Source organism: Methylorubrum aminovorans (genome assembly GCF_022179725.1).
Classification (GTDB): domain Bacteria; phylum Pseudomonadota; class Alphaproteobacteria; order Rhizobiales; family Beijerinckiaceae; genus Methylobacterium; species Methylobacterium aminovorans.
In genome coordinates, this window is the sequence record NZ_BPRC01000008.1 from 171,658 (window position 1) to 225,905 (window position 54,248).

General features: G+C 69.1%; 57 protein-coding genes and 1 pseudogene (2 of these 58 only partly in view). 36 read left to right on the forward strand and 22 right to left on the reverse strand.

The genetic code is table 11. The features are described from left to right. The 3 genes from edd to MFF24_RS13355 all read left to right on the forward strand — a co-directional run. Window positions 1-180 carry the 3' end of a phosphogluconate dehydratase gene (gene edd, locus MFF24_RS13345; RefSeq protein WP_238224867.1) on the forward strand. It extends 1,650 nt beyond the left edge of the window, so the window shows 180 of its 1,830 coding nt (coding positions 1,651-1,830); the start codon falls outside the window, past its left edge; it ends in the stop codon at window positions 178-180. A gap of 153 nt (window positions 181-333) precedes the next feature. After that, a complete protein-coding gene (eda, locus tag MFF24_RS13350) occupies window positions 334-954 on the forward strand; it encodes a bifunctional 4-hydroxy-2-oxoglutarate aldolase/2-dehydro-3-deoxy-phosphogluconate aldolase (protein ID WP_238224868.1) in 621 nt (206 codons plus the stop codon). Between the two features lie 419 nt (window positions 955-1,373). Next, window positions 1,374-3,548: a TonB-dependent receptor gene (locus tag MFF24_RS13355; RefSeq protein ID WP_238224869.1), complete on the forward strand. Its 2,175-nt coding sequence runs from the start codon at window positions 1,374-1,376 to the stop codon at window positions 3,546-3,548. 39 nt (window positions 3,549-3,587) lie between these two features. On the opposite strand, the gene MFF24_RS13360 is transcribed toward MFF24_RS13355, so the two are convergent. Continuing rightward, window positions 3,588-3,959, reverse strand: coding sequence for a DUF2794 domain-containing protein (locus MFF24_RS13360; protein WP_096485005.1), 372 nt, complete (start codon window positions 3,957-3,959; stop codon window positions 3,588-3,590). A gap of 473 nt (window positions 3,960-4,432) precedes the next feature. Here MFF24_RS13360 and bluB point away from each other — a divergent pair, with 473 nt between their 5' ends. From bluB to MFF24_RS13390, 6 genes are all read left to right on the forward strand, one after another. Further along, window positions 4,433-5,098, forward strand: a complete 666-nt coding sequence (gene bluB / locus MFF24_RS13365; RefSeq protein ID WP_238224870.1) for a 5,6-dimethylbenzimidazole synthase — start codon at window positions 4,433-4,435, stop codon at window positions 5,096-5,098. Between the two features lie 182 nt (window positions 5,099-5,280). Then, the gene (locus tag MFF24_RS13370; RefSeq protein WP_133089485.1) at window positions 5,281-5,796 is read left to right on the forward strand and encodes a L,D-transpeptidase; all 516 of its coding nucleotides are present in this window, start codon (window positions 5,281-5,283) and stop codon (window positions 5,794-5,796) included. Window positions 5,797-5,880: 84 nt separating this feature from the next. Beyond that, window positions 5,881-6,699 carry a response regulator gene (locus MFF24_RS13375; protein ID WP_238224872.1) on the forward strand — a complete coding sequence of 273 codons (819 nt, stop codon included), beginning with the start codon at window positions 5,881-5,883 and terminating at the stop codon, window positions 6,697-6,699. 76 nt (window positions 6,700-6,775) lie between these two features. Further along, on the forward strand, window positions 6,776-7,966 hold the full coding sequence (locus MFF24_RS13380) for a DUF2336 domain-containing protein (RefSeq protein WP_238224874.1): 1,191 nt from the start codon (window positions 6,776-6,778) through the stop codon (window positions 7,964-7,966). A gap of 211 nt (window positions 7,967-8,177) precedes the next feature. Then, window positions 8,178-9,485, forward strand: a complete 1,308-nt coding sequence (locus MFF24_RS13385; protein ID WP_238224875.1) for an MFS transporter — start codon at window positions 8,178-8,180, stop codon at window positions 9,483-9,485. 98 nt (window positions 9,486-9,583) lie between these two features. Further along, on the forward strand, window positions 9,584-11,332 hold the full coding sequence (locus MFF24_RS13390) for an ABC transporter ATP-binding protein (RefSeq protein ID WP_238224877.1): 1,749 nt from the start codon (window positions 9,584-9,586) through the stop codon (window positions 11,330-11,332). Between the two features lie 40 nt (window positions 11,333-11,372). Here the strand turns inward: MFF24_RS13390 and gmk are convergent, their stop codons facing one another. Together gmk and MFF24_RS13400 are read right to left on the reverse strand one after the other, a co-directional pair. After that, complete coding sequence (gmk, locus tag MFF24_RS13395; RefSeq protein WP_108939942.1) at window positions 11,373-12,041, reverse strand: guanylate kinase; 669 nt, start codon at window positions 12,039-12,041, stop codon at window positions 11,373-11,375. A gap of 34 nt (window positions 12,042-12,075) precedes the next feature. Next, window positions 12,076-12,939, reverse strand: a complete 864-nt coding sequence (locus tag MFF24_RS13400; RefSeq protein ID WP_238224926.1) for a YicC/YloC family endoribonuclease — start codon at window positions 12,937-12,939, stop codon at window positions 12,076-12,078. A 360-nt stretch (window positions 12,940-13,299) separates the two neighbouring features. On the opposite strand from MFF24_RS13400, the gene MFF24_RS13405 reads away from it, so the two are divergent. Further along, window positions 13,300-13,845, forward strand: coding sequence for a hypothetical protein (locus MFF24_RS13405; RefSeq protein ID WP_108939941.1), 546 nt, complete (start codon window positions 13,300-13,302; stop codon window positions 13,843-13,845). An 81-nt stretch (window positions 13,846-13,926) separates the two neighbouring features. Then, a complete protein-coding gene (locus tag MFF24_RS13410) occupies window positions 13,927-14,265 on the forward strand; it encodes a hypothetical protein (protein ID WP_108939940.1) in 339 nt (112 codons plus the stop codon). 10 nt (window positions 14,266-14,275) lie between these two features. Here the strand turns inward: MFF24_RS13410 and MFF24_RS13415 are convergent, their stop codons facing one another. The 3 genes from MFF24_RS13415 to MFF24_RS13425 form a co-directional block, all read right to left on the reverse strand. After that, complete coding sequence (locus tag MFF24_RS13415; RefSeq protein ID WP_238224878.1) at window positions 14,276-14,422, reverse strand: hypothetical protein; 147 nt, start codon at window positions 14,420-14,422, stop codon at window positions 14,276-14,278. Between the two features lie 288 nt (window positions 14,423-14,710). After that, the gene (locus MFF24_RS13420; RefSeq protein ID WP_238224879.1) at window positions 14,711-16,093 is read right to left on the reverse strand and encodes a class II 3-deoxy-7-phosphoheptulonate synthase; all 1,383 of its coding nucleotides are present in this window, start codon (window positions 16,091-16,093) and stop codon (window positions 14,711-14,713) included. A 197-nt stretch (window positions 16,094-16,290) separates the two neighbouring features. Beyond that, the gene (locus MFF24_RS13425; RefSeq protein ID WP_238224880.1) at window positions 16,291-17,442 is read right to left on the reverse strand and encodes a helix-turn-helix transcriptional regulator; all 1,152 of its coding nucleotides are present in this window, start codon (window positions 17,440-17,442) and stop codon (window positions 16,291-16,293) included. A 387-nt stretch (window positions 17,443-17,829) separates the two neighbouring features. Here MFF24_RS13425 and MFF24_RS13430 point away from each other — a divergent pair, with 387 nt between their 5' ends. After that, entirely contained in the window at window positions 17,830-18,573 is a 744-nt protein-coding gene (locus MFF24_RS13430) for an MBL fold metallo-hydrolase (protein ID WP_238224881.1), read from the forward strand. Window positions 18,574-18,600: 27 nt separating this feature from the next. Here the strand turns inward: MFF24_RS13430 and MFF24_RS13435 are convergent, their stop codons facing one another. Further along, entirely contained in the window at window positions 18,601-18,903 is a 303-nt protein-coding gene (locus MFF24_RS13435; RefSeq protein ID WP_133089494.1) for an alkylphosphonate utilization protein, read from the reverse strand. 215 nt (window positions 18,904-19,118) lie between these two features. On the opposite strand from MFF24_RS13435, the gene MFF24_RS13440 reads away from it, so the two are divergent. Then, window positions 19,119-19,673, forward strand: a complete 555-nt coding sequence (locus MFF24_RS13440) for a DUF2059 domain-containing protein (RefSeq protein WP_238224882.1) — start codon at window positions 19,119-19,121, stop codon at window positions 19,671-19,673. A 112-nt stretch (window positions 19,674-19,785) separates the two neighbouring features. Here MFF24_RS13440 and MFF24_RS13445 read toward each other — a convergent pair whose 3' ends face one another. Genes MFF24_RS13445 through hemA form a run of 3 tightly spaced genes read right to left on the reverse strand, consistent with a single transcriptional unit; the run spans window position 19,786 to window position 22,243 of the window. Then, on the reverse strand, window positions 19,786-20,253 hold the full coding sequence (locus MFF24_RS13445) for a hypothetical protein (RefSeq protein WP_238224884.1): 468 nt from the start codon (window positions 20,251-20,253) through the stop codon (window positions 19,786-19,788). Beyond that, on the reverse strand, window positions 20,250-20,816 hold the full coding sequence (locus MFF24_RS13450; protein WP_238224885.1) for a hypothetical protein: 567 nt from the start codon (window positions 20,814-20,816) through the stop codon (window positions 20,250-20,252). Before MFF24_RS13450 ends, MFF24_RS13445 begins: the two co-directional genes overlap by 4 nt. Before the next feature lie 38 nt (window positions 20,817-20,854). Continuing rightward, entirely contained in the window at window positions 20,855-22,243 is a 1,389-nt protein-coding gene (gene hemA / locus MFF24_RS13455) for a 5-aminolevulinate synthase (protein WP_238224886.1), read from the reverse strand. Window positions 22,244-22,862: 619 nt separating this feature from the next. Between hemA and MFF24_RS13460 the strand changes: the two genes are divergently transcribed. Both MFF24_RS13460 and murA read left to right on the forward strand, forming a co-directional pair. Continuing rightward, window positions 22,863-23,030 (forward strand): hypothetical protein, encoded by a 168-nt coding sequence (locus tag MFF24_RS13460; protein ID WP_238224887.1) that lies wholly within the window; start codon window positions 22,863-22,865, stop codon window positions 23,028-23,030. 193 nt (window positions 23,031-23,223) lie between these two features. Continuing rightward, window positions 23,224-24,513 carry a UDP-N-acetylglucosamine 1-carboxyvinyltransferase gene (gene murA / locus MFF24_RS13465; protein ID WP_238224888.1) on the forward strand — a complete coding sequence of 430 codons (1,290 nt, stop codon included), beginning with the start codon at window positions 23,224-23,226 and terminating at the stop codon, window positions 24,511-24,513. Between the two features lie 96 nt (window positions 24,514-24,609). Here the strand turns inward: murA and MFF24_RS13470 are convergent, their stop codons facing one another. After that, entirely contained in the window at window positions 24,610-24,987 is a 378-nt protein-coding gene (locus tag MFF24_RS13470; protein ID WP_238224889.1) for a hypothetical protein, read from the reverse strand. 257 nt (window positions 24,988-25,244) lie between these two features. Here MFF24_RS13470 and MFF24_RS13475 point away from each other — a divergent pair, with 257 nt between their 5' ends. The 5 genes from MFF24_RS13475 (at window position 25,245) to MFF24_RS13495 (ending at window position 28,933) form a co-directional block, all read left to right on the forward strand. Continuing rightward, window positions 25,245-25,700, forward strand: a complete 456-nt coding sequence (locus MFF24_RS13475) for a DUF2948 family protein (protein WP_238224928.1) — start codon at window positions 25,245-25,247, stop codon at window positions 25,698-25,700. Between the two features lie 31 nt (window positions 25,701-25,731). Continuing rightward, a complete protein-coding gene (gene hisD / locus MFF24_RS13480; protein ID WP_133089499.1) occupies window positions 25,732-27,027 on the forward strand; it encodes a histidinol dehydrogenase in 1,296 nt (431 codons plus the stop codon). A 136-nt stretch (window positions 27,028-27,163) separates the two neighbouring features. Then, complete coding sequence (locus MFF24_RS13485; protein WP_108939927.1) at window positions 27,164-27,676, forward strand: UPF0262 family protein; 513 nt, start codon at window positions 27,164-27,166, stop codon at window positions 27,674-27,676. Between the two features lie 288 nt (window positions 27,677-27,964). Beyond that, window positions 27,965-28,438, forward strand: coding sequence for an arsenate-mycothiol transferase ArsC (locus MFF24_RS13490; RefSeq protein ID WP_108939926.1), 474 nt, complete (start codon window positions 27,965-27,967; stop codon window positions 28,436-28,438). Window positions 28,439-28,447: 9 nt separating this feature from the next. Beyond that, the gene (locus MFF24_RS13495; protein ID WP_238224891.1) at window positions 28,448-28,933 is read left to right on the forward strand and encodes a macro domain-containing protein; all 486 of its coding nucleotides are present in this window, start codon (window positions 28,448-28,450) and stop codon (window positions 28,931-28,933) included. Window positions 28,934-29,024: 91 nt separating this feature from the next. Here the strand turns inward: MFF24_RS13495 and MFF24_RS13500 are convergent, their stop codons facing one another. Continuing rightward, window positions 29,025-29,861 carry an FTR1 family iron permease gene (locus tag MFF24_RS13500; RefSeq protein ID WP_238224892.1) on the reverse strand — a complete coding sequence of 279 codons (837 nt, stop codon included), beginning with the start codon at window positions 29,859-29,861 and terminating at the stop codon, window positions 29,025-29,027. Between the two features lie 440 nt (window positions 29,862-30,301). Between MFF24_RS13500 and MFF24_RS13505 the strand changes: the two genes are divergently transcribed. From MFF24_RS13505 to MFF24_RS13520, 4 genes are all read left to right on the forward strand, one after another. Then, window positions 30,302-30,550, forward strand: a complete 249-nt coding sequence (locus tag MFF24_RS13505; protein WP_108939923.1) for a hypothetical protein — start codon at window positions 30,302-30,304, stop codon at window positions 30,548-30,550. Window positions 30,551-30,707: 157 nt separating this feature from the next. After that, complete coding sequence (locus MFF24_RS13510) at window positions 30,708-31,169, forward strand: hypothetical protein (RefSeq protein WP_238224893.1); 462 nt, start codon at window positions 30,708-30,710, stop codon at window positions 31,167-31,169. A gap of 112 nt (window positions 31,170-31,281) precedes the next feature. Further along, on the forward strand, window positions 31,282-32,178 hold the full coding sequence (locus MFF24_RS13515) for a GGDEF domain-containing response regulator (RefSeq protein ID WP_133089503.1): 897 nt from the start codon (window positions 31,282-31,284) through the stop codon (window positions 32,176-32,178). A gap of 244 nt (window positions 32,179-32,422) precedes the next feature. After that, complete coding sequence (locus MFF24_RS13520) at window positions 32,423-33,121, forward strand: LuxR C-terminal-related transcriptional regulator (protein ID WP_133089504.1); 699 nt, start codon at window positions 32,423-32,425, stop codon at window positions 33,119-33,121. Window positions 33,122-33,157: 36 nt separating this feature from the next. On the opposite strand, the gene MFF24_RS13525 is transcribed toward MFF24_RS13520, so the two are convergent. After that, entirely contained in the window at window positions 33,158-34,573 is a 1,416-nt protein-coding gene (locus MFF24_RS13525) for a cytochrome ubiquinol oxidase subunit I (protein WP_133089505.1), read from the reverse strand. Between the two features lie 320 nt (window positions 34,574-34,893). Here MFF24_RS13525 and MFF24_RS13530 point away from each other — a divergent pair, with 320 nt between their 5' ends. After that, entirely contained in the window at window positions 34,894-35,979 is a 1,086-nt protein-coding gene (locus MFF24_RS13530) for a methyl-accepting chemotaxis protein (protein WP_373322690.1), read from the forward strand. A gap of 170 nt (window positions 35,980-36,149) precedes the next feature. Here MFF24_RS13530 and MFF24_RS13535 read toward each other — a convergent pair whose 3' ends face one another. Then, window positions 36,150-37,346, reverse strand: coding sequence for a DNA topoisomerase IB (locus MFF24_RS13535; protein WP_133089507.1), 1,197 nt, complete (start codon window positions 37,344-37,346; stop codon window positions 36,150-36,152). An 83-nt stretch (window positions 37,347-37,429) separates the two neighbouring features. On the opposite strand from MFF24_RS13535, the gene MFF24_RS13540 reads away from it, so the two are divergent. The 5 genes and pseudogenes from MFF24_RS13540 to MFF24_RS13560 all read left to right on the forward strand — a co-directional run bounded on the left by MFF24_RS13540 (window position 37,430) and on the right by MFF24_RS13560 (window position 42,075). Beyond that, window positions 37,430-38,581: a glycosyltransferase family 4 protein gene (locus MFF24_RS13540; RefSeq protein WP_238224894.1), complete on the forward strand. Its 1,152-nt coding sequence runs from the start codon at window positions 37,430-37,432 to the stop codon at window positions 38,579-38,581. After that, a complete protein-coding gene (locus MFF24_RS13545) occupies window positions 38,578-39,228 on the forward strand; it encodes a class I SAM-dependent methyltransferase (protein WP_238224895.1) in 651 nt (216 codons plus the stop codon). Before MFF24_RS13540 ends, MFF24_RS13545 begins: the two co-directional genes overlap by 4 nt. Before the next feature lie 85 nt (window positions 39,229-39,313). Continuing rightward, window positions 39,314-40,563 (forward strand): annotated as a pseudogene (locus MFF24_RS13550) (NupC/NupG family nucleoside CNT transporter). A 63-nt stretch (window positions 40,564-40,626) separates the two neighbouring features. Beyond that, window positions 40,627-40,977, forward strand: a complete 351-nt coding sequence (locus MFF24_RS13555; RefSeq protein ID WP_373322691.1) for a hypothetical protein — start codon at window positions 40,627-40,629, stop codon at window positions 40,975-40,977. Between the two features lie 117 nt (window positions 40,978-41,094). After that, a complete protein-coding gene (locus MFF24_RS13560) occupies window positions 41,095-42,075 on the forward strand; it encodes a hypothetical protein (RefSeq protein ID WP_166059150.1) in 981 nt (326 codons plus the stop codon). A 39-nt stretch (window positions 42,076-42,114) separates the two neighbouring features. Here MFF24_RS13560 and MFF24_RS13565 read toward each other — a convergent pair whose 3' ends face one another. Next, window positions 42,115-42,414, reverse strand: coding sequence for a hypothetical protein (locus MFF24_RS13565; RefSeq protein ID WP_238224897.1), 300 nt, complete (start codon window positions 42,412-42,414; stop codon window positions 42,115-42,117). 438 nt (window positions 42,415-42,852) lie between these two features. On the opposite strand from MFF24_RS13565, the gene MFF24_RS13570 reads away from it, so the two are divergent. After that, window positions 42,853-44,175 carry a homoserine dehydrogenase gene (locus MFF24_RS13570; RefSeq protein ID WP_238224898.1) on the forward strand — a complete coding sequence of 441 codons (1,323 nt, stop codon included), beginning with the start codon at window positions 42,853-42,855 and terminating at the stop codon, window positions 44,173-44,175. Window positions 44,176-44,351: 176 nt separating this feature from the next. Then, window positions 44,352-45,347 (forward strand): class II fructose-bisphosphatase, encoded by a 996-nt coding sequence (gene glpX / locus MFF24_RS13575; protein WP_108939910.1) that lies wholly within the window; start codon window positions 44,352-44,354, stop codon window positions 45,345-45,347. A 64-nt stretch (window positions 45,348-45,411) separates the two neighbouring features. Here glpX and MFF24_RS13580 read toward each other — a convergent pair whose 3' ends face one another. From MFF24_RS13580 to purE, 4 genes are all read right to left on the reverse strand, one after another. Further along, complete coding sequence (locus MFF24_RS13580) at window positions 45,412-45,792, reverse strand: response regulator (protein ID WP_133089514.1); 381 nt, start codon at window positions 45,790-45,792, stop codon at window positions 45,412-45,414. A gap of 341 nt (window positions 45,793-46,133) precedes the next feature. After that, window positions 46,134-46,994, reverse strand: a complete 861-nt coding sequence (locus tag MFF24_RS13585; RefSeq protein ID WP_133089515.1) for a tetratricopeptide repeat protein — start codon at window positions 46,992-46,994, stop codon at window positions 46,134-46,136. Between the two features lie 426 nt (window positions 46,995-47,420). Then, a complete protein-coding gene (locus tag MFF24_RS13590; protein WP_238224899.1) occupies window positions 47,421-48,533 on the reverse strand; it encodes a 5-(carboxyamino)imidazole ribonucleotide synthase in 1,113 nt (370 codons plus the stop codon). Between the two features lie 59 nt (window positions 48,534-48,592). Beyond that, window positions 48,593-49,105 (reverse strand): 5-(carboxyamino)imidazole ribonucleotide mutase, encoded by a 513-nt coding sequence (gene purE, locus MFF24_RS13595; RefSeq protein WP_238224902.1) that lies wholly within the window; start codon window positions 49,103-49,105, stop codon window positions 48,593-48,595. Between the two features lie 241 nt (window positions 49,106-49,346). Here purE and MFF24_RS13600 point away from each other — a divergent pair, with 241 nt between their 5' ends. Next, window positions 49,347-49,523 (forward strand): DUF3606 domain-containing protein, encoded by a 177-nt coding sequence (locus MFF24_RS13600; protein WP_108939906.1) that lies wholly within the window; start codon window positions 49,347-49,349, stop codon window positions 49,521-49,523. A gap of 110 nt (window positions 49,524-49,633) precedes the next feature. Here the strand turns inward: MFF24_RS13600 and MFF24_RS13605 are convergent, their stop codons facing one another. Continuing rightward, on the reverse strand, window positions 49,634-49,855 hold the full coding sequence (locus tag MFF24_RS13605) for a YdcH family protein (RefSeq protein WP_017485313.1): 222 nt from the start codon (window positions 49,853-49,855) through the stop codon (window positions 49,634-49,636). 262 nt (window positions 49,856-50,117) lie between these two features. Between MFF24_RS13605 and MFF24_RS13610 the strand changes: the two genes are divergently transcribed. Then, complete coding sequence (locus MFF24_RS13610; protein ID WP_003603176.1) at window positions 50,118-50,294, forward strand: YdcH family protein; 177 nt, start codon at window positions 50,118-50,120, stop codon at window positions 50,292-50,294. 190 nt (window positions 50,295-50,484) lie between these two features. After that, window positions 50,485-52,410: a propionyl-CoA synthetase gene (locus MFF24_RS13615; protein WP_238224904.1), complete on the forward strand. Its 1,926-nt coding sequence runs from the start codon at window positions 50,485-50,487 to the stop codon at window positions 52,408-52,410. 35 nt (window positions 52,411-52,445) lie between these two features. On the opposite strand, the gene MFF24_RS13620 is transcribed toward MFF24_RS13615, so the two are convergent. Together MFF24_RS13620 and MFF24_RS13625 are read right to left on the reverse strand one after the other, a co-directional pair. Next, window positions 52,446-53,132: a DUF2490 domain-containing protein gene (locus MFF24_RS13620; RefSeq protein WP_238224906.1), complete on the reverse strand. Its 687-nt coding sequence runs from the start codon at window positions 53,130-53,132 to the stop codon at window positions 52,446-52,448. Window positions 53,133-53,237: 105 nt separating this feature from the next. Continuing rightward, complete coding sequence (locus tag MFF24_RS13625; protein ID WP_238224908.1) at window positions 53,238-53,909, reverse strand: ceramidase domain-containing protein; 672 nt, start codon at window positions 53,907-53,909, stop codon at window positions 53,238-53,240. A 99-nt stretch (window positions 53,910-54,008) separates the two neighbouring features. On the opposite strand from MFF24_RS13625, the gene xth reads away from it, so the two are divergent. Continuing rightward, a protein-coding gene (gene xth / locus MFF24_RS13630) for an exodeoxyribonuclease III (protein ID WP_238224910.1) crosses the window boundary here: on the forward strand, window positions 54,009-54,248 show its 5' end (the start). Its footprint extends 555 nt past the window's final position; only the first 240 of its 795 coding nucleotides appear in the window; its start codon is at window positions 54,009-54,011; its stop codon lies beyond the right edge, outside the window.

A 54,248-nucleotide genomic window follows, 5' to 3' on the forward strand; every position in this document is an offset into this window, starting at 1 on the left:
TCGGCGGAGCAGGGTGTGCTGGAGGTGCTGGTCGATCCGGCCGAGTGGGAGGGCCGCGAGGACGCGGTGCAGCCGCCGGACGGCCTCGGCACCGGCCGCGAATTGTTCGCCTTCATGCGCCAGGGCGCCGACGACGCCGAACGAGGCGGTTCGGCGATGCTGGCGGCGGCGGGGTTGTGACATCCACGCCGTCATTGCGAGCGTGAGCGAAGCAATCCAGCGAACGCGAAGTCTCCGGAAAGGTCGCGCCCTGGATTGCTGCGGCTTCACCTCGCCATGACAGAGAATCAATCTGAAGCGTTCGCACCGGCAGCACGGAGAGTGGAGACCCTCATGAGCACCATCGACGCGCTGATGCGCTCCGTTCCCGTCATCCCCGTTCTGGTGGTGGAGGATGCCGCCGATGCGGTGCCGATCGCCGAGGCACTGGTCGGCGGCGGGCTCACCGCCCTCGAAGTCACGCTGCGCACCCCCGCGGCGCTCGACGTGATCCGGGCGATGTCGAGCGTCGCGGGCGCGGTGGTCGGTGCCGGCACGGTCCTGAACGCGCGCGATCTCGATGCCGCCATCGGCGCGGGTGCCAAGTTCATCGTCAGCCCCGGCCTGACCGCGCCGTTGACCGAGGCGGCGATCACCTCCGGTGTGCCCTACCTGCCGGGGGTCGCGACCTCCGCCGACATCATGCGCGGCCTCGACCACGGGCTCGACCGCTTCAAGTTCTTCCCGGCGGAAGCGGCCGGCGGGCTGAAGGCGCTGAAGGCCCTGGCCGCCCCCTTCGGTCAGGTGCGGTTCTGCCCCACCGGCGGCATCACCGAGGCGAGTGCGGGCGAGTGGCTCGCCCACCCGGCCGTGCTCTGCGTCGGCGGAAGCTGGGTGGTGCCCGCGGGCAAGCCCGACCCGGCCGCGATCCGGCGGCTCGCCGAGGCGGCCGCGAAACTGCGTCCGAACCGATAGGGTTTTCACCCGGAGACCGCCCTTCGTCTCGCGAACTCGGGGATCTCCGGATGCCTCTTCGGCTCCGGAGTCTCTTCAGGCCGCCGCCGGCCGTGAGTCGCGGGTAGCCCCGCGATTTTCGCAGGCGAAATCTGACTTCGGCGTCCAAGGTCGGGCAGATTATAATGCCTCTCAATTAGCCCGTTGCCATTCCGCAACATCGCCGTCTAATTGTCTACGTTTTATCTCTTCTAGACTAAGAAAATTATCTTAAAACACATAGATTTAGATATCATACTGTAATTGCTCCAAGAAGAACCTTCGATTCTGTCGTTTGTTAAAGCCCGCTACCCGCTTGATCCCCGTCAGACGATGTCGTCATGACCGCCCAGCGGCGGAACGACGTCGTCAAATATCGACAAGAAGACGGGGGCGAGAACATGAGACGTCGCGGAACGAATGAAGTCGCCGGTGTACTTTTGACTGGGACAGCCGCTGTGTTTGCGGCGTCCGCACAGGCACAGCCGGTCGCGCCGGTGCTGGAGACGCCAGCCGCGGTGGCACTGGATGAATTGGCCGTCGAGGGTCTTGCTCGCGGTGCCCTGCGCCTCGAGCCGCAGGGCGGCGTCACGATCGGATATCTCGGCAAGGCGACGCGCACCGCCACCAAGACGCCGACGCCTCTCATCGACACGCCGCAATCCGTCACGGTCATCACGCGGGAGCAAATCCGCGACCAGGGATTCCAGTCGATCGGCGAGGCGACGCGCTACGTGCCGGGCGTGATCCAGGCTCAGGGTGAGGGCAACCGGGATGAATTGATCATCCGTGGGCAGCGCTCCAATGCCGACTTCTTCGTCAATGGCATTCGCGACGACGTGCAGTATTACCGCGACCTCTACAACATCCAGCGCATCGAGGTGCTGAAGGGCCCCAACGCGATGATCTTCGGCCGCGGCGGCGGCGGCGGCGTCATCAACCGGGTGCTCAAGGAGGCCGACGGCGTGCCGGTTCGCGAGATCGTCGCCCAGGGCGGCCAGTTCGCGAACAAGCGCGTGGCGCTCGATGTCGGCGACCGCGTCTCGGACAGCGTCTTCTTCCGGATGAACGGTGTATTCGAGGACACGGCGACCTACCGCGACTTCGTCGACATCCGCCGCTACGGCGTAAACCCGACGATGACCTTCCTGCTCGGGCCGCAGACGACGCTGAAGCTGTCCTACGAGTATTTCCACGACGACCGCACCACCGATCGTGGCATCCCCTCGCAGTTCGGCCGGCCCTACCGGTACCGCGAGAACCGGGCGACCTATTTCGGCAACCCGTTCCTGTCGCCGACCTACGTCAACGCCCACATCGCCACGGCGCAGCTCGACCACGTCTTCGAGAATGGCGTCGTGATGCGCAGCCAGTCGCGCATCGCCGACTACGAGAAGTTCTACCAGAACGTCTTCCCCGGCGGGGCGGTGAACGCGGCTGGAACGGCGGTCAACATCTCGGCCTATAATAGTCAGACCGACCGGACGAACTACTTCAACCAGACCGACTTCACCTACCAGTTCCTCACAGGACCCGTGAAGCACACCCTGCTCGCCGGGTTTGAACTCGGCTATCAGGAAGGCTTGAGCCTGCGCCAGGACGGGTTCTTCGCGACCACGGGCACCCAGAACCTCGTAGTGAATCCGCTCTCGCCGGTGTCACGCGTCGGCATCACCTTCCGCAACATCGCCAGCGGCGCCAACAGCCGGTACGATCTCGGCCTCGCCGCAGCCTATGTGCAGGATCAGATCGAACTCAACGAGCACGTCCAGCTCATCGGCGGCCTGCGTTTCGACCATTTCGACTTCGCCGCGACCGACCGACGCACCAACATCACCAATGCCCGCATCGACGATCTGATCTCGCCGCGGGCCGGCGTCGTGGTGAAGCCGCTGCCGAACCTCGCGTTCTACACGAGCTACAGCGTCTCCTACCTGCCCTCTTCGGGTGATCAGTTCAGTGCCTTGACGCCAGGGCTCGTCATCGCCCAGCCGGAGAAGTTCGAGAACACGGAAGTCGGCGTGAAGTACGACGTGTCCCCCGTGCTTCAGCTCACCGGCGCGCTGTTCAACCTCGACCGCTCCAACCAGCGCATCGCCGATCCGAACCGCCCCGGCTTCTTCCTCACCTCAGGGCAGACCAACACCCAGGGCGCGGAGATCGGCGTCAACGGCTACGTCACAGACTGGTGGTCGGTCGCGGGCGGCTACGCCTTCACCGACGCGCGCATCACCAACAATCTCTCCACCACGATCGTCGCCGGAAACTTCGTCGGCCTCGTTCCGCTGAACGCCTTCACGCTGTGGAACAAGTTCGACATCGATCAGCGCTTCTCGGTCGGCGTGGGGTTCATCAACCAATCCCACACCTTCGCGACCTCGGATCAGACTGTGCGGCTTCCGAGCTATTCGCGCTTCGACCTCGGACTGTTCTACAACATCAGCGAGAACGCGCGCGCGCAGGTCAATATCGAGAACCTGTTCGACCGCAACTACATCATCTCGGCGCATAACAACAACAACATCCTGCCCGGCGCGCCCCGCACAGTCCGGGCCCAGATCGTCGTCCGCTGGTAGGCCAGACGCCCCCGCTTCCGGGCACGCCCGGAGGCGGGATCACACCGCCCGCAAAGGCCCTTCCAGCACGCCGATGACGCGGGCGAGATCGTTGCCCCGCTTCATCACGAGCCCGCTCGCCGCGATCACCGCGTAGGCGCCCTGGCGGCGGGCGAGCTTGGGATCCTTCTCGATCCGGTAGAGCGGCATCTCGGAGGTGCGGCGGTAGATCGAGAACACCGCCTTGTCGCGCCGGAAGTCGAGGGCATAGTCGCGCCACTCGCCCTCGGCGACGCGCCGTCCGTAAAGATTGAAGATGGTTCGCAGCTCGTCGCGCTGGAAAGCGACTTGCGGGCTCGTCGAGGACGGAAACGGGATGACCTGACTGTCTCGGTCGTTCGAGCGGTGATCGACGCTCTGTCCCTCACTCATCGTCGCTCCCGTAGCGGTGCCAGCGTTCCTGCGGCGAGGGTCAGATGATGGGACTCGTCGGCGGCGCCCGCAAGGTGCTTCGCCGGCCATCGGTTATCCCCGTCGTTCACGATACGATTCCGAGGCGGCGTGAAGACTCATGTGCGTCGCCGCACGGTAAGGTGGCAAACATCACCGTCTCGCCGCGATCTCGCCTTGCCATCGCCGCCGCAAACGCTTTCACTGTGGCTTGAAACCTCGTCGGCCTGTCCATCGCGGCGGCGCCTGAACCCGAGCTCCCCAGCCCTCGGGCAATGCCGCGGATCTTCGGCGAGCCGACACCCAGAGGTTTCGAGACCCAAGGACTTCAGGCGGCCTCCTCGGAGCGCCGCCCTTTTTTCGTGGTGATGCCGGACGCGGGCCAAGGCCGCGACGACGACCATCTTGGATGATCATCTTGGCATCCGCGCCCGCCGGCGCGAGAAGCGGCGGCGATGTCCGAACTCCCCTCCCCCCCGTCGGTCGATCCGCCCGTCTTCGACGCCGCCTTCCGGGCCCGCCTCGCGGATCTCTTCGCGTGGCGACGGGACGTTCGGCGCTTCCGCGCTGACCCGGTCGACGAGGCCGTGCTGCGGACCTGCCTGGATCTCGCGGCGCTGGCGCCCTCTGTCGGCAACAGCCAGCCCTGGCGCTTCGTGCGGGTCTCCGATGCCGGGCGGCGTGCGGCGGTCGCCGCGAGCTTCGAGCGCTGCAACGCCGCCGCCCGCGCCGGCTACGCCGACGAGCGGGGCGCGCTCTACGCCCGCCTGAAGCTCGCGGGCCTGCGCGAGGCGCCGGTCCATCTCGCGGTGTTCTGCGACGCCGCCACCGAGGCCGGCCACGGGCTCGGCCGGGCGACCATGCCGGAGATGCTGCGCTACTCGGTGGCGGCCTGCATCCACGCCTTCTGGCTCGCCGCCCGCGCCCACGGCCTCGGCGTCGGCTGGGTCTCGATTCTTGAGCCCGCCGTGGTGACCCGGACCCTCGACGTTCCGGATGCCTGGGATCTGATCGCTTATCTCTGCGTCGGCCACCCGGTCGAGGTGCATGCCGACCCGGAACTCGTTCGCCACGGCTGGCAGGAGCGGTGCCCGGAAACGGTTCGCCTGCACGAGCGCTGAGGCCGTCACCGGACGCCGACCCCATTACTTAAAATTTGTCGGAAGTTCTGAGGCTGTGATTCGCTCTCCCGCCAAGAGGCCGTGCATGGAGTCCGCATTCCGCAGCGCGTGAAGCAAAGCGGCAAGCTGGAACAGTGGATCGTCTTCGCCAGTTACGCTCCAGCTCGGAAAGGCGATCTTCGATGTTCGGAACAGGCAAGTACAGGGCGCGTCTCGCGGGCGCGCTCGTGGCGGCGCTTTGCGCGGCGGGTGCCGCACAGGCCCGAGAGGTCGTCCCGTTCGCCGACGGGATCGGGCCGGGCACGATCGTGGTGCGCACCAACGAGCGCCGGCTCTATCTCGTCAACGGCGACGGCACGGCGATCCGCTACCCCGTCGCGGTCGGCAAGCCGGGTAAGCAGTGGAGCGGCGCGACCCAGATCGACGGCAAATACTACCAGCCCGACTGGTCGCCCCCGGCCGAGGTGAAGCGCGACAACCCGCGCCTGCCCAACCTCATCCGCGGCGGCTCGCCGAGCAACCCGATGGGCGTAGCGGCGATGACCCTGCGGGGCGGCGAATACGCGATCCACGGCACCAACCGCCCGCGCTCGATCGGCACCTTCGCCTCCTACGGCTGTATTCGGATGTACAATCAGGACATCGCCGACCTGTTCGGGCGTGTCGCCGTCGGCACGCAGGTGTATGTGATGCGCTGAAACGCTCGGCGGATCGCGCCGCAGCCATCCGCCGCGCCGGAAGAGGGGTGGCGGGTGCCCGCAGGCCGACCCTGGGATCCGCTGGTGAACGCATCGCCCACCCTCCTGATCGCCGACCCGGACGAGGAGACCCGGCTCGCCCTCGCCGAGGCGGTGGGCCGGCTCGATCCGGGTGCGAGGATCGTCGAGGTGGCCGATGGAAGCGCGCTGAACCGCGCGCTCGCCGGCTCCCGCATCGATCTGCTGTTCGTCGATGTGCTGCTGCCGCAGACCAACGGCGCCGACATCCGTCTCTGGCGCGAGGCGGGCAACCCGCGCGGCCTCGTCGTCCTCGTCACCGACATGCTCGCCCCCCGTTGGCCCGCCACGGCCCGACGCGTCGGCGCCTACGATGTGATCCTCAAGCCGCTGGGGGACCTCCATATCGGCCGCCTGCTGGCCGCCCACCGGATCCTGTCGCGCTCCCTCGACTGCCTCGTCGTCGATCCGGGCCAAGCGACGCGCACGCTTGTGCGCAAACTCCTCGGGCAGAGCCATTTCTCGTTCCGCATCCGGGAGGCCGCGGGCGGACGGGAGGCGATCCGGCTCGCGGAGGGAGACCCGATCGATCTCGCCATCATCGAGATGAGTCTGCCCGATTATCCTGCCCTCGAAGTCGCCTGCCGCATCAACGACCGCCATCCCGAGGCCCGCATCCTGATGACGGGACCGCGGATCGAGGAGGGAGTCCAGCGCCAGCTCGCCACCTTCGGCGCCTCCGGCTTCCTGCCCAAGCCGTTCCAGTTCTTCGACATCGACAAGGCGGTGCACGAGAGCTTCGGCCTGTGGCACCCCTACCTCATCAACGCGCTCCGGCGCGAACACCGGCTCGACGTCGAGGCGGCCGTGGGGCAGGCTGTCTAGCGCTCTCAGAGCCGGCATCGCCCTGCTCGAAAGCGCAGACCCGCAAGCCTCGAATCCTGTGTCCCAGCCGAGAGCGATGCACGACCAGACGCCGGGCGACCGCCCCGGTCCAGAGCACCCCTATTCACGCGCGCGCCTTAATGACCTCGTCCGGCGCATCGAGGAGGCCTTGCGCAGCGGGGACACGGCGCTCCAGTCGAAACTCGTCCTGCAATCGGCGGAATTGCTGACCAAGCGCTGGTCGCGTCTCCCGCCGCCGGACAAGCCGGCCTTCGACGCGATGCTCGTGACCCTGTGCGGCCAGATCGATACGGCGGCGCGCCGGGCCTTCGCCGAGCGGCTCGCCCCGTTGCGGCTCGGGCCGCCGCGCACCGCCCACGCGCTCGCTCGTGATGCCTCCGTCGCTGTCGCGGAACCGCTCCTCTCGGGCTGCTCCTGCCTCGGCGACGACCTTCTGGCCGAGGTCGCGACCTCGGGCGGCGCCGGACATCGCCGCGCCATCGCCTCACGCCCGAGCCTGCCCCCGCCCCTGACGGATCGGCTGGTGCGCCACGGCGACGGCCGCGTCGCCGTGCGGCTGCTCGACAATCCGGGCGCCCGCTTCTCCGAGTCCGGCTTCGCCGGCCTGATCGCCCATTCCGAGCGAGCGGAGGCGGTGACGCTTCGCCTCGCGCTCCGGCCGGACCTCCCAGCCCCGCACCGGCCGACGCTTCTCAAGCTCACGCGGCAACGGGCGACCGAAGCACTGGAAGCCGATCTCGGCAACGACGGGGCCGCCCGCCTGCTGGCCCAGGCGAGGGAAACCTTGGCCCGCCCGGTCGCGGAGGACCGCGTCGCGCGGTTTCGCGCCTCGCTCGAGGTCATCGGCTCCCGATTCACCGGTCCGTACCGCGGTCCGAACGCGTCTCAACTCGAACGCTGGATCACCCTGAACCGGATCGAGGACGGGCTCGCCGCAATCGCCCATGCCGCCGGCCTCCCGCTCCCCATGACAGTGGCCGCCTTCGATGCGCCCGCACCGGCAACACTCGCAGCGATCCTGCGCGGGCTCGATCATCCCTGGCCGGTACTGAAGGCGCTGCTCGTCCGACGCTTCGGCGAGACGCTTTCGCCCGCCATGGCCGACGAGATCTGGACACTGCACCGGCGCCTGCGGCCCGGCACGGCGCGCCGCCTGATCCGCTGCGCAGCGATGCCGATGGGCTGTGCGGCCTTCCTCGACGAGGCCGAGGCGGATGACGGAGCCTCGAACGGAGCCGGGCCGTAGGCGGCCTGTAGAGCATTGTCCCGAAAAGAGGCCACCGGCTTTCGGAAGAGAGCGATCCCGAAATAAAAGCCTCGAGCGGAAAAAGCGGCGATGACGCGCCGGGCGCCCTATGGAACGGCGAGACGACATCGCAGCGAGAAGGGCCTGGGATGAGGAACAGATCGCGGTCGGATCGCTGCAGCCCTCGGCGTGGCCGAGGAGGTTCGGACGCGTGAACGGCTACGAGCCCACCCCCCATTCGACGTCCGTATCCGATCGGAGCGAGCCTGGCTGGGCGGCGCAGCTCGCGCCGTTCTTCGGCCTCTACATCACCTTCGGCACCACGCTGGGCTTCCTCGTCAGCGGCGCGCCGCTGATCCTGCGGGCCCGCGGCATCGATCTCGCCGAGGTCGGCGTTCTCCAGCTCATCAACCTGCCGGTCGGGCTCACCTTCCTCTGGGCGATGCTCGTGGACCGCCTCCGCCTGCCGGGCCTGCCGCACCGTCTCGGCTGGATCGTGCTGATGCAGGGAGCGGCCATCGCCCTCCTCATCGTGCTGAGCCGAGGTGAGGCGTGGCCGCTGCCGGCCCTGTTCGGGCTCGCGCTCGCCACCTGCTTCTGCGTCGCCACCATGGACATCGCGCTCGAAGCCCTCGTGGTCGAGACGGTCGGTCCGGAGCGGCGCCCCTACATTGCCTCGGCGAAACTCTGCGGCGCCTCGCTCGGCGGCCTGTTCGGGGCCGGGGTGCTGATTGCCGAGTACGACCGGCTCGGTTGGCAGAACGCCGTGATCGCGGTGGCGATCTTGAACGGGCTCTGCCTGCTGCCGATGCTGCGCTATCCCGAGCGGGCCCTGCGCCGCCCCTCAGCCGAGTCGCCGCGCGGTGCCCCGAAGCATCGTCGCGAAGGGCGGCGACTGGCTTTCGGAAAAAGACGAGGCCAGAGCGGAGAGCTCGGCCGCCTGCGCCTGCTCGGCGGGCGCGTGCTGGTGCTCGGCCTCTACTTCGCGGCGATGTTCGCGCTGACCGGCTCGAACAACCTCGCCCTGCTCGATCTCGGCGTACCCCTCGGCGAGGTCGGGCTCGTGACCGGCGGGCTCGCCTCGGGCATCAACCTCGTCATGGCGCTGGTCTCCGGCTACCTCGTGCGCCGCGTCGGCACGCTGCCGCTCATCACCGTCTCCGCCCTCGGCGTCGCGGCCTCGGGCGGGCTCATGCTGTGGGCGAGCGCGACCGCCGCGCCGAATCTCGGCCTCGCGGCCGCAATCCTCGGCATCCTGTGCGGCGGCGGCCTCGGCGTGCCGGTCTTCAACATGATCTACCGCTGGGCCCAGGGCCCGCAGCCCGCCACCGATTATGCGCTCCTGTTCGGCGCCGCCTTCTTCGCCGCCATGCCGCTGCGGGTTGGGGCGCCGGCGCTCGCCGGGGCGGTCGGCTGGCCCGCCTACTTCGCTCTCGCGGTGCCGCTCTACGCCCTCGCCGTGCTGCTCCTGCGCGGCGCGATCGCGCGGACGCTGGCGGCCGACCGCGCGCCTTCGTGAGGGCCGCCCCGCGTCGCGGGTGCTGGCGCTTCGCCGCACCCTCGCCTATGCGCCGGACTTGCCCTCTTCCGGGCCGAAACACCCGTCACAGCCGCGCCATGCTGAAGGCCTTTCTCGCCTATTACCGGCCGCACCGGACGCTGTTCCTGGTGGATTTCGGCTGCGCCGTGCTCTCGGGCCTGCTCGAACTCGGCTTTCCGCTCGCGGTCAAAGCCTTCGTCGATCGGCTGCTGCCGCAGCAGGACTGGAGCCTGATCCTGCTTGCGGCGGCCGGGCTGACGCTCCTCTATGTCGCCAATGCCGGCCTGATGGTGGTGGTGACCTATTGGGGGCACCTGCTCGGGATCAACATCGAGACCGAGATGCGGGCGCGCGCCTTCGAGCACCTGCAGAAGCTCTCGTTCCGCTTCTTCGACGGACAGAAGACCGGCCATCTCGTCGCCCGCGTCACCAAGGATCTGGAGGAGATCGGCGAGGTCGCCCATCACGGCCCCGAGGACGTGTTCATCGCCGCCATGACGCTGGTGGGCGCCTTCGTGCTGATGTTCCTCGTCCATCCGCCGCTGGCGCTGATGACGCTGGCGATCCTGCCTCTGATCGCCTTCGTTGTCATCCGCTACGGCGGGCGCATGACGCGCAACTGGCAGGCGCAGTACGGGCGCGTCGGCGCCTTCAACGCCCGCATCGAGGAGAATGTCGGCGGCATCCGCGTGGTGAAGGCCTTCGCCAACGAGGCGCACGAGCGGGCGTTGTTCGCCTCCGACAACCTGAAATACCGCACCACCAAGCTCGAAGCCTATCGCCTCATGGCCGGTGCTCTGTCGATCAACTATCTGGGCCTGCGCCTCGTGCAGATCGTGGTTCTGCTCGGCGGCGCCGCCTTCGTGGTGCGCGGTGATCTCAGCGCCGGCGGCTTCGTCGGCTTCCTGCTGCTGGTGGGCGTGTTCTACCGGCCGCTGGAAAAGATCGGAGCGGTGATCGAGACCTATCCGAAGGGCATCGCCGGCTTTCGCCGCTATCAGGAACTGCTCGCCACCGAGCCCGACATCGCCGACCGGCCGGGCGCGATCCCGGCCCCGCCGCTCAGAGGCGAGATCCGGTTCGAGAGCGTGCGCTTCGGCTACAGCCCGGACCGGCCGGTGCTCGACGGTGTCGATCTGACGATCCGCGCGGGCGAGACGGTGGCCTTCGTCGGCCCGTCGGGGGCCGGCAAGACCACGCTCCTCTCGCTGATCCCGCGCTTCTACGAGGCGGAAGCCGGCCGCATCACCATCGACGGCCACGACATCCGCGACCTGACGCTGGCCTCGCTGCGCGGGCAGATCGGCATCGTGCAACAGGACGTGTTCCTGTTCGCCGGCACGATCCGCGAGAACATCGCCTACGGCCGCCTTGACGCGAGCGAGACCGAGATTCTCGATGCTGCCGCCCGCGCCCGGCTCGATCGCCTGATCGCATCGCTCCCCGAGGGACTCGACACGGTGATCGGCGAGCGCGGGGTGAAGCTCTCGGGCGGGCAGAAGCAACGGTTGGCGATCGCCCGCGCCTTCCTCAAGAACCCGCCGATCCTGATCCTCGACGAGGCGACCTCGGCGCTCGATACCGAGACCGAGCGCGAAATCCAGGCCTCACTGACCGAGCTGGCGGAGGGGCGCACGACCCTGGTGATCGCCCATCGCCTGGCTACGATCCGCCACGCCGACCGCATCGTGGTGGTGGCCGAGAACGGCATCGCCGAGCAGGGCCGCCACGACGCGCTGCTGGCACGCGACGGGTACTACCGGCGCCTGCACGCAGCGCAGGTGGAGGATTCTCTTTCGGACCGGCCGCGCACGGCGGCGGAGTGAGGCCTGGAATCCCCTCCCCTTGTGGGGAGGAGAGATCAGTTCAGCCCCGCTCGGCCTCCGCCAGCAGCCCGTCGACGAAGCCCGGCAGGCCGGTGCGGCGGGTGCGCTTGAGGCGCTCGGCGGTCAGGATCGCCTGGAGCGCGCGAAACGACTCGTCGAGGTCGTCATTGACGATGACGTAGTCGTACTCGCTCCAGCGCTGCATCTCGTTGCGGGCGTTCGCCAGCCGCCGCTCGATGGTCTCGGGCGAGTCCTCCGCCCTGCGCTCCAGGCGGTTGCGCAACTCCGAGAAACTTGGCGGCAGGATGAACACCGTCACCACGTCGTCCTGCAGGCGCTGCCGGACCTGGCGGGTGCCCTGGTAGTCGATGTCGAAGATCATGTCCCGGCCCTGGGCCAGCGTCCTCTCCACCGGGCGGCGCGGTGTGCCGTAGAAATTGCCGTGGACCTCGGCCCATTCGAGCAGGTCGTCGCGGGTGCGCAGATCCTCGAAGGCCTCGCGGTCGATGAAGCGGTAGTGGCGCCCGTCGATCTCCGAGGGGCGGCGCGCCCGCGTCGTCACCGAGATCGACAGGTCGAGGCCCCAGCCGCCGTCCTGGGCGATGGCGCGGGTCAGCGTCGTCTTGCCCGCGCCCGAGGGCGAGGACAGGATCAGGATCAGCCCGCGCCGGGCAATGTCCGGCCTGCCTTGCGTGGCGTCCTGCGTCATCGGCCGTTCACTCCGCTGCCCACGTTCGGCGTCCTCACTCGACGTTCTGCACCTGCTCGCGGAATTGCTCCACCACGGCCTTCAAGTCGAGTCCGATCCGCGACAGGGTGATGTCGCCGGCCTTGGCGCACAGCGTATTCGCCTCGCGGCCGAGTTCCTGAGCCAGGAAATCGAGCCGCCGCCCGATCGCACCGCCCTCGATCAGCAGCTCGCCCACCGCGTCGAGGTGGGCGCGCAGGCGGTCGAGTTCCTCGCGCACATCCGCCTTCGCGGCGAGCAGCACAGCCTCCTGATGCAGGCGGTCGGGGTCGAGTCCCCCGGCGCCGGCGAGCGCAGCCACCGACTCCGCGAGCCGGGCGCGCACCGCCTCGGGTCGGCGGGCGGGGCAGTCCTGTGCGGCCTGGGTCAGGCGGGCGATGTCGGCGATCTGTTCGCTGAGGATCGCGTGCAGCCGCGCTCCTTCCGCGCGCCGGGCCGTGACGAGGTCGGCGACGAGGCTGTCGATGCCCGCGGCGAGTTCCCGGTTCAGCGCCTCCGGGTCGGCCCCGGCCTCGCTCTCCGTCTCCACGACGCCGCGCACGGAGAGCAGCCCGTCGAGCGTCGCCGGACCGACGCCGGCGGGGCGCGGCACGCGGGCGACCGCCGCCGCGAGACTTGCCAGCAGGCTCTCGTCGATGCGCACCCGTGCGGCCGCCTCGGGCCGCGTCAGCGTCAGATTGAGCTGGCACTGGCCGCGGGCGAGCGCCTTGGAGAGGGCCGCGCGGGCCGCCTCGCCGGCCGCATCGAAGCCGTTCGGCACGCGCACGCGGATATCGAGCCCGCGCCCGTTCACGGTGCGGATCTCCCACAGCCACTGCACCGCGCCGGTCGTGCCGGCGGAACGGGCGAAACCCGTCATGCTCGCGATGGCTTTGGCCACGGTCGGTCGCTCCCCGCTCGTCCTCTCCGGCGCTCGGCCGCCCGAAGCGGGGAACGACTGCGGAGACGGTCGGTTTGTCGGATACGCGCTTTCCGCGGACAAGTGCAATGCGGTGGTCGGCGAACGCGGCAGCCGGTGTCGGAACCCGGCGGAAGGGTGCGGCGCAGCAAGTACCGCTCAATTTTAACCTGCCCAAAAAATGCACACGGCGCTTAATGATGCAGACGCTTAGTGCCGAAGCAGGCACGAATACTGTGCATCAGCTTGACGCTTATTGATTGTCTTCCTAACTTCCGAGTCGATCAAACGGGCACCGAACATTCGAGCGGGGACCGATCCATGACAAACCCCTTCGACATCAAGAATCGTTTCCGGGCACGCTTGCGTGCGGCCGACGCGCAGAAGCATCGCATCCGCGCCAAGCTCCTGCAGGACGGCACCCGGGCGCTGGCTCCGATCACCGAGGCGCTGCATCTGATGGCCGAGGTGCTGGAGGAGGACGGGATTGAGCACGGCCGCATCGATTGTCCCGTGCCCGAGGTGGACCGCGACGACTTCGTCGGCTTCACGGCGACGCTGCACAACGGCGCCGATCAGGAGCATCGGATTACCGTGAAGTACGGGCCCGTGCTGGGCGGACGCAACTTCATCGCGGTGACCGGGCTGGGGGCGGAGTACAACGAGCGGCTCCTCACCCTGGCCAGCAATGCCGCGCCGACGCTGGGCCGCTCGGTCGGCAACGACGTGCATGTCGAGGCGGATCGCGGCGGCGATCTCGCCGAGATCCTGCGCGAGATGGTCGAGGACTTCTTCGCCGGCCACAGCGAGCCGCCGATCCGCACCGGAACCTCCGAGGCGCGAGGCCGTCTGGCGCTGGTTCAATAATCCTTGCCGACAGCCGAGGAGCGCGCAATCATCGACGGAATCGCCGCGAATGAGGCGAGGATTCGAGCGCGGCTGGGAGCGATGGACGCCATCGATGGCGGTGAGTGCGACGAAGACTGGGATCAGGATCTCGCCGACGATCTGATCGGATCAACCCTCCTCGTCGGCCTGACCTATGTCGACCCCGAGGGCGCCTTGCTCGGCCGGCGTCAGGTTTTCGGGATCGTCGAGACCGTGGATGCCCGAACCGGCATCGTCATCCGGACCGGAGACGAGGGTGAGCCCTTCACGGTCGCCCCCCTGCTCGACGCGATCGAGGTGGGGGAGCCGGGTCTCTATCAACTGGCGGATCAGGACCGGGTCGTCGAGAACCCGGATTTCACGGCGCTCTTCACCGTCACCGAATCGCGCCGGAACTGACACCCTTTCCTTACGGATCGAGACGGCGGGCGCGGGCGGCGCGGGCCATGGCGATGAGTTCGTTGGCGGTGAAGCTGCGCGGCGGGCGCGTCTCGGAGTCGATCGGATGCATCTCGACCGGCCGCCGTTCCAGCGGGGACAGAACTGTGGACGGCACGCCGGGATTCCAGCCCGGCCAGAGACTGCGAATCCGAGAACGCTTCCTGGTTGCCGATACCGCCATGCCGCCTCCGAAGCCGATCGCTTAAGAGGATGATAACCAAGCCTGGGCGCGAGAAACATTCTTGACGCCCGCCGATGTGGTGCTTCGCCGATTCTTTTGTCGGCTCCGCGTCGCGGTGGAGCGGGGCCCGCTGCAGAAGAATGCGCGCCTACGAAAAAGGGCGGGCGCGATCCTGCACGATCGCGCCCGCCCCCCTCCTGTTCAGGGTCGATCGCCTTGAGGCTACTCCGCCGCGTCGAGGCGCGGACGCTCGATCTCGGCGCGCTCGCGCTTCACCAGTTCGGCGGTCAGGAAGGCCACCTCCAACGCCTGCTCCGCGTTGAGGCGCGGGTCGCAGTAGGTGTGGTAGCGGTCCTGCAGGTCGTCGGCCGTCAGCGCGCGGGCGCCGCCGGTGCACTCGGTCACGTCCTTGCCGGTCATCTCCAGATGGATGCCGCCGGCGATCGTCCCTTCCGCGCGGTGCACGCCGAAGAAGCCCTCGATCTCCTGCATCACCCGCTCGAACGGCCGGGTCTTGTAGCGGCCCGCCGCGACGGTGTTGCCGTGCATCGGGTCGCAGACCCACACGACGTTGCGGCCCTCGCGCTGCACCGTGCGGATCAGGTTCGGCAGATGGTCGCCGACCTTATCCGCGCCGAAGCGGCAGATCAGGCTGAGGCGCCCGGCCTCGTTCTCCGGATTGAGGAGATCGATCAGCCGGATCAGCCCCTCGGCCGTGGTCGAGGGCCCGCATTTGAGGCCGATCGGGTTCTTGATGCCGCGGGCATATTCCACGTGGGCGTGGTCCGGCTGGCGGGTGCGGTCGCCGATCCAGAGCATGTGGCCGGAGGTGGCGTACCAGTCGCCGCTCGTCGAATCGACGCGGGTCAGCGACTCCTCGTAGCCGAGAAGCAGCGCCTCGTGGCTGGTGTAGAAGTCCGTGGTGCGGACCTCCTGATGCGTCTCCGGGTTGATGCCGATGGCGCGCATGAAGTCGAGCGCGTCCGACATCCGCTCAGCCACATCCCGGTAGCGCGAGGATTGCGGGCTGTCCTTCACGAAGCCGAGCATCCAGCGATGCGCGTTCTCGAGGTTGGCGTAGCCGCCGGTGGCGAAGGCACGCAGCAGGTTCAGCGTCGCCGCCGACTGCCGGTAGGCTTCGAGCTGGCGCTTCGGATCGGGGATCCGCGCGTCCTCGTTGAAGGTCAGACCGTTGATGATGTCGCCGCGGTAGCTCGGCAGCGACACGCCGTCGAGCGTCTCGGTCGGCGAGGAGCGCGGCTTGGCGAACTGCCCGGCGATGCGGCCGACCTTCACCACGGGCGAGCCGCCCGCGAAGGTGAGCACCATCGCCATCTGCAGGAAGACGCGGAAGAAATCGCGGATGTTGTCGGCCGAGTGCTCGTCGAAGCTCTCGGCGCAGTCGCCGCCCTGGAGCAGGAAGGCCTCGCCCGCGCCGACGCGCGCCAAGGCGGCCTTCAGCTTGCGCGCCTCACCGGCAAAGACCAGCGGCGGAAAGCTCGCGAGCTGCGCCTCGACGGCCTGAAGAGCGCCCGCGTCCGGATAGTACGGGACCTGCTGGATCGGCAGGTTGCGCCAGGTTTTCGGGGTCCACCGCTCGGCCATGATCTTCTCTCCGCTCACCCGATCGGGTGATGCGCGCGGGCCCTCCCGCCTCGCGCGAAGCCGGGCTTATAGAGCGGTTTTTTCGAAGTTGCGAGTTTGCCGACTCGATAGCAGAGTATCGGCCCGCACATCCTCTCGCCCCTTGTTTTCGCATCGTCTTGTTCCGAAGGCCGGCGGCCACTTCTCGGAACGACTCGCTACTCCCTCAATCCCCGCCCGGCGAGCAGGCCGACAAGTTCGGCTTGGCGCGACACGCCGGTCTTCTGGAAGATGCGTTTGAGCACCGAACGGGCGGTGCTGGGAGTGATCCCGAGCTTGGCGGCGGCCGGCACCGGCGCGTCGCCCGCGGCGATCAGGGCCGCGAGCCGGGCTTCCGCCGGTGTGAGGTCGAACAGACCCTGGACCACATCCGCGCTCGGCACGTCCTGGGCCACGACGGGCGTGGCGATCAGCACGAAGCGCGCCCGGACGAAGACGTCGTGCGCCGCGCCGCGGATCGGCACGAGGTGGAGGATCACCGGCGGGCGCTCACCGCTGGCGGCGATCGGAATCGAGCGCACCGGCATGTCGCCCGCCTGGCCCGACCGCGCCACCGCCTCGCGCAGCAACCGGTCGGCGGCCGGATCAACCACAGCGAGTCGCGAGGGCTGGTCACTGAGAGTGTGGGGCATCATCGCCACCAGGGACGGATTGGCCCCGATGACCCGCCCGCCGCTTCCGAGCACGGCGGCAGGCAAGCCGAGCGCTTCGAGCGTCTGGGTCGTGGTGGTCACCCTTTCCATTTCCAGGCGTGCGGAGAGCAGGGCGGCCCGCGCGAGATGGGGGCGCAGGCCGTTGAGGGCGGACAGCACCTGGGGGCCGAAATCGCCCTCGGCGCGAGCGCGCTCGCAATGCACGATCACGCTGTCGCCGCTCGGCACCATCACGGTCGTCGCGGTGCCCGCGCCGTAACCCCGCGGGATCAGGAAGTCCTGATAGAGCGGCAACGTCGCGATCTCCTCCTCCGTCACGACGTCGAGGTCGTTGAGAAAGCCGGGATGGCGCAACGCCAGAAGCCGCTCCGTGCGGACATTGCCGGGGAAATGCAGATGTTCGGCCACCAGGGCGTCGAATTCGACCGAGGTCGTCACGAAGTCGCGGTAGTGCGTCCCGGTCGAGACGATCATCACCGCCTCGGGCGCTCCGGCGAAACGAGCGAGCTCGATCAGAACCTCACGCCACAACTCGGGCAGGGCGGCCGCCTCGTAGATCCGGTCGATCAGGGCTGCGCCCTCGTCCGAAAGCGTGACGGACGGCTCGATCGAGGCTGAGCGGATTGCGGAGGGAAGGGGGCGAGAATGGATCGTCATGAATCGGGAAAAAATGGGACGTCCGCAGCCATAGGCCGTGACGTCGACGCCCTTGTTAACCAACGAATATCGTATCCAGCCCGATAATACACTGATTTCTTCGCGTTTCTCCACCTAAGAGAACTGGAACGTGTTCGCTCATAACCGAAATCCAGCAGCCGTTTCGAAACGCGAGCCACGAAAACGGCACCGGCAGCTCCCGTTTTGACAGCAGCCTCTCACGCCTGACGTAAGTCAGATTTCGGCATGCCGCGCCTGTGAGATGCCAACCCATGCCTGTCGGCTTCATCAGGGATCCCGCGGACCTGACGGAAAAAATGCCGGAGCCGGACGATTGCCGCACGCTTCCCACGACCGAGATCTCCCCGTCAGTCAGAGGAGAGATCCATGCGGCTTCAGGTTCTCGGCTGTGGGGACGCGTTCGGCTCGGGCGGGCGCTTCAATACCTGCTTCCACGTCGATGCATCGGACGCACCGGACACCGGCGTCTTCCTCATCGATTGCGGCGCCTCCACGCTGATCGCGATCCGGCGTTTCGGCGTCGAGCCGAACCGCATCCGCACGGTGTTCCTGACGCATCTCCACGGCGACCATTTCGGCGGCCTGCCCTGGCTGATCCTCGACGGGCAGCTCGTCAGCGGGCGCACCGATCCGTTGACCGTGGTTGGGCCGCCGGGCACGGCAGCGCGCCTTCCGGCGGCGATGGAGGTGTTGTTTCCCGGCTCCAGCACGGCCGAGCGCCGGTTCTCCGTCGGCGTCGTCGAGATGGAGGCCGAGCGCCCGGTCGAGATGGGAGGCGTGCGGGCCACCGCCTTCACCATGCGCCACCCCTCCGGCGCCCCCGCGCACGCCCTGCGAATCGAGGCGGCGGGCAAGGTCGTCAGCTATACCGGCGACACCGAGTGGGTGGACGAGATCGTCGCCGTGGGCCGCGGGTCCGACCTGATGATCGCCGAGGGCTACACCGTGGAGCGGCCGGTGAAGTTCCACCTCGACTGGGCGACGCTGAAGCGGCGCCTGCCCGAAATCGGCCCGAAGCGGCTGATGCTGACCCACATGAGCCCGGAGATGATCGCTCATCCGCCCGACGGGTACATCGCGGCGGAGGACGGGCTCGTCGTCACGCTTTGACCGCGCTCCCCCATCCGCGGCTCGCGGTCAGCGCTTGCGCACGAATTCCGTGCGCAGGACGAGGCCCTTGATGCTGTCGTGGCGGCAATCGATCTCCTCCGGATCGTCCGTGAGACGGATCGAGCGGATGACGGTGCCCTGCTTCAGGGTCTGGTTCGCGCCCTTGACCTTGAGGTCCTTGATCAGGGTGACCGCGTCGCCGTCGGCCAGGATGTTGCCCGCGGCGTCGCGGACAGGGGCCCTGGCCGGCGTCTCGGCCGCCGCCGCGCCGGCGGGGCGCCATTCGCCGAGCGCTTCGTCGTAGATATACGTGTCGTCCGTATCCGGCATCGTCTGGCTCCTGGCGGACACGCCGCCGTGCCCGCGGCCATAGCGATGCCTCGAGCAGGCCGACAAGCGCGTTGCGTGCATGGCTGTGAACCGACTACCGTTCCGAGAGCCGGCGCCGGGTGCGCCAGGAACCGCTCCGATCCACTGTTGCCCGCGCGTCATCCCGCTCGGGTAAAGTAGCTCGCCCCATGCCCTCGACTGGAGAAACACCGACCATGCGCCAGGAGATGCTCTCCGGACTTCTCGGCCTCGGCCTGCTCTGCGCGCCGGCCCTCGTCACGGGCGCGGTTCCCGCCCTGGCACAGGCGCTGGCCAAGCCGGCTGCACCGACGGTCACCGCCGATCCGGAGCGTCTGGCCGCGGCGCGCGAGGTCGTGGCCGCAGCGCAGGGCGACCGCGCCGCGGTGCTCGCGGCGATGAAGGCGCCGATGACCGGCGTCATGCAGCAGATGGGCGTGACGGACCCGAAGAAGGCACAGGTGATGGTGGACGAGGTCGTCCTGCCCACGCTCTCCGAGCATTACGACGACCTGCTCGCGGTCCAGGCCCTAAGCTTCGCCGCCGTCCTCTCGAAAGAGGATCTGAAGGCGGTCGCCGCCTTCTACGCCACGCCTGCGGGCAAGAACCTCGTCAAGGCGCAGCCGCAGTTGAGCCAAGCCATGCTGACGGGAATGCAGCAATGGATGGGCACGCTGATGCCGCAACTCAAGGAGAAGGTCGAAAAGGCCGCCGCGGCGCATGGCTGGTCGAACGAGATCAAGCGGCGCTGAGACCGCGCCTACCAAATCCGGTCGATCCCCTCGGGATGGCAGATTTGGTCATCGCTCGAGCGCCGCGCGGGCTGGCTGATCCGCTCCCCGCTCCGATCAAGCGGAGACCGGATCACCGATCTCGCTCGAACAGGGCCGCGGCCTCGGGCCCCTGCGGAAACGTCAGGGGCATCCGGACCACGCCGCGATGATAGGGGAAGCGGGCGCGCTGAAGCGGCTCCGGCCCCGTGAAGATCAGGCGCGGGCGGAACGAGACCGGGCTGACGCAGACCAGGTAACTGCGCAGGTTGCGCTCGCCGGGCACGAACATCGCCGTATCGAGATAGCGCGCCTCGTGCCGCACCCAGGCCGGGATGAACGGCAGCCGCCAGCGCCGGGCGAGATGCTCGCCGACCCCGCCGAGGAAGGCGTCGGGCCGGGCCTGCCCGAGAAAGCCCGGATCCTCGGCGATCATCGCGGCCTGCGCCGCCGTCTCGCCGTCGCGTGCGTAGAAGGCGTCGAGGAAATTCTGGAGATGGTGGTCCCAGTCGCCGTCCTCGCGCGCCCGCTCGACGACCTCGCGCAGGGAAGCGGGCCTCATCGCGGTCGATCCTGAAGCACCGACCGGAAGCGCAGGCTCGCCTCGTCCGGCGGCACCTCGTCGTAGACGGAAACGTACAGGTCGTGCAGCGCCACCTCGTCACGGATGCCGAGTTGAAGGGCCAGCTGCCGTGCATCGCTCAGGTCGCGGTCGCCACGGCCAAGATTCTGTAGAGCGTGCAGCTTCATGGCGAGGAGGTAGCGCGGCGTGGCGAGCACCGTGCGCAGGCCCGGCGTCCCGTCAGCCGGGTAAAGGCCGGTGGCGGTGAACCACGCCGGATCCTCGTCGAGCGGCGTGAACATGCCGACCGCGTTGTTGAGCCAGTCGGGCGGCAATCCGAGTTCTTCCGCCACTCGCCCAACCGAGGGCGCTAGCGCCGCCTCGTCGAAGCCTTCGCGCACCACGGCATCAAGATCATCGGTGCCGCGCCGCCACGCGAATTGCAGCATCAGCGCCCCACCGCCATAGACGGCCATTTCCACGAACAGCCCGCGCGCGGACAAATCCGCGCCGAGCCGTTCGAGGGCCAGGAGGAGGCGGGTGCGGTCGAAGGCCGGGACCATGCAGGCAGTGTAGCGGTGCTGCCCCCCGCAGGAAAAGACTACTCCGCGGCCGCGGCGAACACCGTCCCGGCCCGCGGCAGGTCCAGCGTGTCCCAGGTCTCGACCAGCGCCGCGGTCAGCGCGCCGATGCGTTCGTCGTCGTGGAAGGGCGAGGGCGTGATGCGCAGCCGCTCGGTGCCGCGCGGGACGGTGGGGTAGTTGATCGGCTGGATGTAGATGCCGTGACGCTCCAGCAGGTGGTCGGCCGCCGCCTTGCACAGCTCGGCGTCGCCCACCATCAGCGGCACGATGTGGGTCTCGGTGCGCAGCACCGGCAGACCGGCCGACTCCAGGGCCGCCTTGGTGCGGGCTGCCTGGCGCTGATGCGCCTCGCGCTCCAGCTTCGAGCGCTTGAGGTAGCGCACCGAGGCCCGCGCCGCCGCGGCCACGGCCGGCGGCAGGGCGGTGGTGAAGATGAAGCCAGCCGCGTGGCTGCGGACCGCGTCGCACAGCGTCGTCGAACCGGTGATGTAGCCGCCGACGCAGCCGAAGCCCTTGGCCAGCGTGCCCTCGATCACGTCGACCCGGTGCATCACGCCGTCGCGCTCGGCGATGCCGGCGCCGCGCTCGCCGTAGAGGCCGACCGCGTGAACCTCGTCGAGATAGGTCATGGCACCGTAGGCGTCGGCGAGGTCGCAGATTGCCGCGATCGGCGCCACGTCGCCGTCCATCGAATAGACCGACTCGAAGGCGATCAGCTTGGGCCGGTCACCGGCCTCGGCGAGCAATTGCTCGAGATGTTCGAGATCGTTGTGGCGGAAGACGCGCTTCTCGCAGCCGGAATGGCGCACGCCCTCGATCATCGAATTGTGGTTGAAGGCATCCGACAGGATCAGGCAGTTCGGGATCAGCTTGGCGATCGTCGAGATGCCGGCCTGGTTCGAGACGTAGCCGGAGGTGAAGACGAGACCCGCCTCCTTGCCATGCAGGTCGGCGAGCTCACGCTCCAGATCGACCAGCGGCGAATTGTTGCCGGCGATGTTGCGGGTGCCACCGGCGCCGACACCGCAGCGGGCGGCGGTCTGGGTCAGGGCGCCGACCACCTCCGGGTGCTGGCCCATGCCGAGATAGTCGTTCGAGCACCATACGGTGATCTCGCGGTTGCCGCCCTCCGGGCGCCGCCAGGTGGCCTGCGGAAAGCGGCCCGAGATGCGCTCGATATCGGCGAAGACGCGGTAGCGGCGCTCGCTGTGCAGGCGATCGAGGGCCGCGCGGAAATGACCGTCGTAATCCGTGCGCGGACCGGCGGGGCGGACCGGCGGCCTTTCGAATCTGGCCCGGCCGTTGCTTGCACCGGTCTCGTCCACGCCGCCATCGCCGCCCACGATCGACTCGTCGGGTAGGGTGGCGCTGTCGGCAGCGTTCACGGGCATCAGGTTCACGGGCATCCGTCCTCGACGCTTTCGGCTGGCCGGGCGTTCTTCTCGGGACGCCTCGGGTAAAGAATTCGGGCTCGGGTGCCGCCCTGAGAGAGCGTTGCCGAACCGTTCGCAGCCGGGCGGTGATCTCCCAGGGTTCAGCCCCCAGGGAGCGACACGGGCTGGCCGCGCCTCATCGTCCAACCGGCGGCGCCCGCTTGGTTCCGGGACGAGTCCCTCGCCGGCGCCGCTGTGGTCGCAAGATAGGAGGTATTTTCGAACTGGTTCAAGGTGAGTTCGAGACATTCCTGCTTTGCGCCGGCTTTACACCGGCTTGAACAGCCTCGCGATCTTGTCCGTATCCGCATGCGACCATCGTGCTCGACGAGGAAGCGTCCTGTGGACCGCGCCGACGAGACCGTCTTCAGGACATCGCGCGGGAGCCTCGCGGACGACGGGTCGCACCTTCGCAGCGGGACCGCCGGTGACGATGGGTCGCGGCGCGAATCACGGCTCGGCAAATCACGGCTCGGCTTGGCAGGCCGGCGCAGCCATGGGCTCTGAACCGGCGCTGGCGAAGGTCGTGAAACCGCGATACGGCCTCAGTGCGACAGCCGGTTTCAGCGGCGGCATCGTTTCGGAACGCGAGATGGCCACCAAGGACGAGGAGCGCGCGGCACGGCTGAAGGCGGCCCTGCGCGACAACCTGCGCCGCCGCAAGGCACAGGCCCGAGGCCGAGTCGACGACGCACCCGATGCCGCCCCCGCGGCCGATTCCGAACCTGCAACGAACGAGCGTTCGGCCGGGAAGGATTAGCGGCCATTCCCGCATTCCCCGCATCGCACCGCCGATCGCGGAAGCGATGCCCGGCGCGCAGGATGGAACCGAACGGCCACGCTTCTTCTTTTTGCCGGATACCGCCTATACCTCCACCCTGAACGAGGGGCGCCCCTGCGCCCGGCACGCAAGGCGACCTCCGCGACCGGAACGGAGGGGCTCCGAGGACCCTATGGACCGCATCCACATCACGGGCGGCACGCCGCTCAACGGCACGATCCCGATCTCGGGCGCCAAGAACGCGGCCCTGCCGCTGATGATCGCGAGCCTTCTGACCGGGGAGACGCTGGAACTCATCAACGTGCCGCGGCTCGCCGACATCGCGGCGCTGACGCGCATCCTCGGCAATCACGGCGTCGATCACATGGTCGTCGGCAAGCGGCCCGGCCAGACCGCCGAGACCGGCCAGACCGTCCGGCTCACCGCCTCGAACGTCATCGACACCACCGCGCCCTACGAACTCGTCTCGACCATGCGGGCGAGCTTCTGGGTCATCGCGCCCCTGCTCGCCCGCTTCGGCGAGGCCAAGGTGTCCCTGCCCGGCGGCTGCGCCATCGGCACGCGCCCGGTCGACCTGCTGCTGATGGCGCTGGAAAAACTCGGTGCCGAGATCGAGATCGATGGCGGCTACGTGGTCGCCAAGACCAAGAACGGCCTGCGCGGCGCCGAAATCGACTTCCCCAAGGTCACGGTCGGCGGCACTCACGTCGCCCTGATGGCGGCGGCGCTCGCCTACGGCACCACGGTGATCGACAACGCCGCCCGCGAGCCGGAAGTGGTCGATCTTGCCGAGTGCCTGTCCAAGATGGGCGCGCGGATCGAGGGCGCCGGCACCTCCCGCATCGTCGTCGAGGGCGTCGCGCGGCTCGGCGGCGCCCGCCACGAGGTGCTGCCCGACCGGATCGAGACCGGCACCTACGCCATGGCGGTGGCGATGACCGGGGGCGACGTCTCCCTCGTCAACACTCGGGCCGACCTGCTCTCGTCGGCTCTCGACACCCTGGCCGCCACCGGCGCCGAGGTCACGAGCCTGCCCGACGGCATCCGCGTGCGCCGCAACGGCGGCGGCATCAATCCGGCGGACATCACCACCGATCCGTTCCCCGGCTTCCCGACCGACCTCCAGGCTCAGTTCATGGCGCTGATGACGCTGGCCAAGGGCCAGTCGCGCATCCGCGAGACGATCTTCGAGAACCGCTTCATGCACGTGCAGGAGCTGGCGCGCCTGGGCGCCCGGATCCGGCTGGACGGCGACCTCGCCGTGGTCGAGGGCGTGGAGCGGCTGAAGGGCGCGCCGGTGATGGCCACCGACCTGCGCGCCTCGGTCTCGCTGGTGATCGGCGCGCTCGCGGCGGAAGGCGAGACGCAGATCAACCGCGTCTACCATCTCGACCGCGGTTTCGAGGCCCTGGAAGCCAAGCTCGGTCGCTGCGGCGCGCAGATCGAGCGCGTCCGCGCCTGAAGGCATCCGGCGGAGCCGACCGTCGGCTCCGCCCTCGCATGGAAGACGGCCTGCACCGCATCGTGCAGGCCGCACCCGTTCGACAATCCCGAGAAATCAGCGCCCGACGGCACCGCGCTTGATGCCGAAACCGGGGATGTCGCAGGCGCAGGGCGCGTTCGGCGGCGCGAAGGCCGTCGGGCAACTGCCGCGGGCGGTCACGCAGATGCTGCCGCCGCCACGGCCGCCGCGCGGCGGACCCCGGAAGCGCGGACCGTCGTCCTCATCGTCGTAGCGGCGGCGACGGCCGTAATCCTCGCCGTAGCGGCGCTGGCCGTACCCGTCATCGTCGCGGTAGCGGCGGCCGTAACCGTCGTCGCGGCGCGGGCTGTCGTAGCCGTCGCGATAATACTGGGCGCTTGCCGGGCTCGCCACGAACCCGAGGGCCAGGACGACCCCCAAGGTGCGCCCCATGGCCAGAACTCCGCTCTTCATCGTCCTCGTCCCCTCCGGCTGTCTCACCCAGGCCGTCTCACCAAGGTCATGCTTGGGTCATGCTCGGCCTTAGCCTAGCGCTCATGAACGCGCGATGAGCCCGAAAGAGCCTCGGCCTCGCGTAACCGTACCCGAGCCTGGTGAATCGGATCCTCCCTCGCGAGCCGGCTGCCGGTTGCCGCAGGCGGGTCGCGTCGCTACCTACGCCTCGAAATCCGCTTCCCGCGCGTTCGGTCGGGGAGCCCGGAGCGTCAATGATGGAGCTTCTCAAGCTCGCCGCCCTCGACGTCGAGGATCTCGCCGTCATCTCGGCCCACCTGCAGGACGCGATCCTGCGGGCGGAGGATCTCGCATGGCTGCCGGGCGAGCACCGCTTCGCCCTGGCGGCGCGCCGCTTCGACTGGTCGGTGCCTCCGGGCGAGCCGCCCCGGCGCCGGCTCGCGGGCCTGCATTTCGAGCGGGTGCTGTCGGTGAAGGCCAGGGGCATCACACCGGGGGCGGCCTCGGGCGAGACATTGAGCCTGCTGGCCATCACCTTCGAGGAGACAGAAGCCCCCTCCGGCTTTGCCACCTTGGTCTTTTCTGGCGGCGCCGCGATCCGCCTCGAACTCGAATGCATCGAGGTGCGCCTGAAGGATCTCGGCCCGGTCTGGCAGGCCGATGGCCGCCCCGACCACGAGGCGGCGCGCAGCCTCGTCGAGAACCGCCCGTGACCCCCCTCCCCCGAACCGCCGATATGATCCGATGATCCGCCTCGACAGCCGCGACCCCGATTTCGGGGCGTCCTTCAAGCGCCTGCTCGGCCTCAAGCGCGAGATCTCGGAGGACGTGGATGAGACCGTGCGCGGTATCATCGCCGGGGTCGTCTCCGGGGGCGACGCGGCGCTCGTCGATTACACTCGCCGCTTCGACCGGCTCGGCCAGGACTTCTCGGCCGCCGCCCTGCGCATCACCCCCGAGGAGGTGGAGGCGGCGGTTGCTGCCTGTCCGCCCGAGGCCCGCGCCGCCCTGGCGCTCGCCGCCGAGCGGATCGAAGCCTATCACCGCCGCCAGGTTCCCGAGGACCACCTCTCCACCGACGACCTCGGCGTCACCGCCGGCTGGCGCTGGACCGCGCTCGAATCGGTCGGGCTCTACGTGCCCGGCGGCACCGCGAGCTATCCCTCCTCGGTGCTGATGAACGCGGTGCCGGCGCGCGTGGCCGGCGTGCCGCGCATCGTCATGGTGGTGCCGACCCCGGAAGGGCAGCTCAACCCGCTGGTGCTTGCCGCCGCGCAGCTCTCCGGGATCACCGAGATCTACCGCGTCGGCGGCGCCCAGGCCGTCGCAGCGCTGGCCTATGGCACCGAGAGCATTTCGCCGGTGGCCAAGATCGTCGGCCCCGGCAATGCCTGGGTGGCGGCGGCCAAGCGCCGGGTGTTCGGGCAGGTCGGCATCGACATGATCGCCGGCCCCTCCGAGGTGCTGATTCTGGCCGATCACCACGCCAACCCCGACTGGATCGCCGCCGACCTCCTGGCCCAGGCCGAGCACGACGAGGCGGCGCAGTCCGTGCTCATCACCGATTCGGATGCGTTGGCCGAGGCGGCTGAGGCGGCGGTGGAACGCGCGCTGACGACCCTGCCGCGTGAAAAGATCGCCCGTGCCAGTTGGCGCGATTACGGCGCGATCATCCGCGTGAGAGACTTCGACGAGGCGGTGCCGCTGGTCGACGCGATCGCGCCCGAGCACCTCGAGATCGAGACGCAGGACGCCGACGCACTCGCGCTGAAAATCCGGAATGCCGGGGCGATCTTCCTCGGCTCGCACACGCCCGAGGCGATCGGCGATTATGTCGGCGGCCCCAACCACGTGCTGCCGACCGCCCGCTCGGCACGGTTCTCCTCGGGTCTCGGAGTGCTCGACTTCATGAAGCGCACGTCGATCCTGCGCTGCGATCCGGCGGCCCTGCGGGCGCTCGGCCCCGCCGCGATCGCTCTGGGCGAATCGGAGGGGCTCGACGGTCACGCCCGCTCGGTGGCGATCCGCCTCAATCTCTGACATCAGCCGATCGGGGCGCGGACGATCACTTTTCGGGCCGCGCCTTCCGGAACGCTTGCCTGCGGAGCGGGCTTGCGGCTCATGTGACGGCAAGAGGGCGCCCGGATTCGGGTCCCGACGTGAGAAGGCGGCGGCGATGAAGGCCGAACCGAAGCAGGGGGAAGACGGGGCGCCGGAGAAGCCGAGGAACCGGCTTGCATCGGTGCGCTTCGACGAGGCGTCGATCGGCCGGGGCAATCCCGACCAGGAGCACGAGCGCGCCATCGCGATCTACGACATCCTCGAGGACAACGCCTTCACCCTGCCCGATCGCGACGAAGGCCCCTACGCCCTGGTCCTCGGCCTCGTCGAGAACAAGCTGTCCTTCGCCATCACGACGGAGGCCGGCGAGCCGGTGATGACCCACCTGCTCTCGCTCACCCCGTTCCGCCGGGTCATCCGCGACTACGAGATGATCTGCGAGAGCTATTACAGCGCGATCCGCACCGCCTCGCCGACGCAGATCGAGGCGATCGATATGGGCCGGCGCGGCCTGCACAACGAGGCCTCCGAACTCCTGCGGCAGCGCCTGGAGGGCAAGGTCGATCTCGACCACGACACCGCGCGCCGCCTGTTCACCCTGATCTTTGCCCTGCACTGGAAGGGCTGAGGTCAGCCCGGCCCCGCCGCCGGCAGCGGTCAGCAGAATGAGGCCGAGGACGCCCCGAGCGGCACGGCAGAATCCTGCCGAGACGGGGATGCGCCCGGCAAAACGATGCGCTTTCGGGAATTCCGGGGCAGTCCTATATCAGCGTGTGCACGAGCACGTCACGAAACGCCCGATCCGTGGTGCATCGGCGCGAGGGGACGGGGGCGCTTCGCGAGAGGGCACGGTGTCTGCATCGACTTTTCCGACCGGCCGGCGCCCTCTCCTCGGGACCATGCCCTCAGGCAGGGCATGACGGACGACGCCATCCCCGGGACCGGGCCGAAGAATCGGCGGGTCCAATCCGTCCTGTTCATGTGCAATTTCAACGCGGTGCGCTCGCTGGCGGCGGAGGCGATCGCGCGCCACTATTTCGGCAAGTCCACCTACGTGCAGTCGGCCGGCGTGCGCTCGGGCGAGCCGAGCGACCCGTTCATGATCGCGGCGCTCGACGAGATCGGCATCGACGCCGCCCGCCACAAGCCTCGCACCATCGAGCAGCTCGAGGATTGGGAGGGGCTGAACTTCGACCTGATCATCACCCTGTCGCCGGAGGCCCACCACCGGGCGCTCGAACTGACCCATACCCTCGCGGCGGATGTCGAGTACTGGCCAACGCCCGACCCGACCCTGATGCAGGACGGCACCCGCGAGCAGCGCCTCGACGGCTACCGCGACGTGCGCGACGGCCTGACCTACCGGATCAAGTCCCGGCTGAAGGGATAAGGGCGTCGCATGACAATCCGTTACGTCGAGGGCGACATCTTTGCCGACCCGGAGCGCGTCCTCGTCCACGGCTGCAACGCCTTCGGCAAGATGGGCGCCGGCTTCGCGCTGCAGGTCAAGCGACTCTACCCGGAGGCCTTTCGCGCCGACCGCGCGGCCTTCGAGAGCCTGGACGACCGGCAGGCGGGCCTGCCGCTCGGAAGCGCGACCTGGGTCCGCGCCGCCGACGGCCGCCTCATCGTCAACGCGGTGACGCAGCGCGACCATGGGCGGGCGAAGGGACGCGTCTACGTCGATTACGAAGCGGTGCGGACGGTCCTGCGCGCCATCGATGCGCGCGCCCGCAGCGACGGATTCGAGGCGGTCGCTTTCCCGCTCATCGGCGCCGGGCTCGCGGGCGGATCGTGGACGATCCTTTCGCAGATCATCGAGGCGGAGGCACGGGCCTTCGAGCCCTTCGTCTACCTGTTCGACGGGATACGGCCCGAGCCCTGACTCGCCGTGTCCCGACCAACTCCCCGACGCGCCACCTCGATCGGCTGCGGCGGCCGGCGCCCACCTCGGACAGGGGCGCCGGCTCGCGGGATCAGGAGGCAGCCGAGACCGGCCGGCCCTCGCTGGCTGCTTTGCTTCCCTTGCTGCTTCCCTTGCGCAGGAGGCTGACGAGGGCGGCGGCCACGGCCACGGCCAGGATCACGAGCTGGGTGCCGAGCGCCTCCCAGCTTCCGTTGCTCAAGCCCCAATCGGTCACGAAGGCGGGCACGCCGTCGGTGGTGAAGGGGATCAGCGCCTGCTCCTGAAGCTCCTGGAACGCCTCGCTGACCATCCGCAGGCCCATGAAGAACAGGAAGGCCGAGGTCACGATGAACATCGGGCGCAGCGGCAGGCGCAGGGCCAGCCACTGCATCGCCACGAACATCGCCACCAGCGCCACCGCCGCCGCGGCGAGCCCGCTCAGGAGCGAGGCGTCGAAGCCGTTAGCCGTCTTGGCCAGGGCGTGGACGAACAGGATCGTCTCGGCGCCCTCGCGGAACACCGCGAGGAAGGCGATGCCCGCCAGCGACAGAACGGTGCCCGCACCCAGCGCCCGCTCGGCGAGCCGATTGAGATCGGCCTGCCACGCCTTCGGGTCCTGGCGGACGAACATCCAGCCGCTCATGTAGAACAGCAGTGCCGCGGCCGCGAGCATGACGCCGGCCTCGAACAGGTCGCTGTGGTTGCCGTCGTAGAAGGTCGCGAACACCCAGGCCATGACCGCGCTCGCGGCGACGGCGGCAAGCGCACCCATATAGACCGGTGTGATCCGCTCCGCCGCATTCGCGCGGCGAAGGAAGGCGGCGAGCGCCGCGATCACCAGCAGAGCTTCCAGTCCCTCACGGAACAGGATGATGAAAGCCTGCACGAACGTCGATCCGTCCGCCATCCGATTGCTCCCGTTTCGATCCGCTTGACGCACGTCCCGGCGGATTGTCTGCCTCGACGGCGGCGCCATTCCACCCAGCGCCGCCAATACTTGTCACGTTATCGCAGTATTCTGATATAAATTGCAGCTTAGAAACGTTCCTAACAAGAAGATCGGATCATTTCCCGGCGACCAATCGGCGTTTTTCGCCTCGCGTGCCAGTACAACTCTTTGCACCGTCTTCGCAAGCATCCGGCTGAGATGACAAGATCGCGCCGTAGCGCCGCGGCGTTGCCGCGGATGGTAGACAAATTTTCGCCGTTTTCCCGAAATTGGCGCGAAACCCAACGGCCACGTTGGGGATTGTTGATGCAAGATGCCGTGGCGCCTGCAAGGCGGACCACCGGCCGCACCAACTGAACCGTTGAAGCGCGCCCGCCACGGCGCGCGGGCAGGATATCATGATCGCGAACTCCTCCGCCGCGGCCGCCTTCGCCGGCCTCGTCCTGATCGGCTTGTCCGCGGCCCCGGCCCTCGCCGCGCCGGCCGCCAGCCGCAGCACCACGCAGATCGCGGAGGCCACGCAGGTCTCCCAGACATCCGTGGCCGCGGATAGCGAGGAGGACAGCGCCAACTGCAACAAACAGCGCCGTCGCCTGTGGATCGAGGGGGAAGGCTGGATCGTCCGCCGCGTCACGATCTGCCGCTGATCGCGTCCGCGCAGCGAAACTGCCAGCCGCCTCAGTACTCTGCATCGGCTGGCGGGACGGGGGCCGGTGGAACGACCATGGGTGCGGCCGCTTTCATACCGTGAATCGCGTTGTGAATCGCGCGCCTCGGACTGCGCCACCGGAGAAGTCTCGATCCATGCGCCGTACCCTACGTCCCGTTCTCGTCCGCGCCGCCGGCCTGGCCACCCTGCTTGTGCTCGGCACCGCTTCGGGGGCTTCCGCCGACCCGTATGGCTATGCCTACGGATACGGCGATGGCGGGTACCGCTTCGCCGGCCCGGTGGTCGAGGGCGCCTATCTCGGCGCGCCGTTCACCCGGCTTCCGAGCACGAGCCGGATCGTGCCGCCGGCCTGGGGCTACGGCACCTACGGCGTCCCCACCGTGGCCGGCATCCGGGAGGCCCCGGCCGCGCGCCCGACGCTCACCGTGATCGAGCGACAAGGCTCGCTCGGCAGCCGCCCTGCGATCCGGCGGCCGGGTGCCCGCGTCCTCACGAAGGACTCCAAGGGAACCTGGACCGATCCGGGCCCGCGATCCGAGGGCGAGGCCGGCGTCGCTCGGGTGGTTTCGGTCCGGGTTCCGGCCCGCACGCGCTAATCCCGGTCGAGCGGCGTTCGGTCCCGCCGGCTCCACGCGGGTGGCAGCGCTGCTTTAGACGGCCCCTTAACTTGTCTTGCGCACAATCTCCCTCGTTCAAGGGGGTAGCGCCGTGCATATCGTCATCGTGGATTCGAGCCGCGTCGTCCTGCGAATCGTGGCGGGCATGCTCGAACCGCGCGGACATGTCGTGACGCAGTTCACCGATTCCGCCGAGGCGCTCGCCTACGTCACCGACAATCCCGCGGTCCGCGCCCTGATCACCAGCCTGGAGGTCCGGCCTCTGAGCGGGCTGGAGCTGTGCTGGTCGGCCCGCCTGCTGGCCGAGTCGAGCCGTCCGCTCTCGATCATCGCGATGTCCTCCGCCCGCAACGCCCGCAACCTCGCCGAGGCGCTGGACAGCGGCGCCGACGATTTCATCGACAAGCCGCCGGGCGCCGAGGAATTGCAGGCGCGCCTGCGGGCCGCCGAGCGCCTCACGACGCTTCAGGGCGACCTAATCCGGCTCGCCGAGACCGATCCGCTCACCGGCCTGCTCAACCGCCGCGCCTTCCTGCACCGCACGCGGGAAGCCGCCAACCGGACCGGCTCGTTCGGACATCTCTGCGCCGTCCTCCTCGACATCGACCACTTCAAGCGCATCAACGACGAGCATGGGCACGATGTCGGCGATGCGGCGATCAAGGCGGTGGCCGGGCTGCTCGAGTCGGAAGGCATTTCCGGGCGTCTGGGCGGCGAGGAGTTCGCGGTGGTGCTTCCCGGGCAGCGCCTCACCGAGGCGGAGGCCATCGCTTCGCGCCTGCGCCTCAAGGCCTCCGACCTGCGTATCCGTTCGCCCAAGGGCCCGGTGCGCCTCACCTGCAGCTTCGGCATCAGCGAATGGTCCGAGGGCGAGACCATCGATGGCCTTCTGAAACGGGCGGATATCGCTCTGTACGAGGCCAAGACCACGGGTCGCAATCGCGTGGTGTCGGCGGTGACCGACCTCATCCTCTCCCGGACGGCCTGACCCGGCGACGGTCCCGAGCGCGCCGCAGCGGGACCGCCACCGCGCCGAAGGGGAAACGGCCTGTTTTCGGCCATCTCCCTCCGCTTTCCGCCTCCGCTCGTCTCGAAGCGGGACAGTGGCTGCCGGGCGGCTCCGTGCGGGGTCATTTTGGCGCCTGAATCGCCCCTAAGCTGCTGGAACGACTCTTGTTCTTCTTTCTCCGCACAAGCCGCACCGTTCTGCGGCGGGACGAGAGGGGAGCGGCATGAGTCAAGCCGTCAGTCATACCGCCGGCCACACCGCCAGCAGGGCCGTCGCGTTGTTGATCGTCGATGAGGCCGCCGGGCTGGACGACCGGCTGCGGGCCGGGCTGGAGCACGCGCCGGCCCTGCGCACGATCGGTGAGGACGATCTCGTCCAGGGCGGTCCGGTGCCGGCCGTGGCGCTGGTCCCGGTGGATGGTGCCCGCGCGGAAGCGGGCTGCGTTCGGATCGCGACCTTGCGCGAGGGCCGGCCCTGGCTGCGGGTGCTGGCGGTGTTCCGGACCCTCGACGCTCCGGCGATGAACCGGCTGATCGCGGCCGGAGCCGACGCCTTCGTCGGCGCGGGCACACCGGCCGAGGAGGTCTGCGCCAGCGTGCTTGCCCTCGCGAACGGGGCGTCGCCCGCGCCGTCGGCCATCGTCCGCTCCGCGGCCGAGGACACGGCCATCGGCCTCACGCCGCGCGAGGCGGAGGTTCTGCGCTTTCTCAGCGCCGGCTTCAGCAACAAGGAGGTCGCCCGTCGGCTCTCCCTGAGCGTGCGTACGGTCGAGACCCACCGGCTGAACCTGCGCCGCAAGACGCAGACCGGCCGCCTGAAGGATCTGGTCAAGCTCGCCCGCCAGCTCGGCCTCGCCCCGGTCCTCGACGCCGAGACGCCGCGCAGCCCGGCCCGGCACACGCCCCTCTCCGCCCGAGTCTGAGAGCTCGCGCGCCGGGCCGGGCACCTCCCGGAGGCGTCAGGTCGCGCGGGCCTCCAACTGCTCGTCCAGCGCCGAGAGCGGCCGTTTGGGCTTGCGGCCGACATGATCACCCGGCACCGAGGGCTCGAACGGCTCCGGCCCTTTGCGCAGGAGCTTGGCGAGGTAGTAGCTGCCGAAGCCGAAGATGATCGCGTAGGCGATGATGAAGGCGATGAGGGAGGTCGTCACGGCCTGGGCGGTGAGCGGGGAATGGGCGTCCGCCGTCTTGAGCAGGCCGTAGACGATGTAGGGCTGCCGCCCGATCTCGGCGGTGAACCAGCCGAAGATCACCGCGCCGAAGCCCGAGGGCGTCATCAGCATGGCGCAGGTGAGGAAGGCGCGGTTGGTGAACAGCGTCCCCTTGCGTCGCAGCCACAGGCTCCACAGGCTTAAAAGCAGCATCGCCATGCCGATCGCGACCATGATGCGGAAGGAATAGAAGACCGGCCAGACCGGCGGGCGCTTGTCGGGTGTGACATCCTTCAGGCCCGGCACCACGCCGGAGAAGTCGTGGGTGAGGATGAAGGAGCCGAGCTTCGGGATACCGATCTCGAAGTCGTTGCGCTCGGCCTCCATGTTCGGGATCGCGAACAGCAGCAGCGGCATGTTGGCCTGCCGGTCCCAGTTCGCCTCGATCGCCGCGAGCTTGGTCGGCTGGTGCTTCAGCACCGCAAGACCATGCGAATCGCCGACGAAGATCTGGATCGGCGTGAAAATCACCGCGAACCACATCGCCATCGACAGCGAGACCCGGGCCCCCTGCACCTTCGCCGGCGGCTCCTTGCGGGCTCGCAGGATCATCCAGGCGGCCATGCCGGCCACCGCGAAGGCCGTCGTGAGGAAGCAGCCGAGCACCATGTGCGCATAGCGGATCGGGAAGCTCGGATTGAAGATCACCTGCCACCAGTCGGTGGCGACCGCCCGGCCGTTCTCGATGGTGAAGCCGGCCGGCGTCTGCATCCAGGAATTGGCGGATAGGATCCAGAAGGCGGAGATCAGCGTGCCGAGCGAGACCATGCAGGTCGACAGGAAGTGCAGCCGGTCGCCGACCCGGTCCCAACCGAACAGCATGATCCCGAGGAAACCCGCCTCCAGGAAGAAGGCGGTGATGACCTCGTACTGGATCAGGGGCCCCAGCACGTTGCCGGTGAAATCGGAGTAGACGGACCAGTTCGTGCCGAGCTGATAGCTCATCACGATCCCTGAGACGACGCCGAGGCCGAAGGAGACCGCGAAGGCCTTCACCCAGAAGCGATAGAGCACCCGGTACATCGGGTTGCGCGTCCACAGCCACTGCGCCTCCAGCCGCACGAGGAAGGCGGCGAGGCCGATGGTGAAAGCCGGGAAGATGATGTGGAAGGCCATCGTGAAGCCGAACTGGATGCGCGAGAGCATCAGGGCGTCGAGTTCCATCGCTTCACCTTCCTGACCGTCGAGCGGCCGCGATCCGAACGCAGCGGCGGGGATCGTGCGGCACGGCGAGCCGCGGCGATCTCTTGCTCAACCGGATTTCTGAACGGTGGTTCGCCGCCGCGGGCGATTGCGACGAGCTGCGGCGTCGCGGCGGGGTGGGCGACAGCCCCCTCGGCGGCGGCGCGGCCTCCGGGCCCACCCGACTTTCGGCTCTGAAATCTTCCCGAAGTTACGTCTTCGGCATCGGGAATGTTTCATTTTAGATCTATGTTAATCTCAAAAATGGGAAGAACGACCCACACGCAGACCGGGTCATCGCCATGGCGGTACCAGCATCAGTTCCTTCCCCGCTTCCGGGGGCGATGACACAGCAACCGGTGAGCGCGCCGACCACGATCGCGGACATGACCCGCGAAGTCGGGCGAATTGCCGGGGATCGGGTCGGACGCATCCGACAGATCACGGCCCAAGCGAAGATGCTGGCTTTCAACGCCCTGATCGAGGCGGCCCGTGCCGGAGAGCACGGGCGCGGCTTTTCGGTGGTGGCGCAGGAGGTGCGTGGCATCGGCGCCGAGATCGAGGCGCTGGCGCAGGAACTTGAGACCGGACTGACGACGCGGATCGCCGAATTGCAGCAGGGCGTCGATGCGATGACCGCGAGGGCGCAAGGCGAACGTTTGATCGATCTCTCCCTCAACGCCATCGAGCTGATCGACCGAAACCTCTATGAGCGGACCTGCGACGTGCGCTGGTGGGCCACCGACGCGGCCGTGGTCGCCTGCGCCGCCCGGCCGAACGAGGACGGGGCGGCCGACCATGCGACGCAGCGGCTCGGGGTGATCCTCTCGGCCTACACCGTCTACCTCGATCTCTGGCTGTGCAGCCGCGACGGGACCGTGCTCGCCAACGGCCGGCCCGCCCGCTACCCCGGCGTGCGCGGGCGCAGCGTCGCGGGAGAGACGTGGTTCCGGGACGCGATCCGGCTTGCGAGCGGCGACGACTACATTCCTGGCAACGTCCGCCGCGAGGCCCAGCTCGGCGGCGCGCAGGTCGCGACCTACGCCGCCGGGATCTACGGGACGGGCGGCGGACCGGCCTGTGGCGTTCTGGCCATCCACTTCGATTGGGAATCCCAGGCGAAGGCCATCGTCGAGGGCGTGCGGATCGCACGGGAGGATCGGGAGCGCACCCGCGTGCTCCTGGTGGACGCGCAACGCCGCATCCTGGCCGCCTCCGACGGCAAGGGCATCCTCACCGAAACGCTCGCCGCGGACCTGAACGGGCGGGAAAGCGGTCTCGTCCGCGATCCCCGGAGCGGCGCCGTGACGGCGTTCCATCGAACGCCGGGCTACGAGAGCTATCGCGGACTCGGCTGGTACGGCGCCATCGTCCAGAGCGAAGCCTGATCGGATTTCCATAGGGCATGGTCGGGTTCCGCGCGTCCGGCGACCGCATGCTGCCCCGTCGCATCGACCATGAAGCTTCGTCGTGATGGTGCCTGGCACTGCGGCGGACGTATTCCTTCACCGTCGTTACGACGCGGAGAATGCAGCCCGAAGCGATCCCAGCGACCGGCTCACGCCGCCCGGCGACCGCCGGAGGTGCGCTTCGTGCCGGTCGGCTTCGCCTTGCGGCCCCCGGTCTGGCGCGGCGGCGCGATCTTCGCCGTGCCGTCGGGATCGGCCGCGGCGGCCTTCGTTGCCCGCTCCAACCGCCCTCTGAGCAGGCTCAGCACCGCCGCCTCCTCCGGGCGCAGGGCATCGAGGCCGCTCTTGAGCTCGCCCTCGACCGCCTCCTTCACCTGCAGCAGCATTCCGCCTTCGAGGTAGCAGTCGAGGATCTGCGGGTGGATGTAGCACTTGCGGCAGATGGTCGGCGTGTTGCCGAGCCGCCCGGCCACCGACTCGATCGCCGCGCGAAGGTTCTTCTTGGCCTTGGCCGCGTTGTCGAATGCCTCAAACTCCCGCAGCGCCAGGGCGGCGAGCACGGTGCCGGCCCAGGTGCGGAAATCCTTTGCCGTGAAATCCTCGCCCGTGATCTCGCGCAAATACGCGTTCACGTCGGAAGAGGTGACGTCGCGCCGCTCTCCCTCGTCGTCGAGATACTGAAACAGCTCCTGGCCGGGCAGGTCCTGGCAGGCCTTGACGATCTTGGCGACGCGCCGGTCACGGACCGAGACCGACCATTCCTTGCCGCTCTTGCCCTTGAAGCGGAAACGCATCTCGGAACCGGCGATCTTCACGTGCGGATCGCGCAGGGTGGTGAGGCCGTAGCTCTTGTTGGAGCGGGCGTAATCGTCGTTGCCGACGCGGATCAGCGTGGTTTCCAGCAAGTGGACCACGGTGGCGAGCACCTTTTCCCGCGGCAGGCCGCGCTTGCCCATATCGGCGTCGATCCGCGCCCGGATGCCCGGCAGCGCCTCGGCGAAGGCCATGATGCGGTGGAACTTCGAGGCCTCCCGCGCCTCGCGGAAGCGGGGATGGTAGCGGTACTGCTTGCGCCCCTTCTCGTCGCGCCCGGTCGCCTGGATGTGACCGTTGGGGTGCGGGCAGATCCACACATCCGTGTAGGCCGGCGGGATCGCGAGGCTTTTGAGCCGGGCGATTTCTTTCGGATCGCTCACCGCCGCGCCTTTCGGATCGATGTAGCGGAAGCCCTTGCCGTTGCGCTTGCGCCGCAGGCCGGGCTTCGAATCGTCCACGTAGCGCAGGCCCGCATCCCGCGCGGCCTCGCGGGGATCGACCACGCCGGCTCCGGCCTCCTCCGACAGCATCACGCCCTCCCTGATCCGTGGGGCGACAACCGGGCGGAAGCCTGCGCTGTTCCGGAGCAGCCCCCGTGCTATGGCCACGCACGATGACCGCCTCAGCCTCTCTCTACGCCGGCAAAAACCTCGTCTTCGTCGTCACGGAGGACTGGTTCTTCGCCTCGCACTTCCTGCCGATGGCCCGCGCCGCCCTGGAGATGGGGCTCAAGGTCGCGGTGGTGACGCGGGTCCGCGCGCACCGGGCCGTGATCGAGGCCGCCGGCATTCGTGTCGTGCCCCTGGAAGCGGAGCGCTCCAGCCTGAACCCGATGGAGGCGGGCTACGCGGCCGGCCAGCTCTCGGGCATCCTGAAGGCACTGAAGGCGGACATCGTCCACTGCGTGGCGCTGCGCGGCATCCTCGTCGGCGGCACGGCGGCGGCGATGGCGGGCATTCCGCGCCGGGTCTTCGCGCTGACCGGCCTCGGCCTGCTCGGCGCTCGCGCGGACGCGACCGGGCGCCTGTCGCGCCTCGCCCTGAAGGGCCTGTTCCGGGGGCCGCTGGCGAGCCGGCAGACCCGCTTCCTGTTCGAGAACCCGGACGATGCCCGCGCACTCGGCCTCGACCCGTCCGACACCGCCGTGACCCTGGTCGGCGGCGCAGGCGTCGATCCCGATGCCTTCGCCCCGCGGCCCCTGCCGCCGCCTTCCCCGCTCAAGGTCGCCATCGTCGCGCGGATGCTGTGGTCGAAGGGCATCGACGTCGCCGTCGAGGCGGTGCGGCAGGCGCGCGCCGGAGGCGTGGCGGTGGAACTCTCGCTCTACGGCGCGCCCGACCCGTCGAACCGCCGGGCGATCCCCGAGGCGACCCTGCGGGAGTGGTCGCACGACGGCATCGCATGGCACGGCCCGACGGCGGACGTCGCCGGCGTGTTCGCCGCTCACCATGTCGGCGCCCTCCCCTCCCGCGGCGGCGAGGGTCTTCCGCGCACTCTGCTGGAGGCGGCGGCTTGCGGTCGGGCGATCCTCACCAGCGACGTCCCGGGCTGCCGCGACCTCGTCCGCGACGGCGTCGAGGGCCTGCTCGTGCCGCCGGGCAATGCCGCCGCCCTCGCCGCCGCCCTGTCCCGGCTCGCGGCCGATCCGGCCCACGTCGCGCGGATGGGTGTGGCGGCGCGGGCGCGCATCCTCGAGGGCGGCTATACGGAAGCCGCCGTCGCCGCGACCGTTGCCGGGCTCTACGCCGAGCTTCTCGCCCCGTGACGCCGGTTCGTGACCCCGTCCGCTTCATCCGCGAGCACACGGCCCTGCGCACCGTTCCGCACGCCCCCGAGATCGTCCTGCACGTCGCCGACGAGGCGACCGCGCTGTGGCAGAAGACGGAGGAGGAGCTTGAGGCGATCGGCCTGCCGCCGCCGTTCTGGGCCTTCGCCTGGGCCGGGGGACAGGCGCTCGCCCGCTACATCCTCGACAATCCTGGGACGGTGGCCGGGCGGCGGGTGGTCGATTTCGCCTCGGGCTCGGGGCTCGTCGCCATCGCCGCGGCAATGGCCGGGGCGGCCCACGTTATCGCGAGCGACCTCGATCCCTTCGCGCTGCACGCGATCCCGCTCAACGCCGCGGCCAACGGTGTGGCGGACCGCATCACCGCGGAAGGCCGCGACCTGATCGGCACCGATGCGCCATGCGTGCTCGCCGCCGACATCTTCTACGAGCGCGACCTCGCCGCCGCGGTCGGCGGCTGGCTCGGCGACCTGCACCGGCGCGGGCGCACGGTCCTGATCGGCGATCCCGGCCGCTCCTACCTGCCCCGCGAGCGGCTCGTCCCGGTCGCGACCTACGAGGTGCCCGTCACGCGGGCGCTGGAGGATGCCGAGATCAAGCGCTCCTCGGTCTGGCGCTTCGCCTGAACCGGCGCCGCGGCCGGCCTTGCCGCCTTGGCCCGGATCGCGCATCCGGCGGGAAGCTCCATCCTCCCCGCCCGGTGTGAAAAGAATGCTCGACAGGTTGCTTCACGCCGGCGCGAGCCTCGCCCTGCTGCTCGCCGTGGCATGGCTGTTCTCGGTGAACCGACGGGCGATCCGGCCGCGGGTGGTGCTGGCCGCCCTGGCGCTTCAGGTCGGGATCGGCGCGCTGATGCTGTTCGTGCCCCTCGGGCAGCGGGCGCTCGGCGCGGTGGCGGATGTCGTCACCACCGTGCTCTCCTTCGGCGACAGGGGCACCGCCTTCCTGTTCGGCGGCCTCGTCGAGCCGCGGATGTTCGAGCTGTTCGGCGGCTCCGGCTTCATCCTCGCCCTGCGGGTTCTGCCGCAGATCCTCTACGTCTCGGCCCTGATCGGCGTGCTCTATCATCTGGGCGTGATGCAGGCGCTGGCGCGCGTCCTCGGCGCGGGCTTGCGCAAGGTGCTCGGCACCTCGCCGATCGAATCGTTCTCGGCGGTCATCACCATCTTCATCGGGCAGAGCGAGATCGCCGTGGCCCTGCGCCCCTTCCTCGCGGCGCTCACCGCGGCCGAGCTGTTCGCCGTGATGACGAGCGGGGCCGCCTCCACCGCCGGCTCGATCCTCGCCGGTTACGCCGCGCTCGGCGTGCCGATGCCGTATCTGCTGGCCGCGTCCTTCATGGCGATTCCCGGCGGGCTGCTCTACGCCAAGATCCTCGTGCCCTCGACCGAGCCGACGCGCATCCTCACCACGCGGGTGGAGTTCGGCGAGGCGCGCGCGGCCAACCTGATCGAGGCCGCCGCCGACGGCACGCAGAAGGGCCTGGGCGTCGCCGTCGCCGTCGGCGCGATGCTGATCGCCTTCGTCGGGCTGATCGCGCTGGTGAATGCCGCCATCGGCTGGACCGGCGGCGTGTTCGGCTTCACCGGCCTCTCGATCGAGGGCATCCTCGGCGTCGCGCTGGCGCCGCTCGCCTGGCTGCTCGGCGTGCCGTGGGAGCAGGCGACGCTCGTGGGCGGCGCCATCGGCCAGAAGATCGCCTTCAACGAATTCCTGGCCTATGCCGGCCTGTCTCCGACCTTGAAGGCGGGCACCCTCGATCCGCGCACGGGCGCGATCCTGTGCTTCGCGCTGTGCGGCTTCGCCAACCTCACTCGGTGGCGATCCAGCTCGCGAGCTTCACCAGCCTCGCCCCCGAGCGCCGGCCCGAGATCGCCCGGTTCGGCCTGCGGGCGATCCTGGCCGGCACCCTGTCGAACCTCACCAGCGCGGCCATCGCAGGCCTGTTCATCACCGGATGAGGGGCCGCACGCGAACCTTTCGGTCCCTTTCGTCATTCTGAGAGGATGGAGAACGCGCCCCTCATGGAACAGGCCCGAGCCACGCAGACCGAACGGTCGCCCCAGCCGCAAGCCCCGGCGCCGGTCACGGCGCGCGACTGGGACGAGCGGGTCGACCGCGCCACCGCGAAGCTTCCGGAGCGGGCGCAGCGCATGGTCCGGTGGCTGCGCGAGCCGGCCCGCTTTCCCGTGCGTCTCGTGGCCGCGATCCTGCTGATGCTCGGCGGCATCTTCTCGATCCTGCCGGTGCTGGGCCTGTGGATGCTGCCGCTCGGCCTCGCGCTGCTCGCTCAGGATGTCCCCGGCCTCAAAGTGCCGATGGAGAAGTCCGCCCGCTGGATCGAGCGGCAATGGCGGCGCTGGCGCGGGCGGTAATCCCGGCTCGGCGCCCGGGGCGCTTCGGCGTTCTGCCGCGCTTGACAGGATATTCGCGGCAGACGACCCATCGCGAATGAGCCTCACCCGAGAAAGGCTCTTCGGAGACAACCTGTGATGCCGTTGCGTCTGTTCTCCCGCGGGCTTGCGGCCGCCCTCCTCGCGGCGGCTTTGCTGGCGGGGGCCGTGTCCCTCCCCTCCTCGGCGCGCGCCGAGGATGCGGTTTTCCCGCCGAGCTCCCGCTTCGGCTTCAAGCCTCCCTCGAGCATGGTGCTCTCAAAGCGCTTCACCGGCTTCGAGCGGACCGGCGGCGGCGCGATGCTCTCGGTCGTCGAACTGCCGGCCGGCGCCTATCCGGAACTCAAGCAGAGCTTCACCGACGAGAACCTGAAGACGCAGGGCCTCGTCGTCCAAAGCCGCGAGCCGGTGACGCTCGATGGCGGGGCCGAGGGCGTTCTGTTCACCGGCGAGCCGACGCCGGCCGACGGGAAGGGCATGCCGGCGGCCCGCAAGTGGCTCCTGATCGTCGGCGCCAAGGAAGTGACCGGCATTATCATCGCCCAGGCCGCCGTCGAGGCCGAAACCGACGAGACCATGCGCGGCATGCTCACGGGCGTGCGCATCCGCGGGGCGCTGAGCCTCGACGATCAGGTCGCTGCCCTGCCCTTCCGCATCGATGAATTCGCGGGCTTCCGCCCGGTCCGGGCGCTGGCGGGCAATTCCGTGCTGCTGACCCTTGGCCCGCGCGATCAGGTCTCGAACCTGGAACAGCCGATTCTGGTGATCGCCCAGGCGGTGCAGCAGGCCACGCCCCAGGAGCAGCGCGACGGCTTCGCCCGCGCCTCGCTCTACGCGAACCAGACGATGAAGGACTTCGTGGTCGAGCGCTCGCAGAGCTACCGGCAGAACGGCGTCGACTGGCACGAGATCGTGGCCCGTGCCACCGACATCCCCTCGGGCCAGCCGGTGGTGGTCTCGCAGACTATCCGCTTCAACCCGGACGGCTATATCCGCGCCGTCGGCGTCACCCGCGCCGATCAGCGGGAGCAGATGCTGCCGCTGTTCCGCCAGGTAGTGGACAGCCTGCAACTGCGCTGAAGCTCTCCCCTCCCCGTGAGAGGGAGGAGAGGAGCGGTCTCACTCGCAGACGCGCACGCGCCGGATATAGATGTCGCCGTAGGGGTCGATGGTCTCGCGGCGCTCGAAGTGGCAGATCGGACCCTCGACATAGACCGGCGGCGGGGGCGCCCGGTAGACCGGCTTGCCCGGATAATAGGGATCGTTGGCCGCTGCGATGGCGCCGCCAACGGCGAGGCCGCCGAGCAGGCCGAGTGCCGCCGCCCCGCCCGGTCCGATGCCGTCCCGTGCCTGGGCGGCGGGCGCGGCGCCGAGCGCCAGGGCGCCGGCCAGCACACCGCCGAGAAGGATGTTCCTCATCGTCGAAACTCCTCAGAATCGCGCCGAGCGCGCTCGCTTTAGCGTCGGCACCACCGCCGGGCCCGCGGCCCAAGCGTGGCAGTGCCATGGGGGAGAAGAACACCCCGTTTGAGGCCAATCTTCGGCATGCCGTCCCCCCTGCCTGCCGCCTCGCGCGGCCACCCCAGCTCGCGCGTGCGCCGAAGCACCTGAGCGGGGGCACTCGATCAAGGGCACCGGGGTGACCATACGTGTCTTGCTCCGTTTCCTCGCCCCATTGCCCTGCCGCCCCGTTTCCTTGCGCACCGCCCCCAAATCGTTGCAGAAGTGCGCGCCGTTCCGGATGTGTCCCAAAGCCCCTCGCACACCGCTCTTGAAGCGGACTCGTGAGCGGCAGCAGACAGCGGGCGGCGATCCGGAACGGATCCGGTGCCAACGTCGATCACGGTGCGAACTCCCATGACGCAGACCCTTCGCCTCGGTATCGCGGGGCTCGGCACGGTCGGTGCCTCCGTCCTGGGCATGGTCGCCCGCCGCGCCGAGGCGCTCACCGCCGCGACCGGCCGCACCATCACCGTCACCGCCGTCTCCGCCCGCGACCGGAGCCGCGACCGCGGCGTGGACCTCTCGGGCCTGCACTGGTTCGACGATCCGGTAGAGCTGGCGCGCTGGGGCGAGATCGACGTGTTCGTCGAACTCGTCGGCGGCTCGGAAGGGGCGGCCAAGGCGGCGGTCGAGGCGGCGCTCGGCGCCGGCAAGCATGTCGTGACCGCCAACAAGGCGCTGCTCGCCCATCACGGCGCAGCGCTTGCCCGCTTGGCCGAGGAGCGCGGCGTGGCGCTCGCCTACGAGGCGTCGGTGGCCGGCGGCATCCCGGTGATCAAGGCGATCCGCGAGGGACTGACCGGCAACACGATCAGCCGCGTCTACGGAATCCTCAACGGCACCTGCAACTACATCCTCAGCCGCATGGAGGCGGAGGGGCTCACCTTCGAAGCCTGCCTCAAGGATGCGCAGGCGCTGGGCTACGCCGAGGCCGACCCGACCTTCGACGTCGAGGGCTTCGACACCGCCCACAAGCTCGCCATCCTCACGAGCCTCGCCTTCGGCGTGGAGATCGACGCCGAGGGCGTCTCCGTCGAGGGCATCTCGGCGATCCAGCCCCTCGACCTCACCATGGCCGACGAACTCGGCTACCGCATCAAGCTGCTGGGCGTCGCCCAGGCGACCGCCGAGGGCATCGAGCAACGGGTGCACCCGACCATGGTGCCGAAGGCCTCGGCCATCGCCCAGGTCATGGGCGTGACCAACGCCGTCACGGTCGATGCCGACGCGGTCGGCGAGCTGACCCTGATCGGCCCCGGTGCGGGCGGGGCGGCCACGGCCTCGGCGGTCGTCGCCGACATCACCGATGTGGCACTCGGCCTCGTGCGCCCGACTTTCGGTCAGCCGATGGCGAACCTCGCAAGCCCCCGACGAGTCGAGATGCAGCGCCACGAGGGCGGCTACTACATCCGGCTCACCGTGCACGACCGCACCGGCGTCGCGGCCGGCGTCGCCACCCGGATGGCGGAGGCCAACATCTCGATCGAGAGCATCGTCCAGCGCCGCTCGGCCAAGGCCGCCTCCAGCGACCCGCAGGGCCTGTCCGGCCAGCCCGTGCCGCTGGTGCTGATCACCTACGCCGCCACCGAGGGCAATGTCCGGAAGGCACTGGCCGCCATCGACCGCGACGGCCTGCTCGCCGAGGCGCCGCAGTTGATCCGGATCGAGCGCGAATAGGCCGGAGGCCGGCCGCGCTTCCGGCAAGATGCTGCCGGAGGTAACATCCGGTTCAGGAACGAAACAGCATCACATCGCGTCTCGTCCCGCATGCGCTCGGGCGCAGCCGGGGCGATGGCCGGCAATCGGCACCGGCCGAAAACAGGCCGGCCCCTGGGGATAAGGAACGAAGCGCGATGTCGGTGGCCAATACCGGGATCTTCAGTGATCCCACGGCGCGGGGCCTGACGCTCGAACTGGTGCGGGTGACGGAGGCCGCCGCCATCGCCGCCGCCCGCCTGCGCGGCCACGGCCGCGAGAAGGAGGCGGATCAGGCCGCTGTCGATGCCATGCGCGCCGAACTGATGGTGCTGCCGATCGAGGGCCGCGTGGTGATCGGCGAGGGCGAGCGCGACGAGGCGCCGATGCTGTTCATCGGCGAGCCCGTCGGCACCGGCCACGGTCCGTCCGTGGATATCGCGGTTGATCCTCTGGAGGGCACGACGCTCTGCGCCAAGGACATGCCGGGCGCCATCGCCGTGATGGCGCTGGCCGAGCGCGGCTCGCTGCTCGCCGCCCCCGACGTGTACATGCAGAAGATTGCCATCGGCCCCGGCTACCCGCCCGGCACGGTCGATCTCGACTGGAGCCCGGCCAAGAACATCGCCTCGCTCGCCCGCGCTAAGGGCGTCGAGCCCGCGGGCGTCACCGCGATCATCCTCGATCGGCCCCGGCACATGGACCTGATCGCCGCCGTGCGCGACACCGGTGCCAGCATCCGCCTGATCTCGGACGGCGACATCGCCGCGATCATCCACTGCACCAAGCCCGACGAGACCGGCGTCGACATCTACATGGGCACCGGTGCCGCGCCGGAGGGCGTGATCGCCGCGAGCGCGCTGCGCTGCATCGGCGGCCAGATGCAGGGCCGGCTGATCCTCGATTCCGCCGACAAGCGGGCGCGGGCGGCCAAGATGGGCATCACCGAGCCGAACCGGAAATACGACATGCACGACATGGCCCGGGGCGACGTCATCGTCGCGGCCACCGGCGTGACCACCGGGGCCCTGCTCGCGGGCGTGCGGTTCAGCCCCGGCCTGATCGAGACGGAGACGGTGGTCTACCGCTCGAACACCGGCACGGTCCGCCGCATCGCCTGCGAGCACCGCCGGCCTGAGAACGCGCCGGGCTGAACGCGCCCGGCGGCGGGAACGCGATCGTCCCGCCCGCGGTCGCCGCGTGGGACGATGCCCGCGCTCAGCAGGCGACGGGCTGGCCGAACAGCGCCTCGGCGAGGCGGGCCGGCTCGATCGGCTTCTCGCAGTGGATCGCGTCCCGCAGGCGGTTCGGAACGGCGTTCTCCTCATAGCCGGTAGCGAAGACGAACGGCACGCCGCGGGCCCGGAGCGCGTCGGCAACCGGGAAGACCATGACCTCGCGCAGGTTGATGTCGAGAACCGCGCCGTCGATGCGGGGGGTTTCCTCGATCATCGCTAGGGCGTCGTCGATGGTCCCCACGGGACCGATCACCTGCGCCCCGTTCTCCTCGAACACGCGCCGCATATCGTCGGCGATGAAGTACTCGTCCTCGACCACGAGGACGCGCCGTCCGTTGAGCAGTTCGGATCCATCCGACATCGGCCTACCCTCCACTCGCCCCGATTCGCTCGGGATCGCGTCGGGACGGGAGTATAGACCGGGAAATGCGTTTCGCGGAGCCTCGCTCACAGATTTCAAGTTGCCCGCAACTGGAAGCCGGGGCCCGCCGCTGAGGCGGCCTGACGCCTCTTCGAGATTCGGCGGCCGACTTTCGGCGATGATGGTGCGGTGCGCCTTTCGACGGGGAGGTGCGCCGGCCCATCGAAAGGAGACACGTCGACGCCAGGATTGCGGACGCCGACCTGATACCATCAGGTCGGCTAAGGCGCCCGAGCCTCCCCCGAAAGGTGGTCCGCCGGCCTTTGTAAGAAGGCGATGCCCTAGAACAGGCCGCCCTGCATGCGGCCGACGCCCTGCTTGGCCACGGCGTTGTTGGGGTCGAGGCGAGCGGCCTGCTGATAGCTCTCGCTCGCTTCCTTGCGGCGGTTCGTCTTCTCGTAGGCGAGCCCGCGATAGGCCCAGGACCCGGCATCCTTCGCGTTGACGTTGAGCGCCGCGTTGAAGTCCTCGATCGCCTTGTCGTACTGGCCCAGCGTGACCAGGCTCTGGCCGCGGGCGGCGTAGGGGGCGGCAACGAAGGGGTTGCGGTCGATGGCCGCCGCGAAGTCGCCGATCGCCTCCGGGTTCTGGCCCTGCTTCTGCCGCACGAGGCCGCGGGCATGGTAGGCTTCGGCCGACTCGGGAGCGAGGCGGATCGCGACGTTGAGGTCGTTGAGCGCGCCGTTGAGGTCGCCCTGCGCGCGCTCCAGGTTCGCCCGGCCGATATAGGCGGCGGAGAAGTTCGGATCGATGGCGATCGCCTTCGAGAAATCCTGCATCGCGGCGTCGTTGCGGCCGGTCTGGCGGTAGGCGAGCGCCCGGTTGTTGTAGGCCGAGGCCGAGTTCGGATCGAGCTGGATCGCCTTCGAGAAGTCGGTGATCGCCTCGCCGAACTGGCCCGAGCGGGCATAGGCGGCCCCGCGGGTGACGTAGGCGCCGGCATCCGACGGGTTGCGCGAGATCACGTCGCTGAGCGAGGCGATGTTGACGTTGGTGGCCCCCGTGGTGTCGGTCTCCAGCACCGCGAACTGGCGCGGGGCGGTCGCGCTGCCGTAGGTCTCGCAGCCGGCCAGCGCCGCGGCGGTCAGCGCGAGGGCCCCGATCAGCCCCGCCTTGCGTCCGTCCAGCGTCATCCCGATCATCTTCACGTTCTCCCCCGCGCCCGCTCGTCCGGATCTCCGCGGCGGCCCCTCAAGGGCCCGGATCATCCCGTCGCGCGCACGCTGCCGCAACACGGTGAATGGGCGCTTAAGCGGTCTCGCAAAACATCCGCATGGCCGGCGCGGGCCGCGAAGCGAAGGTCTTTTTGAGCCGAATCCGGTGAAGAGCGGGCCCGTTCGTCCGGCGAAGACCGGAGAACGCGCACCGTGCTTTCCGCGAACGCCCTGTCCTCTCCGCTGGAACCTCGGGATGTGGCGAAGGTGTGGCCCGCGCCTTCACGCTGTCGAAGAAGGCTTCGAATCGGGTTCGACTGTGATTTGCTGTTGCGGACGGGCGACAGATTGAATGGTCAAGCTTTCGTGCGCTCTTTGCGACGCACCGACCTCCCCAATCCGGTGGCGAGCACCTCAGCCGAGTGGCTTGAGCCGGGTGACGTGACCCATCTTGCGGCCGGGGCGGGCCTCGGCCTTGCCGTAGAGGTGAAGGTGGGCGCCCGGCTCCGCGAGCAGTCCGACCCAGGAATCGGCCTGATCGCCGATGAGGTTCTCCATCTCCACCGCCATGCCGCCGGTGCGGGCGGTGTCGCCCAGCGGCCAGCCGCAGACGGCGCGCACGGTCTGCGCGAATTGCGAGGTCAGCGCGCCCTCGATCGTCCAGTGACCGGAATTGTGCACGCGCGGCGCGATCTCGTTGACGACGAGGCGAGCGGCGCCGTCAGACCCGGCGATCTCGAACATCTCGACCGCGAGCACGCCGACATAGTCCAGCGCCTCGGCGATGGCGCGGGCGATGGCGATGGCCGCGTCCCCCGTTGCACGCGTCAGCCCCGGTGCGGGCACGCGGGTGAGCGCGAGGATGTGGTCACGGTGCTCGTTGGCGCAGGGGTCGTAGGCCGCGAACGCGCCATCGGGTCCGCGGGCGGCGACCACCGAGATCTCGCGCTCGAACGGCACGAAGCCTTCGAGGATGCAGGGCACGCCCTTGAACTCGGCCAGCAGGGCGGCCGGGTCGTCGCCCTCGCGGATCATGCGCTGGCCCTTGCCGTCATAGCCGAAGCGCCGGGTCTTCAGCACGGCGGGACGGCCGAGCGCCTCCAGGGCCCGGATCAGATCCTCGACCGTATCGACCGCCCGATAGGGCGCCGTCGGGATGCCGAGCGAAGTGACGAAATCCTTCTCCGAGAGGCGATCCTGTGTGGTGAGCAGCGCCGTCGCGCTCGGGCGCAGGGTCGCGTGCTCGGCCAGCACCGCCGCCGTGGCGTGGGGGATGTTCTCGAACTCGTAGGTGACCACGTCGCAGGCATCGGCGAAGGCGGCGAGCGCCGCCGGGTCGTCGTAGGGCGCGAGCGTGTGGGCATGGGCCACGTCGAAGGCCGGGCTGTCGGCGTCGGGGGCGTAGATATGGACCTTGAGGCCGTACTGAGCCGCCGCGAGCGCGATCATGCGCCCGAGTTGGCCGCCGCCGACGATGCCGAGGGTGCCGCCGGGCCGGACATTCGGCGTGGACGTGGAAGAGGCCATGGTGATTCGTGTCGTTGTCAGGCTTGTGAAGTCAGGCTTGCCAAATCAGGCTTGCCAAATCAGGTTTGCGAAGGGTCCGGACGCTCGGCGACGGACTCGGTCTGGCGGGCGCGCCACGCGTCGAGCCGTTCGGCCAAATCGGCATCGGTCAGCGCCAGCACGGCGGCGGCGAGCAGGGCGGCGTTGACGGCGCCGGCCCGGCCGATCGCCAGCGTACCGACGGGGATGCCGGCAGGCATCTGCACGATGGAGAGCAGGCTGTCCTTGCCCGAGAGCGCCTTCGACTCGACCGGCACGCCAAAGACCGGCAGCGGCGTCATCGCCGCCGCCATGCCGGGCAGGTGTGCGGCGCCGCCCGCGCCCGCGATCACCACCTTGAAGCCGGCCTCCCGCGCGCCCTTGGCGAAGGCGACGAGCCGGTCCGGGGTGCGATGGGCCGAGACGATGCGGGCATCGTAGGCGACGCCGAGCGCGTCCAGCGTCTCGGCGGCGTTGCGCATGGTCGCCCAGTCCGACTGGCTTCCCATGATGATCGCGACCGGGGGCGATCCCAGCATCGTCGTCTGGCCCATGACAGAGGGAGCGGACCTGTCAGTCCGCAAGAGGGCCGAATAACAGGGTGCGCCGCACCCCGGCAAGGCAGGCGGCTCGGCAAGGTGTTGAGCGGCGTGTCGGTCGGCCACGCGCCGATCGCCCGAGGCCTGTAAAAATCTCGCGGATTCCCGCCGGATCGCCCGGAGCCGAAATCGACCGACCGCGTTGTGAAGGAAACGGCCATTCGTGGCCGGCCCCCTTACCTCAGCGAGCCCTCAAATGTCCTCCGTGGACCAGAACCTGCGCGCCCGCAACACGACCCATATCGACATCCACGACAGCACCACCCGCAAGCACTGGGCCGACCTGCTCCAGGTCTCCGACGAGCGCCTTCGCAAGGCGGTCCGGATGGTCGGAACCCGCGTGTCCAGCGTCTCGGCCTATCTCGCCAAGTAAACCCTTCCGTCGCGAACCTCCCGCGCCACCTCGATCGCGGGCGCGCTGGAAAGTGGCGCCGACGGGACTTTGCAGAAGGCCGGGAGGGTCCGAACCTCTTCCGGCCTTTTCTACGCGATGATGTCCGGCGTGATCTGATCTTCGAGATGGGTGATCCGGTCGCGCAGGACGAGCTTGCGCTTCTTCAGCCGCTGCAATTGGAGCTGATCGACGGCGACGCTGAGCTTCAGCGCCTCGATGGCTTCGTCGAGATCCCGGTGCTCTTCCCGCAACCGACTGAGTTCCCCGGCCGGATCCGCGACCGCATCGTTGGCAACCTCGTCCGCCATCATTGCTCGAAACACATCACCGGCCTTGACCGGGGGCGACCATGCGCCAAGCCCGACCGTGGGGCAAGGCGCAGGACCGGGTTCTCCCGCCCCGTCGAAGCTGGCAACGGTCAAGTTTAGCCCCGATCGTCACTTCGCCCCCACTCCTGAAGATTTGAAATCACCTTGTTACGGACTCATCCATTTTGCCGCCGAATGGCTTCGACACGCCCGCCATCCTGTGCCAGTCTACCCCCGTCCGAAACAGTGACAGGAGCGACACCTCATGTCCTTGCAGACGCATTTGAGCCAGCTCGCCGCCAAGCACGAAGCCCTGGAGCGCGAGCTTCACCACGCGATGCAATCCCTCGCCAGTGACGATCTCCGCATCGCCGAACTCAAGCGTAAGAAACTGCACCTTAAGGACGAAATCGAGCGCCTGCGCGGAGACACCCTCCACTAGCGGCATTCCGGCCGGCCCCGCCCCGGGAGACGCCGCTGGCCCTCTTCCTCTCCCGACTCGGACCACGACCTCACCGCCGCCTGGGACACCAGCGCGGCGGTTCTGCTGTCAGGCCGGCGCGCGGCGGTGAATTCCGCGCTATCATCGTCCTCGAACGGGCCGGATCAACCGGCCGCACGAGGAAACGCCGATGTCCGTCGCCCCGCCCGTTGACGGTGCCTACGCCGCCCTTCACGCCGCCTCCCTCACGGATCGGGAAGGCTTCTGGCTGAAGGCCGCCGCGGCGATCGATTGGGACGTTGCGCCGACCCGCGCCTTTGATGCGGAGCAGGGCGTCTACGGCCGCTGGTTCCCGGATGCCCGGCTCAATGTCTGCCGCAACGCCGTCGACCGGCATGCGGAAGGCGGGCGCGCCGACCAGGCCGCGATCATCCACGATTCGCCCGTCACCGGCACCCGGCGCACGATCACCTACGGCGCGCTGCGCGACGAGGTGGCGGTTCTCGCCGGCCTGCTGACCAACCTCGGCGTGACCAAGGGTGACCGCGTCGTGATCTACATGCCGATGGTGCCCGAAGCCCTGTTCGGAATGCTGGCCTGCGCCCGGATCGGCGCGATCCACTCTGTGGTGTTCGGGGGCTTCGCCGCCAACGAACTCGCCGCCCGGATCGAGGATGCCGCGCCCAAGGTGATCCTGGCCGCCTCCTGCGGCATCGAGCCGGCCCGCACCGTCGCCTACAAACCGCTGCTCGATGCGGCGATCGAGCGTTCCAGCCACAAGCCCGACGCCTGCCTGATCCTGCAGCGACCGCAGGCCGAGGCCAGCCTGATCGAGGGGCGCGACCGGGATTGGGCACAGAGCGTCGCGCGGGCCCGCGCAGCCGGACGCCGAGCCGACCCGGTGCCGGTCGCAGCGACCGACCCGCTCTACATCCTCTACACCTCGGGCACGACCGGGCGCCCCAAGGGCGTGGTGCGCGACAGCGGCGGCTACTGCGTCGCGCTAGAGTGGTCGATGGCCAACCTCTACGGCGTCGCGCCCGGCGAGGTCTATTTCTGCGCCTCCGACATCGGCTGGGTGGTGGGCCATTCCTACATCGTCTACGCGCCGCTGCTGCACGGCTGCACGACGGTGCTCTACGAGGGCAAGCCGGTCGGCACGCCGGATGCCGGCGCCTTCTGGCGGGTGGCGGCCGAGCACGGCGTCTGCACGCTGTTCACCGCGCCGACGGCCCTGCGCGCGATCAAGAAGGAGGATCCGCGGGCCGAGCAGATCGGCGGCTACGATCTGTCGACGTTCCGCGCGCTGTTCCTGGCCGGCGAGCGGGCCGACCCGGATTCGGTCGCCTGGGCCGAGCGGGCGCTGGAGCGGCCGGTGATCGACCATTGGTGGCAGACCGAAACCGGCTGGGCGATCGCCGGCAACCCGATCGGGATCGAGCGGCTGCCGGTGAAGTACGGCTCCACCGCCAAGCCGATGCCGGGCTACGATCTCCACGTGCTCGACGAATCCGGCCGACCGGTTCCTCCCGGCACGATGGGCACCATCGCCCTCAAGCTCCCGCTGCCGCCGGGCTGCCTGCCGACCCTGTGGGGCTCGGACGCGCGCTTCCGCCAGAGCTATCTCTCAACCTTCCCCAGCTTCTACGACACGTCGGATGCAGGCGTGGTGGATGCCGACGGCTACGTCACGGTGCTCGGCCGGACCGACGACATCATCAACGTGGCCGGCCATCGCCTCTCCACCGGCGGCATGGAGGCGGTCCTGGCCTCGCATCCGGATGTCGCCGAATGCGCGGTGATCGGCATCCGCGATTCCTTGAAGGGCGAGGCGCCCTGCGGCTTCGTGGTGCTCAAGGCCGGTGTCGCCAAAGACCCGGAGACGATCGAGCGCGAGCTGGTCGCCCGCATCCGTGAGGAGATCGGCCCCGTGGCCGCCTTCAAGCTGGCACTGACCGTGGGGCGCCTGCCGAAGACGCGCTCCGGAAAGATCCTGCGCGGAACGATGAAGCGCATCGCCGACGGCGAGGCGTTTTCCATGCCGCCGACCATCGAGGACCCGACCGCCCTGGAGGAAATCGGCGACAGCCTGAAGGCGCGCGGGATCGGTGGGTAGAGCCGCGCTCCGTCCTGCGGACTGGACGTCCTGGTTCAGTTCCGCACGGACAGGTTCAGGGACAGAATGTGATCCACCTCGGTGCCGCCCGGCGACGCCCGCGCGGTCTGGTTCATGTAGCCGATCTCGACCGTCGATTCCCCGCCGATCGGCACTTCGAGCCCGACGAAGGTGCGAACGCGATCGAAGCCGGCGCGGGTCCCCCAGTCGGTGTCGTTCAGTGCCACGAACGCCTCCACCCAGCCGACCGCCGAAACGCTGTCCTTCTCCTGTGTCAGCGGTTTGGTGAACCGCAGGTTCTCGCGCAGGCGGAAGCCCACGTCCCGCCCGGCGGATTGCCAGCGCTGCTCGAAGCGGGTGCGGGAGGAGACCTTCACGCCGGAGATCTCGCCGATCTTCCAGTTGATCTCCTGGAAGCTGCGATCCTCGAACCGCACGGGCCCCGTCCCGTCGCGGTTCTCGATATAGGCGTAGCCCTGGTAGAGGGTGAGCCGCTCGTTCACCTTCCAGCCGATCGCCGGGCGCAGGATCAGCTGATCGAGCTGCGAGATGCCGTTGCCGAAGCGCGGCTGGACCTCGGCGAAGAAGGCCAGATCCCCGACCGACCCGAACAGGGTGGTGTTGATCCAGAGCTGCCCGTCCTGAACCGTCTCGGCGGCGGCTCGCCCTCCCGACACGGCGAGGCACAGGGCAGCCAGGAGGAGACGTGCGCGTCCGATCACGATCCATTCCCCCGCGGCACCGGCCCATCGCCGGCCGCCGATCCTGTTCGAGAGGGATTAGTTCGCGCCGGAGACGAATCGTCAAGCTTGTCACGGAGGCGCGTTTCAGGCCAGGCGCTCGGACCTGAACCGGGCTGCCGCGGCGAGCAGGCGGTAGAGCACGACCGCGTTGAGGCCGTGCCAGAGGAAATGCGTGCCGAGCGGCAAACGGGTGCAGACGCTCACATCGGCCGTGCGGAAGGCGAGCGAGACGAGGAAGATTCCGGCAGTGGCGAGCACGGAGCGGGCGGTGGCGGACGACCGCCTCAGGAGCGCGAGGCCGACGCAGAGCAGCGCCAGGATCGCCGGTGCGTAGTCTATCGAGCCGTTGGTGAGGTCCGAGACCGAGCGCCCGGTCATCGCATCGAGGGCCGGCGTCAGGCCGAAACTGAGGGCGGCAAACGCGAGCGTGAGGGCGGTCGCTGCCGGTGGCCGGAGGCCGAAGAAGCGAACCATGGCCAGCGCGAAGTAGCCGTAGATGAAGACGGCGATGGGGATCACGTCGGCCAGCATCGACCAGCGGTTCGCCAGGGTGTGAAACAGGAACGAGCCGATCCCCACCACGAAGGTCACGGCAGCGAGCGCCAGGACCGGGCCGTCGCCGCGGGCGCGCCGCGCCGCGAGCCCGGCCGCGATGAGGAAGGCGGCGTTCGTCAGGGCATTGACCGGCTCGGCCCAGAAGCCGGCATCGCCGCGCTCGCAATAGGCCCGCACCGGCTCGAACCACGACGCGTCCATGATGCGCTCCTCCGCGCCCGCTTGAGCCCAGGTGCCTTGCCAGGGCCGCGCGAAGGCCCGATGACGGGAGCCCCTCCGGCCGAGCCTCCTCCGAGCCCCATGCGGATCACCACCTGGAACGTCAATTCGATCAAGCAGCGGGTCGGCCACCTGCTGGGCTTCCTCGACGAGGCCAAACCCGACGTCGTCTGCCTGCAGGAGCTGAAATGCCAGGACGCGGCCTTCCCCCGCGCCGAGATCGAGGCGGCGGGCTACGCCTGCGAGACGCTGGGGCAGAAGGCCTATAACGGCGTCGCCCTTCTGGTGCGTGCGCCGCTCCAGTACACCCAATTGCTGCGC

Excerpts from the sequence above, each read along its gene's own strand:
- eda (WP_238224868.1), top strand. The coding sequence starts at position 334 with ATGAGCACCATCGACGCGCTGATGCGCTCCGTTCCCGTCATCCCCGTT.
- MFF24_RS13355 (WP_238224869.1), top strand. The coding sequence starts at position 1,374 with ATGAGACGTCGCGGAACGAATGAAGTCGCCGGTGTACTTTTGACTGGG.
- MFF24_RS13360 (WP_096485005.1), bottom strand. The coding sequence starts at position 3,959 with ATGAGTGAGGGACAGAGCGTCGATCACCGCTCGAACGACCGAGACAGT.
- bluB (WP_238224870.1), top strand. The coding sequence starts at position 4,433 with ATGTCCGAACTCCCCTCCCCCCCGTCGGTCGATCCGCCCGTCTTCGAC.
- MFF24_RS13370 (WP_133089485.1), top strand. The coding sequence starts at position 5,281 with ATGTTCGGAACAGGCAAGTACAGGGCGCGTCTCGCGGGCGCGCTCGTG.
- MFF24_RS13380 (WP_238224874.1), top strand. The coding sequence starts at position 6,776 with ATGCACGACCAGACGCCGGGCGACCGCCCCGGTCCAGAGCACCCCTAT.
- MFF24_RS13390 (WP_238224877.1), top strand. The coding sequence starts at position 9,584 with ATGCTGAAGGCCTTTCTCGCCTATTACCGGCCGCACCGGACGCTGTTC.
- gmk (WP_108939942.1), bottom strand. The coding sequence starts at position 12,041 with ATGACGCAGGACGCCACGCAAGGCAGGCCGGACATTGCCCGGCGCGGG.
- MFF24_RS13400 (WP_238224926.1), bottom strand. The coding sequence starts at position 12,939 with ATGACGGGTTTCGCCCGTTCCGCCGGCACGACCGGCGCGGTGCAGTGG.
- MFF24_RS13405 (WP_108939941.1), top strand. The coding sequence starts at position 13,300 with ATGACAAACCCCTTCGACATCAAGAATCGTTTCCGGGCACGCTTGCGT.
- MFF24_RS13410 (WP_108939940.1), top strand. The coding sequence starts at position 13,927 with ATGGACGCCATCGATGGCGGTGAGTGCGACGAAGACTGGGATCAGGAT.
- MFF24_RS13420 (WP_238224879.1), bottom strand. The coding sequence starts at position 16,093 with ATGGCCGAGCGGTGGACCCCGAAAACCTGGCGCAACCTGCCGATCCAG.
- MFF24_RS13425 (WP_238224880.1), bottom strand. The coding sequence starts at position 17,442 with ATGACGATCCATTCTCGCCCCCTTCCCTCCGCAATCCGCTCAGCCTCG.
- MFF24_RS13430 (WP_238224881.1), top strand. The coding sequence starts at position 17,830 with ATGCGGCTTCAGGTTCTCGGCTGTGGGGACGCGTTCGGCTCGGGCGGG.
- MFF24_RS13435 (WP_133089494.1), bottom strand. The coding sequence starts at position 18,903 with ATGCCGGATACGGACGACACGTATATCTACGACGAAGCGCTCGGCGAA.
- MFF24_RS13440 (WP_238224882.1), top strand. The coding sequence starts at position 19,119 with ATGCGCCAGGAGATGCTCTCCGGACTTCTCGGCCTCGGCCTGCTCTGC.
- MFF24_RS13445 (WP_238224884.1), bottom strand. The coding sequence starts at position 20,253 with ATGAGGCCCGCTTCCCTGCGCGAGGTCGTCGAGCGGGCGCGCGAGGAC.
- MFF24_RS13450 (WP_238224885.1), bottom strand. The coding sequence starts at position 20,816 with ATGGTCCCGGCCTTCGACCGCACCCGCCTCCTCCTGGCCCTCGAACGG.
- hemA (WP_238224886.1), bottom strand. The coding sequence starts at position 22,243 with ATGCCCGTGAACCTGATGCCCGTGAACGCTGCCGACAGCGCCACCCTA.
- MFF24_RS13460 (WP_238224887.1), top strand. The coding sequence starts at position 22,863 with ATGGCCACCAAGGACGAGGAGCGCGCGGCACGGCTGAAGGCGGCCCTG.
- murA (WP_238224888.1), top strand. The coding sequence starts at position 23,224 with ATGGACCGCATCCACATCACGGGCGGCACGCCGCTCAACGGCACGATC.
- MFF24_RS13470 (WP_238224889.1), bottom strand. The coding sequence starts at position 24,987 with ATGAAGAGCGGAGTTCTGGCCATGGGGCGCACCTTGGGGGTCGTCCTG.
- MFF24_RS13475 (WP_238224928.1), top strand. The coding sequence starts at position 25,245 with ATGGAGCTTCTCAAGCTCGCCGCCCTCGACGTCGAGGATCTCGCCGTC.
- hisD (WP_133089499.1), top strand. The coding sequence starts at position 25,732 with ATGATCCGCCTCGACAGCCGCGACCCCGATTTCGGGGCGTCCTTCAAG.
- MFF24_RS13485 (WP_108939927.1), top strand. The coding sequence starts at position 27,164 with ATGAAGGCCGAACCGAAGCAGGGGGAAGACGGGGCGCCGGAGAAGCCG.
- MFF24_RS13490 (WP_108939926.1), top strand. The coding sequence starts at position 27,965 with ATGACGGACGACGCCATCCCCGGGACCGGGCCGAAGAATCGGCGGGTC.
- MFF24_RS13495 (WP_238224891.1), top strand. The coding sequence starts at position 28,448 with ATGACAATCCGTTACGTCGAGGGCGACATCTTTGCCGACCCGGAGCGC.
- MFF24_RS13500 (WP_238224892.1), bottom strand. The coding sequence starts at position 29,861 with ATGGCGGACGGATCGACGTTCGTGCAGGCTTTCATCATCCTGTTCCGT.
- MFF24_RS13505 (WP_108939923.1), top strand. The coding sequence starts at position 30,302 with ATGATCGCGAACTCCTCCGCCGCGGCCGCCTTCGCCGGCCTCGTCCTG.
- MFF24_RS13510 (WP_238224893.1), top strand. The coding sequence starts at position 30,708 with ATGCGCCGTACCCTACGTCCCGTTCTCGTCCGCGCCGCCGGCCTGGCC.
- MFF24_RS13520 (WP_133089504.1), top strand. The coding sequence starts at position 32,423 with ATGAGTCAAGCCGTCAGTCATACCGCCGGCCACACCGCCAGCAGGGCC.
- MFF24_RS13525 (WP_133089505.1), bottom strand. The coding sequence starts at position 34,573 with ATGGAACTCGACGCCCTGATGCTCTCGCGCATCCAGTTCGGCTTCACG.
- MFF24_RS13530 (WP_373322690.1), top strand. The coding sequence starts at position 34,894 with ATGGCGGTACCAGCATCAGTTCCTTCCCCGCTTCCGGGGGCGATGACA.
- MFF24_RS13535 (WP_133089507.1), bottom strand. The coding sequence starts at position 37,346 with ATGCTGTCGGAGGAGGCCGGAGCCGGCGTGGTCGATCCCCGCGAGGCC.
- MFF24_RS13540 (WP_238224894.1), top strand. The coding sequence starts at position 37,430 with ATGACCGCCTCAGCCTCTCTCTACGCCGGCAAAAACCTCGTCTTCGTC.
- MFF24_RS13555 (WP_373322691.1), top strand. The coding sequence starts at position 40,627 with ATGGAACAGGCCCGAGCCACGCAGACCGAACGGTCGCCCCAGCCGCAA.
- MFF24_RS13560 (WP_166059150.1), top strand. The coding sequence starts at position 41,095 with ATGCCGTTGCGTCTGTTCTCCCGCGGGCTTGCGGCCGCCCTCCTCGCG.
- MFF24_RS13565 (WP_238224897.1), bottom strand. The coding sequence starts at position 42,414 with ATGAGGAACATCCTTCTCGGCGGTGTGCTGGCCGGCGCCCTGGCGCTC.
- MFF24_RS13570 (WP_238224898.1), top strand. The coding sequence starts at position 42,853 with ATGACGCAGACCCTTCGCCTCGGTATCGCGGGGCTCGGCACGGTCGGT.
- glpX (WP_108939910.1), top strand. The coding sequence starts at position 44,352 with ATGTCGGTGGCCAATACCGGGATCTTCAGTGATCCCACGGCGCGGGGC.
- MFF24_RS13580 (WP_133089514.1), bottom strand. The coding sequence starts at position 45,792 with ATGTCGGATGGATCCGAACTGCTCAACGGACGGCGCGTCCTCGTGGTC.
- MFF24_RS13585 (WP_133089515.1), bottom strand. The coding sequence starts at position 46,994 with ATGATCGGGATGACGCTGGACGGACGCAAGGCGGGGCTGATCGGGGCC.
- MFF24_RS13590 (WP_238224899.1), bottom strand. The coding sequence starts at position 48,533 with ATGGCCTCTTCCACGTCCACGCCGAATGTCCGGCCCGGCGGCACCCTC.
- purE (WP_238224902.1), bottom strand. The coding sequence starts at position 49,105 with ATGGGCCAGACGACGATGCTGGGATCGCCCCCGGTCGCGATCATCATG.
- MFF24_RS13600 (WP_108939906.1), top strand. The coding sequence starts at position 49,347 with ATGTCCTCCGTGGACCAGAACCTGCGCGCCCGCAACACGACCCATATC.
- MFF24_RS13605 (WP_017485313.1), bottom strand. The coding sequence starts at position 49,855 with ATGATGGCGGACGAGGTTGCCAACGATGCGGTCGCGGATCCGGCCGGG.
- MFF24_RS13610 (WP_003603176.1), top strand. The coding sequence starts at position 50,118 with ATGTCCTTGCAGACGCATTTGAGCCAGCTCGCCGCCAAGCACGAAGCC.
- MFF24_RS13615 (WP_238224904.1), top strand. The coding sequence starts at position 50,485 with ATGTCCGTCGCCCCGCCCGTTGACGGTGCCTACGCCGCCCTTCACGCC.
- MFF24_RS13625 (WP_238224908.1), bottom strand. The coding sequence starts at position 53,909 with ATGGACGCGTCGTGGTTCGAGCCGGTGCGGGCCTATTGCGAGCGCGGC.